Below are 42171 nucleotides of genomic sequence, written 5' to 3' on the forward strand. Positions count from 1 at the left end.
GGCATATTTTCCGGCATCGATTACTTTTCCGCCACCAATTGAAATAACTGCCTGCGTTTTATTCGGCATGGAAAATGCAAGCGTTATAATATCATCAATATCAACGGTATCCAGTTCGCTATACTCCAATACTGTAATTTCTTCTTTTTTCAGTGATTCCATTACAGTCTCACCAAACATATCAATCAAACCATTTCCAAGGAAAATAACTACCTGTTTTAGACCTTCTCCCTTTAAATAACTTCCCAGTTGATTTAACGTGCCATTTCCGACTTTCAGAATTGCCGGAACTGAAATTGCTTTTCCTGTCTGCATATTTATTTCTCCTCTTTTCTATCTCAACTTCTTAGATTTCTCAAACTTTTGAAATACTCTGACTTTTATTATATGTATTCTATGCCATAATATCAAGCTCGTCCTACAGAACCTGTCACTGGCAGCTTCTTACGGATTCTTTGCAAAAAAAACGGCAGCCAGAAACCTGACTGCCGGATTATATTCCTTACTGTACCTTGAAGATACTTACTGATGTATCCAGATCCTCTGCATCCATCTGAAGCCGTTTTACCGCATCATTTAATACTTCTACTGCCTGTAACTGTTTCTCTGTACTACGGGCAAGTTCTTCAGATGCAGATTCTGTCTGGTTAGAGGTTGTTGAAATACTTTCGATGGCATTCATGGTATCTTCTTTTGCCTGTTCGATACCCCCCACACTCTGGGTAATCTTCTCAACATCCTCTGCCAGCTTGCTTACCTGCTGACTGATATTCTTAAATACATCAACGGTATTATTCAATGCTTCTGTCTGGAATGCAACGCTCTCGCCTGCAAGCCCAGCTGTCTCGATGGTAGCTGCCAGACGTTCCTGAATATGATTGATAATCTCACCAATCTGATTACCCGCATTTCCGGACTGTTCTGCCAGTTTACGGATTTCTTCAGAAACTACTGCAAATCCTCTTCCTGCTTCACCGGCTCTCGCCGCCTCAATTGATGCATTTAAGGACAAAAGATTGGTCTGTTCTGCAATCTCATTGATTGTTCCAATGATGCTGTTAATTGCAATAGATTCTTTGTTCAGTTCTCTGATTTCCCGGATGATGGTCTCTGTTACTTCCGTTGTACCCTGAACTTTTTCACCAAGGTTTGCTACGATAACCATACCATTTTCAATTGCTCCCTGGGCTTCCTGGGCAATTTCGCTGATTTCATCAGTATTCTCATGTACAACATTGATTCTTTCTGCCAGACCATTCATCTGCTCCAGGCAGCTTTCCGTATCCTGTGCCTGCTGGGAAATACCACTGTTGATATAATCCACTGCTTCCGTAATATTCTTTGTTACTTCCAATAAAACTTCGGAGTTGGTTCCTACCTGGACTGCCGAATCAGAAACATGACCGCTGACATTGGTCATCTTGAGAATCAGATCCTTCATACTGCCAATCATATTGGTAATGCTGGATGACAACACATTAAACTCATCCTTACGCTTCATGCTGATCTGTCCGGTCAAATCTCCATCGGAGGTCTTTTTTAAGACACGGTTAACCTTACGGATTGCTTTGGAAATTCCGCTTGCAAGAACGGAACCTACCACGATTGCAATAACTGCACATATTGCTACGGCAATTAACGTATATCTGAGAATCGCCTGTGCACCTGCCATAATCTCTTTCTGCGGAACCATGGCACATACCAGCATATTCGTACCTTCAATCCTGCTGTATGTAAACAGATAATCTGCGCCCTCATAAGACACTTCTTTAGAACCCTGCAGATTTTCTCCTGCTAATGCTTCCTGATAAAAGTCCGTATCTGTAAATTTTATATCACTATCTCCACTTAACACCTGGCTTCCATCCTCTAATACAAAGCCCTTGATGCTGTTATCACTAATCTGTGCATTATCTAATATATCCTGGATAAAGCTTGTCTTAACATCAATGATGATATATCCAACAGATTTATTGCTATTATTCTTAAGAACGGTAACAAGAGATAATGCATACTCATCACTGTCATATCCGGTGACTTCATCAATGGCTGGGTGGCTGCTGATCCACATACTTCCCATGCCAATCTCAGACTCTACATTCTTTCCTTCTTCCGACTCAACAAACGCATTATATACATCTCCACGGATTGCACCCTTTTCACTGCATGCTGTTCCACTCTTCGCACAAACTATAATGTGATCGATGAATTTGTCTGCAGTAGATTCATTGCTCAATGCAACCTTTGTATCCATCAGCATAGACTCTGACTTTACTTCTGAACCTGTATAATAACTTGTAATTGCAGAATTAATAGAAAGACGTGTTGCCATCAGTTCAATATTCTCAAAACCAAGTCCGAGATACTCTTCCAATGTACCAACACTGGTATTTGCAGAAGCCTCGTATGTACTATTCAAGGTAGTACTGCACTTTGAATAAATCATAAAACCGATGATAACAAACAGGATAACCGGAATCATAAATGCCCCGATTAATTTCACCTGAATGCCACGAAGCCCCATTCCCTTATCCTTCGCAGCCTTTCTACTGTTACCTGTTTTCTTCGGCTGTGGCTTTCTTTCCGTCTGTTTTGCCGGTCTTTCCTTCTTAATCCGTTCTTTCTTCGGTTTTCTTACCTTTTCTTTCTTTAACTTTTCCTTTTTTGGCTTTACTTTCTTAAGCTTCTCTTTCTTTACTTCCAACTGCTTTCTTGTCTTCATCCGTATTACCCCGTTTTTCCAATTGTAAGCATATCTTTCTCCCCGCTGTTTCTGTCCGCTCTTTACGTCTTCATTTGCATGGAAACGTTACCATATGATTTGCTTTATTCTAGCATATTTTCGTTTGTTTTTCAACACCGGCTTATTACGAATTCTCGAAATTTACATTACGGCAGACTGTCTTGCGCCGTTTCTTTTTTTCCTCATACAGATATTCATCAGCATGCTTAAACATCTCAATAAAATCAATCTTCTTTTCACAGACAAATTCTACTACTCCAACTGAAATTCCAACATAATACGGTTTCATGGAATGTTCATTGTACTGTTCACATTTCTGGTGAATATTGTAAATGAGCTGTTCCTTCTCTTCCATCTCACTATATCTTACAATGCCTGCAAATTCGTCCCCTCCGAATCTTCCCACATCTCCATACTGTCCAAAGACTTCTTTTACAATTCCTGCTGCTGTCCGAATTGCGCAGTCTCCTTCCGCATGACCAAAATTATCATTGATTTCCTTTAAATGGTCAAGGTCCGCTATCATAAGACAGGCTTTTTTTCCTAAATTATCCTGATTAAACCGGACCAGACTCTCCATCAGTCCCCTACGGTTATAGATTCCGGTCAGTTCATCGTAAATTGCAATAAAATTTAATACTTCATTCTTTTCCCGCAGACGGTCACGATATTTTTTCTGTTTAATATTTGCTTCCAGAAAGCGGAGAGATGTTCCAAGCTGCAATGCCAGTATATAATAAAAAGAAATCTCTTCCGGTTCAATCTCAAGCATCAATAGTCCGTACTGCCGCTTTCCATCAATTAATAGAAAGCTGATATAAGAAAAATGATCTTCACCGGAGCTACAACAATCCGGTACACCAAAGCTTCCATCTATATATGGACGTTCCTTTTTCTCAAATACCTGAATATTTTCCCTGTATTGGTGCATAGTTAAATACATCCTTTGGGGCATCTTCCATTTCTGTCCATTTTCATGGGTAACCGGCTGCTCCAACAGATAAAGCAGGGAACTGCGTATACCCAGATGATAAAATACTTCTCCACTTTTCCGGTAGAAAGATTTCTCATTCTCTGCTTCCTGCATCAGGTCCCGGATCAGAAATGGTCCAAGCCACGATTTATGCTGAAAAAGCCTTAATTCATCAATAATATGAAGCAGCTCTGTTTTCTCATCTGCCTTTTCTTTCGCTCTTCGTGTTACTTTGCAGCCACAGGATTCCCGGATTATAAGTTCTGCATCCAACCGGACAGATTCCACTGGTCTGCCTGCACAGATATCTACTGCCTTTTCTACCGCTATCTGCCCCATTTTATAAGCATCCTGGGAGACAGTCGTCAATGGTGGATTACTATAACGCGCCCTCTCCACATCATCAAAACCGGTAATCAAAATGTCTTTTCCTATCCGGAGTCCATGGGCTTTGCATACACGATAACACGGCACTGTCATTTCATCATTAGCTGATATAATTGCTTCGGCATCCGGATTGTCCTTTAGCAGCTGTTCTACAAGATTATCCACGAATTCCGAATAATCTCCTACCGCCATCATTTCCGGCGTCACGGGCAGATGATGTTCTGCCATAACATTTAAAAATGCTGCTTTCCGCTCTATGGCATCCTGATTGTCTTCCGGTCCCCCAAGATAAACCAGATGCTTTAAATGATGTTCTATAATAAGATGCTCCACACATTTTTGCATACCACCAAAGTTATCCACCATGACATAGATACCCCGTGGATCATCCGTCGCATCTTCTAACAGTACATATGGTATTCCTGCAAATTTATCCAGAAATGCCTGTTTATCTTCATTTTTCTGAAAAATGCAAAGAGAGCCATATGCTATAATCAATACATCTACTTTCGCTAATTTTGCATAATCATAGACGGTATTATACTGATAATCAAAATCCTCCAGTGCAAATTTCTGGTTAAAACGCACACTCTGCGTTCCCAGGAAATAAATCACATTAACATCCATCCCGCTTGCTGCTGCCCGAATCCCTCTCATCAGGTCCTTCGGATGTGCTGTATGCACATTTCCAATCAATACCCCAATTGTAAATTTCTTCCCCATATCATCGCTTCCTATTCCTGCCACAAACGCTGTTCTGTCTGTCCCTCCTGAAATAATTCACGCATTTGTTCATCTAGTTTATCATCCGGTTCGTAATCTTTTAACATCCGAATCAGATGCTGCTCCCGCACATCATCTGTCATATAGTCTGCCAGCATCCGGTTGACCTCTTCAATTAACTGCTGTGGTTGTAAAATCTCTGTTGCCATATTTCCGGTCAGTTTGTATGCAAGACCCGCCGCATAATAGAATTCATAGTTTCCCATCATGATAGATGCCTGCAGATTACATTTGATTACAACACTCTGACGTGCAATTGACTGTATCATTTTTTCACTTCTTCCTTACGGATTTTTATATTTTCATTTTATAACATCCCGAGGAAAACATCAACCCGAACCGCATATTGTTGACACCAATTTCCTGTTAATTATCTTTTCTCACTATTTTTACCCTTTACAGTGTTTTTACTTCATGAATCTGATAACTGTCTTATAAAATAGAAAAGTGAACCTGCTGTCTTTCCCAATGCCATAAACCAGAGTATCACCCACAATCCCACTTTTACTTTCGTTCTGCGGAAGATAACCGGGAAGGTCTTTAAAATTTCCGCCAATGCTACTGCCACACAGCCCACGAATAATCCTGCACAGATTCCATATGCTCCAAGAAAAATATGTCCCAGCGGAATCCGCATCATAAGGAAAACTGATAAGAGGTTTCCTCCGATTCCACCTAATACAATCATATTCTCGTAAAGACAAATCCGGGCGGCAGTCTTCGTCTTTCCAATCATCCGGGGAATGATATTTAACATAATCAGAAATGCAAAGGTTCCTCCAGCCACCGCAGCGCCGGCGGTCAGTCCTGCCAGTCCTAGGAAAACATGTCTAATCCACATCAATCGTCTTGCCTCCCCGTCCGCAGTTGGCAATGTAAGTATCATCTACATCTTTTTCGTACTTACGCATCTCCACCTGGATTGGTGTCGGGTCGTTTGTTATCTTGCTATTTCCAAAATGGTTAAAGAAAATGATAACTCCCACAGGCAGACCAATGCTATAGCAGATTTCCAGCTCCGTAATGCCGGTGGATTCTTTCCCCATCACCTGATAATAAAGCTTCTGGAACAGTTCCGTCACAGAAATGTCATTATTAAATGCCATGATGGTAAACGCCGCTCCAAAGAAAACCAGCACACATAAAACAGCCGTTTTTGCATACTCTGCTGTTTTGGAAGGCTGCAATGCCGGTTCATATTCAATCACAAAATCCGCTTCTCCTTCATTGGTAATGTCCACATGGGGATACTGTGCCTGTATCATTTCAAAAATTTTTAAGGAAGTCATCACCTGAACATATTCTGTTTTCTTTGCTTTCTGTGGAAAGGAATAGATTTTCATCTGCTTCAACTGACGTATCATTGCTTCATCCGTTCCTGTCATCCTGGCAACATCCGATAACTTGACATGGCGGTCTTTGACCATGGAATTCTTTTCGATTTTAATATAAAGACTTGTCTGCTGACTACTCATGAAAATGGCATCCTTTCTACGAATTTTGTTACAAATGTTCCTTCGCTCTTCGTACTTTTATTTCCATTTTCATTGGTATAATAAAGAATGCCTCCTATCACGGCAATTATCACCAGTGAAAGGAGGCAGATACGATACGTCTTATGCTTCATACTATTCCGCCTCATTTCCTGTATTTTCCGGAATAGTATGTGTTACGATTCGTTTTTTATTCTTTTATTTTGTTTTTAAAGCATCTATCTGAACTTCCTTTCCATGTCCAAAAGCACCCTCCATTTGGCATACTTTTGCTGCAAACTTTGCAGCCTCTTTTATACTCTCTTTGATTGAAACATTATCATCTATACCTTTTTTCTTACGGTCAAGATAACCTACCATAAAAGTTGTAATAAGTGAGTCTCCTGCACCCATAGTATCTATTGCTTTTTCAATCGGATATGCCGGTTGCTCAAAAAACTCATTATTTGCATAAAGCATACAACCTTTTGCGCCTCTGGATGCACACACAATTTTCGGTCCATAAGAGGCTACTTTCTTAAGGTGTTTTTTTACTTCATCATCCGTTCCATCAAAGGAGCAAAATGCATATGTTACTAATGGTGCTATTTTTTCATAATATTCCGGTTCAGAATCATCCGAGAAATCAAAAGATAATGGAAGTTCGGCTGCTTTAATCTTTGGAAGCTGTGACTCCATATAACAGTAATTTCCACTGTGTACCAGATCAAATTCTGCAAGATATTCCAAGTCAAATTCATCCAGATCATAAATATGTCTGCTCCGGACTCCACCTTCATTATAATCTAAGAATACACGGTCACCATCTTCTAAGGTACATCTGGAATAACCATTTTCTCCCTCAATTTTCTTACACTTTACCAGTTCAATCTGTTCTTCCCTCAACGCAGAAATAACATGATCTGCATTTTTATCAGTACCAAAATAGCCCATATAGGCACACCTTTTTGCACCAAACATTTTGGCATACACAGCAAGATTTACACAATTTCCACCTGGATACTGTACATTCTCGTGAGTATAAATATCTACCACGTTATCCCCAAAGCCTACCACACTTACGTCATATTTCATACTGTTTCTCCTTTCGTCTAGTACTCTACAACTCCCATATACCGGCGCATATCCAATGGGTGTCCGCTCTTATTCTGAATTGCAGTACGGTATAACACGCTCATTTCATAGAACAATGGAGCATTAAAATAATCTACGCAGGAATCATCTATTGCATCCATTCCACAATCTGCTGCATCAATAATCTCATATTTTTCCGCATATTTATTTAAAAATACTTCTGCTCTTTCATCAATCATTCTTGTTTTTCCTACCGATTTTAAGAGGATATAAATATGGTCTTTATCTGTTACCTCAAATGGTCCATGGAAATATTCTGCGGAATCAAGATAACAGCAGTCCATCCACTGCATCTCCTGAAGAGAACAGATTGCAAATCCGTATGCCTGTGCATATGCAGAACCGGATGCCATAATATATAAAAATGGTGCATTATAATAATGTTCTGCAAAATTCCATGCCTTATTCTGAAACTTCTTTGTTGCATTACGGATAATTGCATCGCATTTAGTGATTCCATCCTTCATTCCTTCATAAAGTTTATACTCCGGCTCCTGTCTGTGAATCAACTCATTTATAATACTGTAATTTAATCCTAATGGTCTATCCTTCTGTAATGTTTCCGGCTCCCAATCATAGACAATTGCATGGAATTTTTCACTGTCGCAGGCACTGCCCGGTGTATGTGTATATGTAATTACAAATGCACCTTCCTTTACACCAAGTTCTGCTGCTTCTACCGTTTCTTTTGTATTTCCACCATGTGAACAGATAATGACAACAGAGTGTTTTCCAAGTTTCTTTGGAGGGGTTAAAACAAATTCTTTACTGGTAATCCACTCTGCTGTCATGGTGGATGATTCTCGGTTAATAAAGTAACATGAAGAATAAAGGTCAACCAGAGAGCCTCCACAGGCCACAAAATATACTTCACTGATTGTTCCATTTTCCTTTTCAATTATATCAACAAATTTTTCTACGTTAAATTCTGATGCATGCATTTTTAAATACCTTCTTTCTTAGTTATTTTTCTTAATCAGTTTTCTCATTAAAATTGTTATAGCCATACCAAGTACAGCAGTTCCCATCAGGAAGCCAAAAATCATTGGATAAGCATTATTTCCAAATTTATCCATCCACTTTCCAAAAATTATATAGTAAAAAGAATCTGGCAAATATCCGATAATAGATGCAATTCCAATTACAGTTCCTGCATATATCGGTTTAAATTTACATTCCTGTAATCCCGACCAGATTACTCCGTAAAGCATCATACCAATTGCACTTGGTAACAAAGAAACAATTGTTGCCAGTACCGGACTGATGTTGGATGGCATTATCAATACTCCACCATAAATCACAATTGTAATTCCAAATGCAGTAATATACCATTTTGTAGAAGATTTAAAAATCTTATCTACGATAATTCCACCAATCGGACATAAAAGGTTCATAAGATTACTTCTCACAATACTGATAAAAGATGAATGTACCAACGGTATACCAAGTACATCCGTCAGATATGGTGAAAAATAGGATACACTTGTATACAGACCATATGCACATAATACCATCAGTGAAAAGAGCCAGGTCATCGGATTCTTTAACGCTTCACCGACATATTTAATTTTAAATTCTTCATCAGAAGATTTTGTCTGTGTAATACTTTTTTCTTTAAAAAATATCATTGTCAGAATTAAAGCAACTGCTGTAAATGCTACCATTGCCCATACTGCAATACTAAAGGAAGTAGATGGGTCATCTGATAAACGGCTTACCTGTAAACATACTGCATTTAAAATTGCAGAAATAATACCTGATGCAGCATAATAAATTCCATAACACATTCCCTGCTCTTCTGCTGTGCCAACCTGACCTACTGCTTTGGTTATTGCTGCCCAGAATACAAAAATTGTAGACACACCAAGTCCAGCCCATAATACGCAGGCTACTGCAAAATTCATGGTAAGTGCATAAATAATTCCGATAACTACAGAACCCAGAATAGAGCCTACTAGACATTTTTTCACAGACCACTTATCAGCTAATATTCCACCGGGAATCAATGTAATCGTATTTGCTGCCGCATAAATTGTCATTAAAATTCCTGACTGGGTATTTGTAATTCCCATAGCTGCAATCTGCTGATCATAAAACACATATCTGATATAAGGGAAACAATACATAACTGCATTTACAAGTCCCAGAATAAAAAGTACCCATAACGTTTTTGCACTCAAATGTGCTTTTGTTTTGTCACTCATCGCAAAACCTCCTTTACCTATTCTCCATTTCTTTATAAACATCCTGTCCAGCACATATGGTTCTTAAAACATGTGCCTTTCGAATTTCTTCAATATCTGTTTTGAAAAGATTCCTGTCAAAAACTACTATATCAGCCTGCTTACCGCTTTCCAGCGTTCCTAATATATGTTCCTGTTCCATGGCATACTGGCTTCCAATTGTCCAGGTTTTTAACATTTCCGGTATTGTCAGACCATTTTCCGGCTGAACCGGTTCTTTTCCATCTGCGGCATAGGTTCCGCATCCATAATAAATTGCCTCAGGTATATCCGGTATTAACATCGGAAGATCCGTTGCACCACTTAAAATCACACCATGATCTGCCATTGAACGATAATTCATATAACGGCTCCGCCTGCTACCAAGTTTTTCATCATAGTCTTGTTTCCAATTTTCACAGGAATCCAACTTATAAACCTGTGTATAAATCTCACCAAAGACTCCAAGCTGTGCCATTTTTTCTTCGTCCACTGCACCCGTCAATTCCAAATCAGTAATTCCATGTCGATTCTTTAATCTTCCATTTTCCTTTTCACATTTATCATAAATCTGAAGAATTTTATGGAAGGAACCATCCCCTTCAGAATGCAATGTAAATCTGAATCCTTCACGGTCTGCTGTAAGTACATCTTCTTCTAATAATGCATAATCAATATTCTTTTGGCAACAATAATCTTTTCCCTCATATGGCTCCATCAGATCTGCCTCTTCTGAGACAATCAATCCATCTGTCATCTGATTATAACCGGAAAACCTTAAAAAATCAGAATGATATTTCTTCTTCATTTCTTTTCCATATGCTAAATCCATTTTCTTTCCTACTGGTTGTGACATAAAGGAAATCCGAAGGCTCAATTCTGCTTTCTGTTCCAATTCAGCCAATATATCTGTAAATCCATAAAAATTATCAAATCCCATTTCTTTTACAGATGTTATCCCATGGCTGTTTAACATAGACATATATGCCTTAAACTGTGGAATAATAAAATCTCTATCATTCAGATAAATTTTCATAATTTTATAAATTGCCTCTGAACTTCCGCATGTATCTGGTGTAAACCCAAACACTTCTTCTGCAACTTTGTTCATAGCACAATACCCATGTCCAGCAGTAAATAAAATAACCGGTCTTTTAACCTGTTCCAATTCACCTCCCTTATTTATTTTTTCTGCCAGCTCCGGTTGTAAATGATTTCCAAATAAAACGACCGTCTCCGGATTCATTTCCAGATTTTCTGATAACCGTTCAACTATTTGTTTCAGATTAACTGCTTCTGATAAATCCACACCAAGATAATCCACTACATATCCTGTGAAAAATGTATGGGTATCACCAAATCCCGGGCAAATGGTTCCCTCTCCATAGTCCACAACTTCAGTAGATTCACCCACCAGTTCATTTGGGATATCTCCACATCCGACTTCAAGAATCTGTTTTCCTTTTATTGCCACATATCCTGGATATGCCTCTTCTGAAACAGAATCAAAAATACAGGTTGATTGAAATATCTTGTCTGCTTCTTTTTGCATTTTTCCACCTCCTTTTGTTAAATTGATTATATCATCATATAACGTTATATTGCAATATTGTTTCTTTTTCTCAAATCACTTTCAGCATTCTCAACATTTTATTATCTATTTTTTATACTTTCCCTTTACTTTTTATTACTTTTTATACAATTTTTCACATAATCTTTTCAATATGATGTTTTTTAAATTCATATTGTTATGCAAAACATTATATGTTATTATAATGTTTGTGAGGTGATATTATTATGAAATTGAACACAACCAGTGATATACCACTGTTTGAACAGTTAAAAAATGATTTACTCGAACAAATAAAAAAAGGAATTTATATTTCCGGTCAGCAAATCCCGACAGAAACTGAATTGTCTGAACTATATCATGTGAGCCGTATTACCATAAGGCGTGCAATTACTGAATTATGTAATGAAGGGGTCTTAATTAAGAAACAGGGAAAAGGAACCTTTGTAAAAGAGCGGAAAATTTTTCGTAAACTGGAACATACTCTCAGTTTTTCCGATGCATGCAAAGCCAATCAAATGGAGGCATCTACTATTGTAACCAAACGTGAAGTCATACCATATGAACAGTATCATCTTGATAATGCTGAACTCTTTGAGGGCGATTCTATTGTTTATATCCAACGTATTCGATATGCAGATGCAACACCTATTATGATTGAGAACAATTATTATCCATGTCACAAATTTTCATTTTTGCTGACAGAACCTTTAGATAGCTCTCTGTATCAGCTATTTCGTGAAAAATATGATATCTGCATTGGTTGTTCACAGAATTCTTATATTGATGCAGTAAAAGCCTCAACGGAACAAGCCAATCTTCTTCATATTTCACCCGGTGACCCATTGTTTCTTTTTCATACAGAAATGTATGATATTCACAATGAGCTCATCCATGTTGGATATGAATATATCTGTGGCAGTAAATACCGTTTTTGTTATGACAATTCATAACTTCATTCTTATATTCAGCAAATTTCCAGCATACAAAATGCTCTGTTTTCTAATTACGAAAACAGAGCATTCCTCTTTTTATCTGAAGCAGATATTCTTTATTTATTTTTCATTGCAACCTGCAATGCCTTGGTAATTGCACTTCCTACCACGAAGCAGGCTGCTGCTTCAACCAGTCCGTTGACACCTACAAAGGCAATGACAAAACGGAATGGATTTAATCCGCCTGCCAGTGACTGTATGTAATCGGAGCTGAAGAAAAAGATTACCAGTGTTGACATGAAGAAAAAGGTATTTAAGATTGGTCCTGCCAGGTTGGCAATTAAAATCTTCCAGTTCTTCATCTTCGGGAATTTGGATAATCCCTTATAGATAAGTCCGGTCAACCAGCCCATCAGAATTCTTGATACTACACATACCACGAAGGTTCCGAATGGATTGATGCCAAGGAGTACTGCTCCAAAAGGACTCATCCCAAAGCACTGAATAAAGCTTGTGATTCCAAATACTGCTCCTAATACTGCTCCGCCCAATGGTCCTAAAATAATGGCACCAATTGTAACTGGAACTACAATCAATGTAATTTCCAGACCAAGTGTCTTAATATAACCAAGTGGGGTAAAAGCCAGAATCAGAATGATTGCAACCAACAGAGCCATCTCAACGAGTTTCACTGTTCTGCTACTTCTATTCATAGTCTCTTCCTCTTTTCTGCATCTGTCTGCCGATGCCGCAATATTATTTGTCTGCCACACTGCCAAAACAGTTTCCTGCAAACCTTGTTTAGAATACCACTTTTTTCCACTGTATACAATGTATGTACCCAAAAAAATACCTGCGGTTTAACTACAGGCAACATACTTTGCAAATTTCCCGTCAGGTGCATAAAAAGGGCATCACACAAATCTTCCGGTTTGCATGACACCCTTTTATCACACATCTCAAATGAGACTCATCCAAGATGAAATATTACATCCGTAAACGGATTATTTTGCAGCCATTTCCTCTTTTAAAGCTTTTGTAAGAGCTGGAACGATCTTGTTTAAGTCTCCTACTAAACCGTAATCTGCAACGTCGAAGATTGGAGCATCTTCGTCTTTGTTGATTGCGATGATGAGATCAGAATCTTCCATACCAGCTACATGCTGGATTGCTCCGGAAATACCGATTGCAAAGTAAATCTGAGGACGAACTGTCTTTCCTGTCTGACCTACCTGTAAGTCAACTGGAAGCCATCCATTCTCTACAACTGCACGGGAGCAGCTTACTGTTCCACCAAGAACTTCTGCTAAGTCCTCTAACAGTTTGAAGTTTTCTTTAGAACCAACTCCACGACCACCGGATACTAAGATCTTAGCGTCCATGATGTTTGCTGTATTCTTAACTTCTTTTACGATATCCATGATTTCAACATATCTGTTGTTTGGTGTAAATCCTGGATTGAACTCGATAACTTCTGCTTTTGCACCTTTGATTGGAGCAATTTTCTGCATAACGCCTGGACGTACAGTAGCCATCTGAGGACGGTTATCCGGACAAGCAATTGTTGCGATGGTATTTCCACCGAATGCAGGACGGGTCATCAGTAACTGATTGTGTTTCTGCTCCTGGTTTCCAACCGGATTGATTGGGAAATCACCAATCTCAAGAACAGTACAGTCAGCTGTCAGACCTGTTGCAACTCTTGCAGATACAGTAGGACCAAGGTCACGACCGATTGCTGTTGCACCAACTAACATAACTTCTGGTTTGAATTCGTTGATTACAGATGCTAATGCATGTGCATATGGCTCTGTTCTGTAGTTCTTCAGTTCCGGATCATCTACTACGATAACTTTATCAGCGCCGTACTCAGCAAGCTGATCTGCAAGACCTTTCACATCAGAACCAATTAATACTGCAGTTACTTCTGTATTTAAATCTTTTGCAAGTTCTTTGCCCTTTCCAAGTAACTCAAAAGCAACACCATTTAATGTGTTGTCTACCTGCTGCGCAAAGACAAATACTCCTTTATACTCTTCTAAACCCATTTTATTCACCACTTTTCCTTATTTTTATTAGATGATATGTTTCTCTTTGAATTTGCCAATTAAGTAAGATACTGCTTCGTCGGTATCGAGAGCAACCTTCTCGCCTGCACCTTTACGGACTTTGTCAGATGCTTTTGCGATTTTGGTCGGTGAACCTTTCAGACCAAGGTTAGAATCATCTACGTCTTTAAGGTCAGCTCTGCCCCATACAGTTACTTCTTTGTCAAATGCATCGAAGATTCCGCCTGGAGTCATGTAACGCGGCTCGTTTAATTCAGATAATGCTGTCACTAAGCAAGGCATTTTTGCTTTTAATACATGATATCCATCTTCAAACTGACGCTCAACGATTACGCTGTCACCTTCTACTTTGATATCCTGTGCATAGGAAATGACCGGAAGTCCAAGATGCTCTGCGATCTGAGGACCAACCTGTGCGGTATCTCCATCGATAGCCTGACGGCCTGTGATAATTAAATCATAGTCAAGGTTTCTTAATGCACCAGCGATTGTAGTAGAAGTAGCCCAGGTATCTGCACCACCTAATACACGGTCTGTTACAAGGATTCCCTTGTCAGCGCCCATTGCCATTGCTTCACGAAGAACTTCATCAGCCTTTGGAAGTCCCATGGTAAGTACAGTAACTTCTGCACCGTACTGATCTTTTAATCTTAATGCTGCTTCCAGACCTGCTTTGTCATCTGGGTTCATGATAGTGAGCATTGCAGCTCTATCCAAAGTACCATCCGGATTAAATTTTACTCCGCCTTTTGTATCTGGTACCTGTTTTACACATACAACTATTTTCACGGTATATTCACTCCTTATATTTTTAATTTGTGTGCGCCATGATTTTTCGTTTAAAATCCTTTTGCGCCGATCTGTCAGAAACTATTTTAATAATGCGCCAGAAATAACCATTCTCTGAACTTCGCTTGTTCCTTCGTAGATCTCTGTAATCTTAGCATCACGCATCATACGCTCTACATCGTATTCTCTGATGTATCCGTATCCACCGAATAACTGAACTACTTCTGTAGTAACTGCCATTGCGGTTTCTGCTGCGAATAATTTTGCTTTTGCTGCTTCTACAGAATATACCTTCTGTGTTGCTTTAGCCATAGCAGCTTTGTAAACCAGCATCTGAGCTGCTTCAATTCTGGTTGCCATATCAGCAAGCTTGAACTGGGTATTCTGCTGCTGAGCGATAGAACGACCAAACTGTTTTCTTTCTTTGGTGTATGCAACTGCTCTGTCTAATGCACCTTCTGCAATACCAAGTGCCTGAGCTGCGATACCGATACGTCCGCCATCCAGAGTATGCATAGCGATTGGGAATCCTTTTCCTTCTGGTCCTAACAGATTTTCCTTTGGAATTCTGCAGTCTTCGAAGATTAACTCGTATGTAGATGATCCACGGATACCCATTTTCTTTTCTTTTGTTCCGAAGGAGAATCCAGGAGCTCCCTTGTCCACGATGAATGCAGAGAAGTTCTTCTTCTTTCTTCCTCTCTTATCTTCGGTAACACTTGTGATTGCGATTACGATATAAACGTCTGCAACTTTACCGTTTGTAATAAAGCATTTAGATCCGTTTAATACCCACTCATCACCATCTAATACAGCCTTGGTCTGTGCTCCCTGGGCATCTGTACCAGCACCCGGCTCTGTTAACGCGAATGCACCAAGCTTCTCACCTGTTGCAAGTGGCTTTACATATTTCTGTTTCTGCTCTTCTGTACCGTAAGTCATAATTGGGTCGATGCAAAGAGAAGTATGTGCAGATACGATAACACCTGTTGTACCACAAACTTTAGATAACTCTTCTACACACATAACATAGGTTAATGGGTCACATCCCTGTCCGCCGTACTCCTTTGGTACCGGAATTCCCATGAAACCAAATTTTGCCATTTTATCAACTGTTCCCTGTGGGAATACTTCTGTCTCATCAACTTCCTGAGCCAGAGGTTTTACTTCGTTTTCTGCGAAATCTCTGAACAGAGTTCTCGCCATTTCATGTTTCTTATCTAAACTGAAATCCATGTTCTGAAATCCTCCATAAATTTTATTTTACTGAGCGTCAACCGGGGTCTTTGTACGGTCAGCGTTGTATACATAGAATCCTTTTCCGCTCTTAGCGCCGAGGTTACCACCACGAACCATTTTACGGATTAATGGACATGCACGATATTTGCTGTCGCCTGTCTCGTTGTAAAGTACATCCATGATTGCAAGGCAGATGTCAAGACCAATGAAGTCACCTAACTCAAGAGGTCCCATTGGATGATTTGCGCCAAGCTTCATAGCTGCGTCGATACCTGCGATATCAGATACACCTTCCATTTTGATAAATGCAGCTTCGTTAATCATTGGGATTAAGATACGGTTTACTACGAAACCTGCAGCTTCATTTACCTGTACCGGAGTTTTTCCGATTTCTACAGAGATTTTCTTAATAGCTTCTACTGTTTCAACAGGAGTATTTACACCAGCGATAACTTCGATTAATTTCATTCTGTCTGCCGGGTTGAAGAAATGCATACCTACCATTGGACGGGTAAGACCATTTCCGATTTCTGTAATAGAAAGACTGGATGTATTAGAAGCAAAGATACATTCTGGTTTAGCAATCTTATCAAGCTCCTGGAATGTTGTCTTCTTAACGCCCATATCTTCGAATGCTGCTTCTACGATTAAATCGCAGTCTGCGCAAAGATTCTCTTTTAAACCTGGTGTGATTTTAGCAAGGATTCCGTCAACAGTTTCCTGTGTCATTTTTCCTTTTTCTACCAGTCTTGCATATCCTTTTGCGATTTTCTCTTTTCCGCCATCAGCCCATTCCTGCTTGATGTCGCAAAGAGCTACTTCATATCCTTCTACCTGAGCAAATGCTTTTGCAATGCCCTGTCCCATGGTACCTGCACCAATAACGCCAACTTTCATGTTAGTCCTCCTTAAAAATTCATGTATTATATTTACCCGAAAGCGAAAGCCTTCTGGGTTATAACTTGCAACGCAAGACCCGAGAAGCGTTTTGCACTTCCCGGGTATATTTACTTATTCAGAAAGAGTGAATTAGTCTCTCTCAACGATTGTTGAGCAGCCCATTCCACCACCGATACACAGAGTAGCAAGACCTTTCTTAGCGTCTCTCTTCTGCATCTCATGAAGCAATGTAACTAAGATACGGCATCCAGATGCTCCAACAGGATGTCCAAGTGCGATTGCACCACCGTTTACGTTTACCTTAGACATATCAAATCCAAGATCTCTTGCAACTGCAATTGACTGAGCAGCGAATGCTTCGTTTGCCTCGATTAAGTCGAAATCATCGATAGACATTCCGGTTCTTGCAAGAACTTTCTTTGTAGAAGCAACAGGTCCAACACCCATGATTTCCGGCTCAACTCCGCCAAGTGCTCCTGCAACCCATGTAGCCATTGGTTTAACACCAAGCTCTTTTGCTTTTTCTTCGCTCATAACAACGATTGCTGCTGCACCATCGTTGATACCGGAAGCGTTACCTGCAGTAACAAGTCCACCCTCTTTACCAGAGCAGCATCTTAATTTGCTTAATGACTCAGCAGTTGTGCCTGGACGTGGTCCCTCATCTGTGTCAAACATAACAGTTTCTTTCTTAACCTTAACAGGTACAGGAACGATTTCGTCTTTGAATCTGCCTTCAGCAATTGCTTTTTCACATTTCTGCTGGCTGTTTGCTGAGAACTCGTCTAACTCTTCACGGGTAATTCCGTATTTGTCACATACGTTCTCTGCTGTAATCATCATATGATAATGATTAAATGCGTCTGTTAATGCATCATTTACCATGGTATCGATAATTGTTGCATTGTTCATACGATATCCAAAACGAGCTTTTGTCATAGCGTAAGGTGCCATAGACATGTTCTCCATACCACCTGCAACAACGATGTCTGCCTGACCAGCCACAATCATGTTTGCAGCTTCGTTTACACATTTCAAACCAGAACCACAAACTACGTTTAATGTAAATGCAGGAACCTCGATTGGTAAACCTGCTTTGATAGAAGCCTGACGTGCAACGTTCTGTCCCTGTGCTGCCTGGATTACACATCCCATCATTACTTCATCAACCTGTTCTGGTTTAACACCAGCTCTGTTTAATGCTTCTTTGATTACGATTGCGCCTAAATCTGCGGCTGGAGTATTGCTTAAAGCTCCTCCCATTTTACCGATTGCGGTACGACATGCGCCTGCTAAAACTACTTTCTGTGCCATTTTCTCGTCTCCTTCTGAATTAAATTTGCCTTTTACTATTGTTATTTTTTTAACAATCTTTTGTAAAAAAAATAAAAGAAAGCCTTTCCGGCTCTTTCCCGACAATCTGATGTTATCATAGAAAGGGGATTTTTGCAAGTGAAACTTGCTTTATTGAGCCGGATTTTCAGCTTTCCTTAATAAAATACATGGTTTCCGATTACAGTTCCACTAATCAGTCCGTTGTTTCTGCGGAAATATAAGCAGTTTAAGGTTCTTGTGCCTGCTAACACTTCTGTGGCAGCCTGCACACAGGACGCATCTGCCCCGGATGAAAGCACTACTGCAAAACGACCGCTGGCTACCGGTGAGAACTGCCCGCTCTGATAGATGACACCTACCACGGTATCCGGGAAATAACTGCTGTCCACACGGTTCATGACCACGCTTCCAACGGCAAGCTTCCCTTCATAGCTTTCGCCGCCTGCTTCGCACTGGATCAGTGCTGCCAGCATGGCAACATCACTGGCATTCACTGTCCCCCCACCGGAAGCATCGCTTCCTGTGGTATTATCCCCGGTGGATGTCCCATCCGGATTTACATTATTATCTGAAGCATCTGGCTGCTGACTGTTAATAAGTTCCTCTTCCTGACGCCTAATCTCCTCCTGACGGGCAGCATCTTCTTTCGCCTTCTGTACCTCTAATTCTTCCTCATAGGCTTTCTGTCTTGCGATTTCCGCATCTGTGTCTGCTATTTCCGTCTCTGCATCTGCAACATCCGACTTTGCTGCGCTTATTTTTTCCTGCTGGGCTGCCACCAGACTGTCTGCCTTGCTCTTCTGCTCCTGCTTCGTCTGTTCTGCCGCAAGCAGTTCTTCTTTTGCCGTCTCTAAATCTTCCTTCTGCTGTTTTAATTCAGCCAGTGTATCCTCATAATCAGAAAGCTCCTGCCTGTCATAATCATAAATAGATTTGGCATATTCCATCCGGTTTAAAAAATCCGAAAAGGAGCTTGCTCCAAGCAGCAGCTCCAGGTAAGACTGATTGCCATTTTCGTACATATATTGTACTCTTTTCTTCATGGCTTCGTACTGGCTCTCAGAACGTGTTGTCAGCTCTGCAATCCGGCTTTCTGCTGCTTCAATCTCCACATTTTTCGCCGCAATTTCATCCTGGGTATCCGCCAGTTCATTGCTGATTTCCTGCAATCCATTATTTAATTCCGTCAGTTCATCGGAAAGATTTATCTGATATTCTTTCAAGGAATCAAGCTGCGACTGCTGTTCCTCTCTCTGACGTTCCAGCTCTTCCACGCTGCTTCCGGTGTCCTTAGATGCCAGATCCACTCTTTCCTTGGTGCCGGTGTCTGCCTGCACCGTCATCTGTATCATCAGAAACAGTATCAGCAATGCGGAAAACATACGTCGTTTACTGTTTTTCTTCATATCTTTATCCTCTTTTATGGATTTATCACGCCTCTTGTTTTCTTCCTTTATTATAGACGGCTTTCTTATGAAAATGCAACGAAAAACTACACTTCTTTTTCAATCCCAAGATTGTTTTTCCTCTCTGCTTGTGCTATATTTGAACTAGGAATTTTAACGGAGAAAAACATATTTTGTAAGGAGGTAACCGCTATGCTATTTATACGGACAGATGACTTAAAACCCGGCATGCGTCTTGCTAAACCTATCTATAATAAATTGGGCGTCATGCTTTATGACCGCGACACCAGACTGACCCGGCAGGGTATCGAAAGTATCCGGAATTTCGAGCTGATTGGTATTTATATTCTGGAGCCTGCCGAACCGGTTCCGCCATTATCCGACGAGGATATTGCTTTCGAACAGTTCCAGACCATTTCCATGTTCCAGCTTCGCGACTGCATGGATATGATTCGTAAAGGCAGACAGCCGGACAAGCTTCCAACGCTGGTCTCTTCGATTCTGTCCCAGTATGGCCGTCTTGACCACAAGCTGAACTTTGCGCAGAATTTAAGAAGCTCTGCGGATTATGTATACAAGCATTCCATCAGCGTTGCTATTCTGGTCGCCATGCTGACTCACCAGTTAAATATGCCGGATGATTTTCAGCAGACCTGTGTAACGGCTGCTCTGCTCTATGATTTTGGCTGGCTTTTAGTTCCGACCGAGCTTGCTGAAAAAACGGATCCTTTAACAGAAGAAGACGAAAAGAAAATCCTTGCCTGCCGTATCAAGAGCTTAGATTATCTGAATCCGCAGACTCACAGTATAAAGTTATCACCGGATGCTTTAAGAATCATTACCCAGTTTATTACACTCTCCGCTCCGGAAGAGGCTGCTGACCCATCCAAGATTTTCCGCAGCAGCGGCACAAAGCTTTTACAGGTTGCAGATGCCTTTGACCGGATGACCGCCATGAGCCTAACCAATGAGCCGATTTCCGAAATCGTTGCCATGAAATATTTGCAGGAGTTTCCGGAAAAATATGATACAAAGATTGTCCGTGCACTTTCTCTTTGCATCCACATTCTTCCAAGAGGTGCCTGTGTAGATTTATCCAATGGCGAAAAGGCGATGATTCTTGAAGATAACCCGGAGGATTATTCCAAACCTCTTATCTTACAGTTTACTAATAATGAAATCTTTGATTTGCGTGACCCGCACATCTATGACATTATCCAGATTCAGGATATTATGAAGACCATGGATAACCGGATTGCCATTGATGAAAATACTTTAAAGCATTTTACCTCAGACAAATATATCAAAGATGTAGCCGACCGGTTCCGCAAGCGCCAGAATCAGGCTGCCGCAGCAGCCGCTGCCCAGCCGGCACCAAAGAAAAAGACTGCAAGAAAGAAGCTGGTGTAGGATTATCAATACAGAATAGCCCACATATGTTCAATCCAAGAAAACCTTGAACATATGTGGGTTTCTTTTAAATGGGACAGCTATTATTTAATATTTAAATTCTTCATATAACATTCTGTCTAAGCTATGTTCAGTCAAAAAAAAGAATATCATATCACAAAACAGTCTCAAATTATCTTTCTCGACTACATAACTTAAAGAGTTTAAAATTCCCTTTTCTCCCTCAACCTCATACTTTATCTTTCTTTCCTGAATTTCATCCTCAAATCCACATATTCCCATCGGAACAACAACATTATACCCTTTATAATTAACATAAACTCTACATTTACTTTCTTCATATTGAACTTTCAATGAACATAAGTCGTTTTCCAAAATATCAAATTTTTCTTTCTTTTGGATTCTCCACATTTCATTTTCTCCACGGGAATTTTATCTTTTATAGTGAACCAAATCATATGGATAATATGGCACATTCTTTAAATTGCTGTCATCTAAATTTAATATTTTTGCAATAGCTCCTGCTTCAAAACTCCAGTAACCATAATATATATTCTGGTCACTTTTATGAGCCTCATAACACTCGTATTCTTTATTATACCAGTCCTCTTTCAAATATTTCTCCAATAAATCTGATTTATCTCTTTCTTTAACTAACTCTTTCATTATTTGAAATCTGTCTGGAAATAAAAGGGGTAAATTAGGTTGTTTTTCCCCCATCAGAAAAAGCAACAACCAGTCCTTTACCTCTTTTTCTTTCAGTTTTCTTTTTGTTAATGCAATCAGATTTTCCTCTATTTCAAAAAGAACTGCAAGTGACAACATTTTCAAATTTTCATTATATGCATCTGGCGGGAAGAAAGACATTATCCATTCTTCATATATTTCCACAAAATCACTTCTTAAACAGGCTATGTCATCTCCCCTAGAATACCTTGCTATTATAATTCCAAGTTTAATACGAAAAATTCCCTTTTTTACCGGCACTATTCTTTCTTGCCTTACTTCTCCCCCATTTACTTTTTGGGTTAATTTTAAAATCCTGGCTGTATCTTCCGCTATGAATTCGTCGAAATATTTTTCACTTTTAATACAATCTCTCATTCCCTGATTTTCTCCATTTGGTATACACCACTGTATCATTAGATAACTTTATTTTCCATTAATACTTTTTCTATTCGCTGCACCTTTTTCGCATTATCCAGAGTTTTCCACGCATGATGTGTCACATTGGGCATCTCCACACAAATAATTTTTTCCGGCTCAGCCATTAAATCTTCAAAATCATCCGCGGCGCAATAGATGCATTTTTTATGGTTCATTGCAAAGTCAATCTCACTTTCCTGTATCCTGTCACAAGTCATGCCAAATATATGATTAATTATATTTTGCAATTTTTCTTCTGAAAATTCTTTTTGATGCAAATTTAAAATAGATTTCACTTTATCAATAAAATCATTATAAACATCATCTTTCAACAAATTAATATATGCATAACTCATACCGTTATGAAATAGCACTAATCTCTCACCATATGAAAAATCTGATAAATAATAAAATTCATTAATTTTCCCACAATTTGTGCATTTAGCAGCTTCTCTTCTTACTTTTATTTTCATATTCATCCTATAAAATATTTTTTTGCTTTATCACCAATTTGCTCGATACTTTTCATTTAAAACAGAATCCATATGATTATCAACCAAAAAGAAATATATTTCATCTAAAAACTTTTCTTTATCCTCTTTTTTAATAACAAAATGTTTATCAAATCGGTCGTTGCCTTCCATACGAACATCTTCTATTGATGCCAACTTTAAATCTTCTCCAAACTCCCATACCAACATAGGTATTGTCAAATTAAATCCCTTATAGTTGATATATATTTCATCATTCTCCATCAATTCAAAAACTTTTATTTTTAAATCAATGTCTCTGTTTACATATACCACATAATTCTCTTCCGTTAATTTATCCCACAACATATAAAACGCCTTTTATATCCTCTAATCCAGATTACATACTATTGCTTTTATAGTGAACCAAATCATATGGATAATACGGTACATCTTTCAAATTGCTGTCATCTAAATTTAATATTTTTGCAATAGCTCCTGCTTCAAAACTCCAGTAACCGTAATACAATTTTTCTTTTGCTTTATGAATATCGTACCATCCCATATTTTTATGTCCCACATACCAATATTTTTCCAAATATTCTTTTAATTTTTCAACTGCTTTTTCTCTATTTGCAACAATATCCATCAACTTATCATATGGGAATACAAAAGAATAGTCTCCTTTCAGTTGTCCTATGCTTCCATTCATTTTGTAATTAACAAAAAATTCCAATAAAGCATCTTTCCGATTATATTGAATTACCAAATCTGACAATATACCAAATTGTTCTCTGTTTACGTCAAACAAAATTGCAAGTGCCATCATCCACAGCATATCAATATAGCTGGAATTACCCTTCCAATACAATGGCATATCATTTAATAACTGCATAAAATCATTTTCTAACTTTTCTACGTCTTCACCGGCAGAATATCTTGCAATAAGTAATTCAAATTGTATCGCATCTATCTTTCTTTTTACGGAATAAATTCTATCTTCTCTTACCTCATTATTTTTTAATTTATTTTGAAATTTTCTTATTCGCTCTGTCTCTTCCAGAATATATTCCGTAAAATATTGTTCATTCATCACTGTATCACGCAATGCCTGTTTCTCCTTAGTAGTGCTTCTCTTATATTATCTCCAACGATGCGCTTTTAAGAATTTATCCGGAATTCTTAACTTCAGTTCTCTTTCTAATTCTTTAAAAAAGACATCAAAATCAGCTTCTTCCCACCATTGTTGTGAGTTACTTAATGCCACTGTTCTTTCTCCATATAAAACGCAGCATCCAAATCTTCCTCTTTCATAATTCAACCTTATTGGTCTCCTTAAAGACCTGCTATTCTATTTTTATTGCCTCATATCATTTGGGATTATCACCAGAGAATTCCGGAATCTATGAATTGTACTATCTAATCATTTCATCTCATTTTTTCATAGCTCAGTACTCCCGCTGATTCTTCAGCAACTACCTATCAGATTAACCATTTTACATTTCTTTGTCAATTGTCATTTTTATTCAAATTATGTTTCCGTTTTTGTATATATTATATAAACGCTGCCTGCGCCTGTAGTGCCTGCTACCGGCAGCTTCTTACAGATGCCTGACAGAAAAAATTTCAGCCCCATGTGTTCCAATCGAAACACATGAGGCTGTTTTTTTGCTCTTAAATATTCTTCACGGTTGCAATATCTACCAGAGTAAGCTCTGACTGGGCATTTTCCAAGCTGGTTGCCAGTGCGTTGGCTGTATCCATTGCTGTGATACAGTATACGCCGGTCTCAATTGCATTACGGCGAATCAGGAATCCGTCACGGTTCTTATCACCATTTCCCTGGGTAGGAGTGTCAATGACAAGGTCAATCTTATGGCCTAAGATTAAGTCCATAACGTTTGGTGACTCCTGGGTAATCTTATTGACACGCAGTGCATCTACGCCATGCTCCTGTAAATATTTTGCAGTACTTCTGGTTGCATAAATCTTGTAGCCTAAGGCTGCAAAACGTTTTGCAACACCGACTGCCTCCGGCTTGTCTGCATCCTTTACCGTCATAATCATCTGCTTATATTTTGGAAGCTGGACACCTGCTCCTAAGAATGCTTTATATAAGGCTTCATCAAAGGTCTTGGCAATTCCTAAACATTCTCCGGTGGACTTCATTTCCGGTCCAAGGCTGATTTCTGCTCCACGCAGTTTCTCGAAGGAGAATACCGGCATCTTGATTGCGATATAATCTGCGGTTGGTGCAAGTCCCGGTGTGTAACCCATTCCCTTGATGGTATTTCCAATGATAACCTTGGTTGCCAGGTCTACGATTGGAATACCGGTAACTTTACTGATATATGGTACCGTTCTTGAAGAACGTGGATTTACTTCGATGACATATACCTGCTCGTCCATTACGATAAACTGGATGTTAATCAGTCCTACTACATGTAATGCCTGTGCTAAACGCTTGGTATATTCTACCAGCATTTCTCTTACTTCATCACTGATGGTCGGTGCCGGATATACGGAAATACTGTCTCCGGAATGTACTCCGGTACGCTCGATATGCTCCATGATACCAGGAATTAAAATATCTGTACCATCGCATACGGCATCTACTTCGATTTCCTTACCCATCAGGTATTTATCAACCAGAATCGGGTGATCCTGAGCAATACGGTTGATGATTCCGATAAATTCTTCAATCTCTTCATCATTGTATGCAATCTTCATACCCTGTCCGCCCAATACATAGGAAGGACGAACCAGTACCGGGTAACCCAGACGGTGTGCAACTTCTTTGGCTTCTTCTGCGGTAAATACAGTTCCGCCTGCTGCTCTTGGGATTCCGGTCTTCTCTAAGATTTCATCAAAAAGCTCTCTGTCCTCTGCAGCATCTACATCTTCTGCCTTGGTTCCAAGAATCTTGACACCCATCTTCATTAAGCTTTCGGTCAGCTTGATTGCGGTCTGTCCACCGAACTGAACTACAGCTCCGTCCGGTTTTTCTAATTTTACAATTGCCTCAACATCTTCCGGTGTCAGTGGCTCGAAATACAGTTTATCTGCAATATCAAAGTCTGTTGATACCGTCTCCGGGTTGTTATTTACGATAACTGTCTCCCAGCCTTCCTTGGCAAATGCCCAGGTGCTGTGTACAGAACAGTAGTCGAACTCGATACCCTGTCCGATACGGATTGGGCCGGAACCTAATACCAGAACTTTCTTCTTCGGTGTTGTCTCTGTTGCTTCGTTTTCACTGCCAAATACGGAATAGTAATATGGAGTGGATGCTTCAAACTCTGCGGCACAGGTATCAACCATCTTAAAGGCTGCTACGATACCATTTTCGTAACGCATGTCATGAATTTCTTTTTCACTCTTTCCGGTAAGTTCTGCAATGACTTTATCCGGGAATTCCATACGTTTTGCTTCTTTTAAAAGCTCTACGGTAAGTGGTTTTGTCTTTAAATCCTGCTCCATCTCAACTAAGATAGCCAGTTTGTCAATAAACCATTTATCAATCTTTGTAATCTCATGAATTTTATCATAAGATACGCCACGGCGCAGTGCTTCTGCAATAACCCAGATTCTGCGGTCATCTACTACATGTAACTGCTCCTGTAACTCCTCATCAGAAAGCTTGCTGAAGTCATAGGATAAAAGACTGTCTACATGCTGCTCTAAGGAACGGATTGCTTTCATCAGGGCACCTTCAAAGTTATTGCAGATACTCATAACTTCTCCGGTTGCTTTCATCTGTGTTGTTAACGTACGTTTTGCAGTGATGAATTTATCAAATGGAAGTCTTGGGATTTTTACTACGCAGTAGTCTAACATCGGCTCAAAACTTGCATATGTCTTTCCGGTAATTGCATTCTTGATTTCATCTAAGGTATAGCCCAGTGCAATCTTTGCAGCAACTTTTGCAATCGGATATCCGGTTGCTTTGGATGCTAATGCAGAAGAACGGGATACACGAGGATTAACCTCGATAACACAATATTCGAAGGTTTCCGGATGCAGTGCGTACTGTACGTTACATCCACCGGTAATATTTAATTCGGAAATGATATTAAGTGCAGAAGTACGCAGCATCTGGTACTCTTTATCACCTAATGTCTGGGAAGGTGCTACTACGATAGAGTCTCCGGTATGTACACCAACCGGGTCAATGTTTTCCATATTACATACAGTAATACAGTTTCCATTGGCATCACGCATTACTTCGTACTCGATTTCCTTCCAGCCTGCGATACAACGTTCTACCAGTACTTCTCCGACACGGCTCAGACGAAGTCCGTTGGATAAGATGTCGATAAGCTCTGTCTCATTATGTGCGATTCCGCCGCCGCTTCCTCCTAAGGTATAAGCAGGACGAAGTACAACCGGATATCCGATGGTATTGGTAAATTTGATACCATCTTCTACATTGTGTACTACCTGGGATGGTGCACATGGCTCACCGATTTTTTCCATGGTATCTTTAAATGCCTGACGATCCTCAGCCTTAAAAATTGTCTCAGCAGTTGTACCAATCAGTTTGACACCCTGTTTCTCTAAGAATCCGGATTCTGCTAACTCCATACCAAGGTTAAGACCTGCCTGTCCACCTAAGGTAGGAAGGACGCTGTCCGGTTTTTCTTTTATGATAATCTGCTCTAATACTTTTGCAGTTAATGGCTCGATATAAACTTCATCTGCAATATCCTTATCCGTCATAATGGTAGCAGGATTGGAGTTCACCAGAACAACTTCGATTCCTTCTTCTTTTAAAGAACGACATGCCTGTGTTCCTGCATAGTCAAACTCTGCAGCCTGTCCAATGACAATCGGACCTGAACCAATTACTAATACTTTTTTAATATCTTTATTCTTAGGCATTATTTCGTTCCTCCCATCATCTCAATAAAACGGTCAAAAAGGTAAGCAGAATCCTGTGGTCCCGGACATGCTTCCGGATGGAACTGTACGGTAAAAATGTTCTTTCCGACATACTCTAATCCTTCGTTGGTTCCATCGTTTACATTTACAAATGCCGGTTTTGCAATTTTCTCATCCAGGGTATTGGTATCTACTGCATAACCATGGTTCTGGCTGGAAATGTATACACGGTTGGTCTTTAAATCCTTAACCGGATGATTTCCTCCACGATGACCATATTTCAAATGATATGTGTCTGCACCGGTTGCAAGTGCCATCAGCTGATGTCCCAAGCAGATTGCAAAAATCGGTGTGTCGGATTCATATAATTTACGAATCTCTGCAATAATCTCCTTGCACTCCTTCGGGTCTCCAGGTCCATTACTTAACATGATTCCGTCCGGATTGGTGCTTAAAATTTCTTCTGCTGTGGTGTGTGCCGGATAAACGGTAACTTCACAGCCTCTTTTATTTAATGACTGGGCGATGTTTCTCTTAGCACCAAGGTCTAACAGTGCTACTTTTTTGCCCTTTCCAGGCAATACGCTTTTCTCTTCACAGGTTACTTTATCTACCACATTTCCTGTGGTGTAAGCCTTTAATTTTGGAATAATCTCATCCAGATTGTAATTCTCATCTGTTGTAATCATTCCATTCATTGTTCCCTTTTCACGTAAGAGCTTGGTTAATGCTCTGGTATCAATTCCTGCAATTCCCGGTATATCGTATTTTTTCAGAAAATCCTGAATGGTTCCTTCGCAGCGGAAATTACTCGGCATTCTGGATAATTCTCTTACAATATATCCATCTACCCATGGACGTCCTGACTCCATGTCCGGTGTAATTCCATAATTTCCAATCAAAGGATATGTCATTACTACCGCCTGTCCTGCATAAGATGGATCTGTCAGTACCTCTAAATACCCTGTCATCGACGTATTAAATACGATTTCACTGATGACTTCCCGTGTTGAACCGATGCTGGTTCCGGTAAATACATTGCCATCTTCCAATATAAGAAAAGCTTTCATTTGTTCACCCTGTCCTTTCTATTCTTCCGATACCTGCGCAAAAAAAAAGAGTCAGTCATCTCTTTTTCCTTCCTTTTGCATAAAAAATGCACCAAACCTGCACAGGCTACCTAAATTGTAAAAATTCTACCATATCGGGAAGGTTTTTTCAACCTTTTTCGCAAAACAAATAGTCACTAAGTTTGATGCATATTTATCCATTTTTTATGCATTTTTTCTTTTTCCCTCTATAATAACCACCCTTCCATTTTCCCGGTACGCCAAAAGAAGCTGCCGTACTGCAGCTTCTTTGGTGTTTGTTAAAGAATATCATTTATCTATAGGAGTACGATTATTTCACATTAAATGCTTTCTTTCCAGGATATACTGCACTGTCACCTAATTCCTCTTCAATGCGGAGTAACTGGTTGTATTTTGCAACACGCTCACTACGGCTTGGTGCACCGGTCTTAATCTGGCAGGTATTCAATGCAACTGCCAAATCTGCAATTGTGGTATCTGCTGTTTCACCGGAACGGTGGGAACTGATTGCGGTATAACCAGCCTTATGTGCCATCTTAATTGCCTCTAAGGTTTCAGATACGGAACCAATCTGGTTTAACTTAATTAAGATTGCATTTCCTGCGCCCAGTTCAATTCCTTTGGAAAGACGCTCGGTATTAGTAACAAATAAGTCATCACCTACTAACTGCACTTTGTCTCCAAGTCTTGCAGTAAGCTTCTGCCATCCTTCCCAGTCTTCCTCGTCCAGACCATCTTCGATAGAGATGATTGGATATTTCTCACATAATGCTTCCCAGTGTTCAATCAACTGCTCTGCGGTATATTCTGTACCAGCCTTTGGAAGCTTATAGTATCCTTTTCCTTTTTCGCTCTTCCACTCGGAGGATGCAGCGTCCATAGCAATCTTAAAGTCTTTGCCTGGCTCGTAGCCTGCTTTCTTTACTGCCTCTAAGATGGTTTCAATTGCTTCTTCGTCTGATTTTAATGCAGGTGCAAATCCACCTTCATCACCAACAGAGGTTGCAAGTCCTCGCTCTTTTAAAATAGAAGCAAGTGCATGGAATACTTCTGCACACCATCTTAAGCATTCTTTGAAGCTTGGTGCACCTACCGGCATGATCATAAATTCCTGCACATCAAGACCAGATGATAACGCATGGCATCCGCCATTTACAATATTCATCATCGGTACCGGAAGACGATTGCCGGAAATTCCACCAAGGAAACGATACAGTGGAATATCTAAAGAAATAGCTGCTGCTCTTGCTGTTGCAATGGATACCGCAAGAATTGCATTGGCTCCCAGTCTGGATTTGTCTTTGGTTCCATCTGCCTTACGCATTGCCGCATCAACTGCATAAATATCAGATGCATCCATTCCTGTGATTGTATCATTGATAATTGTATTGATATTTTCTACCGCCTTCGTTACCCCTTTGCCAAGGTATCTTGATTTATCTCCATCTCTTAATTCCAGTGCTTCAAATTCTCCGGTTGATGCACCACTTGGTGCAGTCCCTCTTCCTACTGTACCATCTGCAAGATATACCTCTGCTTCTACAGTAGGATTTCCTCTGGAATCCAAAATTTCACGTCCGACTACTTTTTCAATCTCTAAGTAATTCATGTCCTATACTCACCTTTCCTCTTTACATTTTGTCAGATACAGGACTTTTCCTCCCGGAAGAATATTTCTTCCGGTGAATATGGATATTGCCGTCTCCATATTCTAAAGGAGTCCCTATGATTTGCACGAAGTTAGTTGTTTCTAACTTCAATTATTGTATACTAACTTTATAAAAAGTGCAAGGGGCTTGGCGATTAGGTTTTCTCATTACTGCGGCGGATTACATCTTGAGCATGGTTCCAGTCCCATACTCTTCGCCTCTGACAAAGTCACCTCATGGTCACTCTTTTTTAAATAAGAACAGCCTGCCGAATGATATTTTGAACCGGTGTCTGTAATATGTACCATAACGGAACTGCTGTCACTATTTGAACTGCCGGATGCATCTGCAACTATACCTGTATCACTGATGCCTGATGATGTAGTGCTGTCTGCTGTGGAATTATTTGCTGTACTATCACTACTTCCGGTCGGTTCTCCTGCTTTCCAGCTTTCTGATGGGGAGCAGTTCCAGGTGATATCATTTCCATCTGACGTGGCTACAATCGTACCCTGTTCATCGGTACGGAACACGGATATGCCGGCTGCCCGCAGACGGTTCAGCACCTCTGCATGAGGATGTCCGTATTTATTGCCTTCACCGGCACTGATTACCACATAAGTCGGTGATACCCTATCCAAAAAAGCCTGACTTGTGGCTGTCTTGCTTCCATGATGCGCTGCCGCATAGACATCTGCCGAAATATCAATTCCATTATTTAAAATGTCCTCTTCCGCTTTTTCTTCTGCATCTCCGGTAAAGAGGAAGCGGTTGTTGCCATTCTGCACCAGCACACCCACCGACCAGTCGTTCATGTCATTTCCATAGTCTGCATTTGGCGCCACAATGGTAAAGGTTGCTCCTCCCAAAGTATAAGTCTCTCCAACTACCGGATAAGTAGTCTGATAGCCCTTGGACTTCATTGCCTGCACCACATCATCATAGGTTCTGGTATCATTTGCCACATTCGGCATGATAATTGTATCGCAGTCAAATTTATAAATTACTACATCCAATCCGCCAATATGGTCTGCATCCGGATGTGTTCCTATGACATAATCCAGTTTCTCTACACCCTGGCTCATAAGATAGGACTGTACCGTTGTTCCTTTGTCATTATTGCCGGCATCTATCAGCATGTAATGACCATCACAAGCTATCAAGGCAGCATCGCCCTGCCCTACATCTATGAAATGCACCTGCATCTGTCCGGCGGAACTGCTATCTGTCTTATAGGTATTACTGATGACTCCCTCGGTAACAAAATCCTCCGTATCACCACCAGGCTCTGTATTGCTTTCTGTCTCTGTTTCAGTCTGTGTTTCCGTGGCAACGGAACTTTCCCTGTCAGGCTTTTCTTTCTTATTATCCGAATGATTGCCGATTGCTCCGGCTATCATCAATACGAAAATAATAACTGCAATCCATAATTTCTTGTTTCCGGATTTCGATTTCATTTTCCTAACTCCTCCGTTTTTCTTAAAATTTCTTTTCTATTATAATATTTTTTTATGTTTTTTCCACAGAAAAACACTCCAGCCTAAGCCAGAGCGTCATCCCACTTCCATATTAAACTACCTTAATTTACTTCATAATATTTATTTCTTTTATATTTCTCAGTTACTTTACTAGGTGCCACATTTCCGACTCCTGCACAGCCATTTTTTCGGCTAGATGATGGTTGCTTTTCTGACTCTGTTATCGCCATCTTTTCAAACGCCTTATTATCAACTGGCTGTAAACCTATCTCATCAGATGGAATCTTTACATATAAATGATTAAGTTTTGAAAATCCACCGAATCTGCGAACCAATAATCCCTCATCATCTAATTCTTTCAATGTTGTTTTTACAGAAGATTTGCATTTGCCGATTTGAACAGACAATTCATCTATTGGAAATATCAGATAAACGTTTCCATACTTGTCTATCCAGCTATTCTTTCTCGATATCCGCGCCCGGTCATACAAAATCATATAAAGGAATTTTGCAGTTTGAGAAATTCGCAGTTTTAGCAAAAACTTCGGAAACCGGAAGTACTGAATCATCTGCTCTGACTCCTTCATGTATTCATATTTCATTCTTTTCTCGCCTCATTTCTGTTTCTAACTGTTGTAAAAATCATTTTTATGCCGGCTAAAAAATGTTCTTACACATATATAAAAGATGAAGGGCATAAACACAGGCTCTTGATGAAAATTTTTTATTTTTCCTGCAAAAAATACCCTTTCATTAATACGAAACGCTGAAAGGTATTTTTACAGCCCCTGAGGAAAACTTTTTTACTTTTTCAGTTAATTGAATATTTGAAAGCAAAAAAACACTCACCTATTCCAGTGATATGCCTTATCAAAATTTTCTTATTTTGTTGTCTGTGACGCTTACTCAGAAACGCTTGCGTATCTGCTAAAATGTAATCGCCTGCAATTATATTTTCACGTGGGTGTGGGGGCGCTTTCTGCCCCCACTCAGGAAATATTGCTAAAATACAGTTTAGATTTACCATACATACAAATTCCAAGTTATCTATTTCTCCTCTTCGTTAAGACCTAGTTCACTACATATTACTTGCTATCCCTGATACCTTATTCTTTCTACCAGCGTTTCCTTTTTCAGATTACTGCTTAAAACGCAGGAAAGTACAATCTGCAACAGACCGACCAAAAAAATCATAATAAAAATTGGTACGATTGGAACATGATAGATATTCATTCCAAATATTCCATTATGTTTTGCATAGGAAAAAAGTGTATAGCCGAGCGGCAGACCAATGATCAAAGCTACGCATATGGTGCCAACCGTAAAAATCAGTCCCTGTAACTGCAGACATAAATTTAATTGTTTATTTGTCATACCCACAGCCTGTAATATACCATATTCCTGCTTTTTTGTCGTAATATTCATGATCATGGTATTCGCCATATTCATAAACCCGATGAGTCCCACAACCGCCATAAACAGATAACAGCCAAGCTTCATCATGCTGCTTGCAAATTCGGCAGATTGTAATTGCGCATGATAAGTATCCATTTTTATATGCGAAGTATTAGAAATCAAAGTATTCAGACTTTGTTCCACAGATGCAACATCTTTTTTATCACAGTCCACCCACAGATAGCCATAGGCTGTTCCTCTCAGATTCATGGAACGATATACACCTTCCGGAATGACAAGATAAGTGTCCGCACTTACAAAAGATCCTGCAATCTTTCCCTGATAGGTATAGGTTCCACTTCCATTCTCAAAGTCAAATGCAATGGATTCACCCGGAGCATATCCATCTTGTTCCATCCACGTTGACCAGCCAAAGAAAATATCACCATTCTTTACCGCCTGATCATAGTCCATAGATCCAATATCCCCGTCCTGACGCATAAAATCAAAATCATTTTTACTCACAATAGCAGCCGGAAATCTTGTTCCGTTCAGATTTACAGAGACAATCTCTCTCGTCATGACATCTGTTACTCCCGGAATGCTTTTGATTTCTTCAATCAGCGAATCATTCAATGGATCATCCGTCAGAATCGTATCCAGATTATTCTCCGGATATCTTTCATCATACTCAGCAGAATAGTCAAGCTGCAGTTCAAATTGTCCATGATTAACGGAAAGACGTGCTTCATGCTCCGTGTCAATATTTCCCACATAATTAGAGATAATCACAAACAATACGCAAGAAAAACCCATTGTGAGGATAGTACCAATAGTTCTTTTGGGATTACCCGTTACATTTGCCATTGCCATAGAAAACACGGTGACATTTTTTCTGCCATTTCGTTTTCCTTTTTTTTGTGTTTCTGCATTTTCTAAATACCGTGTTGCTTCGATAGGTGAAATCCGTGAAACAATTTTCATTGGTTTACGCAGTGCCAAAGCAACGGTAAGAAATGATACGAAAATACAGAGAAGCATAACAGACAGGGAAAACAGAGGCACCTGCTGATTTTGAACTCCCATAGAGCCAGTTCCGGTTGATACAAGGTTCCCCTGTTCTACCAGCCAGTTAAAACCGCATTTTGCAATCAGAAAGCCAAAAAGCAATCCAACCGGTATTGAAAAAAATGTCAAAAAAATGCCCTCTCTGAAGATCAGTTGTTTCATCTGCTTTTTTGTCGCTCCCAGAGCCTTGATTTTTCCATACTCCTGTATCTTGTTGGCAATACCGACCTGAAAAATATTATAAATGACCACAACAGAGAAAAGTACAATTGCAAGAATCAAAACCCCGCATACCGCAATCGTTTCATAACTCGGCTGCAAGACCCATTGCAAATAGAGATCATTGACTATAACGTTTTTTTCTTCGATCCCACAAGCTGCTGCAATCTGCTTTATAACCGAATCAATATTATTCATAGATACATTTGCAGAATCATTTAAAGTAAAATAAATATTATACTGTCTGTCATTCTCTGCGACGTGCTCATCATAAAACTCCTGTGACCCGAAAGCAACATAAGATGCCTCGATGGTATACTCATCCCGGTCATATAGGATTCCGCTGACAACAAATTCTTCCGGCTTATATTCTGACTGCATCCCTGCGCGGTAATCCAGTGTAACCGTATCTCCGACCTTTACATCATCATATCCCATTTCACGAAAAAATGCTCTTCCTGCGGCAATTTCCTGCGTTCCCCCCGGATACTTTCCTTCCTTTAACTCATATTCCTTATTATAGGGAAGCATTTTTCTTGCAGTCTCATCCATGCAGACAAAACCACCGTTTTCGTTGCCTTTTATGATACCTTCGGTGCACATAGTGCCTGTAGCATCTATTTCCGCACGGCGGTTTACTTCTTTTAACTGCGAGGCATCTGCTGCGACAAACAAACCATAATTGCTTCCATATGAGCCTGCCGCCTGACTTTTCTGTAAACGGATTATTCCATTTCCCACAGTACTGATAATCACAAGCAGCATCGTAGTCAGACATATGGACATCATAATCAGTATACTTCTTGTCTTGTTCTTTTTGTCATTGCTATATGCAATCCTGCTTATTGTCTTCATCTGAAATCCACCACCTGTCCGTCCTCAATTACCAGAATACGATCAGCGACCTGTGCAATTTCGTCATCATGGGTAATCATTACAATTGTCTGTCCATATTTTTTGGCTGTCATCTTAAGCAGGGCGATTACCTCATCACTGGTCTTGGAATCAAGATTTCCTGTCGGCTCATCTGCAAATATAATTTCCGGACGATTCACCAGTGCTCTTGCAATTGCCACTCTCTGCTGCTGTCCTCCGGATAACTGATTTGGCAGATTGTAAATCCTCTTTTCAATCCCCAGAGTTGCAATAATATCATTTACATACGCTTCATCTACTTTTCTTCCATCCAGCCCCAGTGGCAGTACAATATTTTCCCAGACATTAACAGATGAAACCAGATTAAATGCCTGAAAAACAAATCCGATTTTTCTTCTGCGGAAAACAGCAAGGGCATCTTCCTTCATCCTGTATAAATCTTTCCCCGCTAAAGTAACACTGCCTTTTGTCGGAGTATCAAGCCCTCCAAGCATATGAAGTAATGTACTTTTACCGGAACCTGACTTTCCAACAATTGCGACAAATTCTCCCTGCTCAATCTGAATGTCCACCTGATTAACCGCTTTGACCTGATTCTCACCTGCGCCATAAAACTTACAAAGTTGCTTGGTTTCTAATATCACACTCATGTGTTGCCTCCTTTTTCATTCTGTAAAGTGTACCTTTTCAACCTACATCCAAATTGTATCAGGATAATCTTTCATTTCACTTTCAAAAAACGAGCAGAAGTCTTACAGAATTGTAAGATTTCTGCTCACTTAAAATTTAACCAACATATGGTAATTGAATCACAAACATGCTTCCTTTTTTCTTTTTGCCGGAGGTTACCGTAATCGTACCTTCGTGTTTTTCGATAATTTCTCTCGATAGAAAAAGTCCGATTCCTGTACCACTCTTTTCCATGACCTCCTTGGAACTTCCTCTGTAAAATCGTTGAAAAATTTTGTGATACTCATTCTGCGGAATACCAATTCCCTGATCCTCAATTTCCATTCTTACAAGATCGTTTCTTTTTTGTAACCGGATAAATATTTTTGAACCACACGGACTGTACTTGATTGCATTATCCAGAACGTTGATCACAGCTTCACCAAGCCACCTTTTATCCTGCATAATCGTGCATGTTTCCAGCTCTTTTTCATAGTCAAAAACGAATTCAATTTCTTTCTCATCCGCTTTAGGATAAGTGCGGTTCACAGCAGATATGACAGTATCCATAAGCGGAAGTTTTTTCTTATTAATCTGAATCAGTCCAGTTTCCATCTTGGATATTTCAAGAAGCGACTGCAATAATGTCTCCAGTCCATCCAGAGCACTCCGACAACGGATACGAAACTCCTCCTGTTCTGTGGCACTTAAGTCATTCTGCATCAGCACACTAAAACATGTATCCAAAGCTGCAACCGGTGTCTTTAACTGGTGAGAAATATCAGAAACCATTTCTTTCGTGTTCTCCTTTTCTGCCCTTGCTTCTTCCTTTAGCAACTGAATATGATGTCCGATTGCTTCAAGCTGGTCATTCAATTTTTCCAGTTCTGCATGATTTTCCGTTTTCAGTAAATCATCAAATTTATTTTCACGGAATCTGATCAGAATTTCTTCCAACCGGTCTAAAATTTTTTGATGACACGCATCTTCTTTTTTCTTCCAATAAAGTAAAAAAGTCAAAAGAAATACGCATATCACAGTGCTTACAGCACCGGTCACCATAACCTGATGCCGGAATTGCGAATAAAATGCATTCCCTTTATTCCCCCAGTATCCATATTGCTCCAATAATCGCCTTCCCTGTTCGTTCGTTTCAATATCCTTATCCTTAAGCAATTCCGAAACAGCATCCAGCCCGGAAAATTCTTCCTTTGCAGCAATCTCTGTCATAAGATTCATTTTATATTTATAATCTTCATAAAACACATACGTGGTAAAGCAATTTAATATTGCAAACAATAATATGACAGGTAATACCAGGGAGAGCACTACTGTAATCTTCTTGCGATATCTCTTTGTCACTACCTTACCTCCTGATTCCATATATACCCAAGACCTCTGATATTCTTTATATAGACCGGTGCAGCCGGATTGTCTTCGATTTTCTCACGGAGTCTTCTGATATTGACAGCGATTGTATTTTCATCCACAAAATCCCCTTCCAGATCAAACACATTTTCCAATATTTGTGTTTTTGAAAGAATCTGTTTCGGATTCTGAAGAAAAAAAGTCAGCATTTTCAACTCCGTTTTTGTCAGACTGATTTCACGACTCTTTATCAGGACTTTCATTTCTCCTGCGATAAATACGATATCTCCCGAAATCATCTTTCCGGCTTCCGTTTTCTCCTGTCTGCGGCGGAAATGTGCTTCTATTTTCAAGAGAAGTACCGAAAGACTAAACGGCTTTGTAATATAATCATCTGCCCCTGCTTCATATCCCATGACCTGATCCATCTCCTGATCTAGTGCTGTAAGACAAATAATGTATGTATTATAATTGCATCTCATCCACCTTACAAATTCCAGTCCATTCCCATCCGGAAGATTCACATCACAAATGGTAACATCCACATTATTATCACTTGCAATTCTTTTCGCTTTTTTCACTGATTCTGCTGAAAAAACCTCATATCCAGATTTTTTCAGTGAAAATGTAATTCCACGATTTAAATTTTCATCATCTTCAACCACAAGTATACCTGGCATAGCATATGCGCCTCTCTTTATTAACTATTCTCCTCGTTGCAACGCACAAATTCTTTCCAACTTCAATTCTGCATTTTCTCTTTACCTGCGAAATATACAGATTGGAAACCTTCATGCCGGCATTATGTTCAGCCACATACTTCTTTATCTCATCATATGTAGCCTTAGTCTCTGCAGATGTTATATCCATATCATCAAGTTCAATCGTGACATTAATGTAATCATCCGGCTTTTGTTACAATTGGGACAAAAGAACCACAGTCTCAATATTCCCCTGAACTTTGATTTTATACTGCATAGCGAAAGTATGCAATAGGTTTTCAAAGTGGGGTAATGGTTTTATCCCCATAAAAAGCGGATGATTAAATGTATTTTAGAATTTTCCTATACAAATCCCATAGTCTCGGCGCACAAAAACCGCCCAATGCACTCAGCCCTCGATGTTCATGAATATCTCTATCTTCCACCTCAAATAGTCTATGGAAATCATCTCCCTGTCCAACATAGACGGATTTGTCATAATTAAGAAATGTAGACCTGCCACTGAATTGGTCACCAGTGATATCTATAATAATACGCTTGTCTACCATCAGCCACGCATGGGATTGTCCATTCCCATCTGTTTTACCCCAATACGTTCCACAGACATAATCTGTTTTGATACCCTTATCCAGCAAATACTGAGCCAACAAATCACTCGTATCTCCGCAGCAAGCACGTGGAAATCTGCGATATATGCTGTCGTTATCAAACTCCCCAGCTTCCAATGCCGCATCAATCGCTTTCCGAAATTGGGTTGCTAATTGTTCTATATCCTTCATCATACGCTCCTATAACAAAACCACTTTTGCGAAAAAGTATCCTTTCGCCAAAATGTATATTCTCCGTTCCCAAAAGCCTATCCCCTGGGGTAAACCTCCACTTATATCATCACTCTACGGAAACAGAAACACACATCCATTTTTCTTTCAAAATCGCAGAAACCTTTGGCTTAACAGTGATAAGGAACTAATTTACTTATCAACTGTTAGCTGACGGTTTCCGGGGTGCATACGGACAAATCCCGTCTGATTTCTAACAGAAAGTCAGACGGGATTTTCGCTTTATATTACGAATTATGGAGGACATACCATGAAAACCTTAATATCTTGTGCCTACAATATGGATAATTGCTGTGTGAAAGTGAAATTCAGCGACGGCAGTATGATTGCGATTGACACTATCGTCGTTGAGAACGAGATTGCTGACAATATGTATCAGCGGTCAGAGCTGGATTATTTGATCTACAACGCTCCTTTGGAGTATGCAGACCTTATCTTGAACGGCGATCCCGAAACCTATTTGAAAACTGTAACAGAATACAAGCCTTGGGATAGCTGACAACACGCTGCCCGCAGGAGAAAATCCTGCGGGCGTTTTTCTGTTTATATTATTTCCCTCCGTTGGATCTCAATTTAGGAAAGAAGATGACAATCTTGAAGCTCTTTCCCCACTGGGAAGCTGCTTCCAGATGAAGGTTTAGATCGTCAGCCATCTTCTTAACCAGGTAAAGCCCTATACCGGTAGCTTTCTTTCTGCTGTCAGTAGAATCCCCGGTAAAGCCCTTTTGAAAAATATACGGCAGATCATATTTTTTTACACCGATGCCATTATCCTCAACTGAAAGGACATCTGCGATCTCCGAATGTATCATAGAGATTGTTAGCATGGGACTATCGCTGCTATATTTTATGGCATTGCTCACGATCTGTCCCAACATAAACTGAAGCCCTCTACGGTCTGTATAGACTGTTTCAGATTGCAGTTTATTGATAATTACAAACTGCTTTTCTTCCAGAAGTGGGGCATAGTCCTCCAGAACTTCACCCAAGCAGTCATTCAAATTGACATCCTCAAATCGGTAATCCTTTGTACTGCTCTTCAACCGGGCATAGTACAGCATCTGCGTGACATCCTCCTGAAGCTGACTGCGGACATAATCCAGCTTTGCTTGCAGGGAAGGAGAGATTTCATCGTTCCGGTTATCCAAGAGCATGGTCAGCAACGATAGGGGCGTTTTCGCTTCATGTGCCCAGCCCTCCACGTATTCTTCATAGTCCCGTAGGGCATCCGCCATATTGTTACTCTCGTTTTTGTATTCCCGTAAAACCGAAGCCAAAAATCGGACAGATTCTCCTTCTTTCTGACTAATGGCACTGAGCAGCCGTTCTTCATTGCAGATGGTAGGATCACTGAGGAAATCTCGGAACAGTTCCATGTGGGTGTTCTCCCTCTTGTTTAGTACAAACAGAATCGCTGAAAACAAAAGGATGCTCGTCAGAACTACTAACCCGATCAAGGTTTGAAATACCTGAATGTCAGAAATCCAAAGAATGACAGCGCAAAAGCAATCCACGCCCAGCAGCAACAGAAGCCAGGGGTAGTACCGTTCTATCATGTGCCAAAGCTGCTTCATAGAGACACCTCCGCTTCCAAACGGTAGCCCATTCCTCGAACTGCAACGATTCGCTGCTTCATTTCAAGGGCGGACATCGTTTTTTTCAGCCGGGTTAGGTTAACCTGCAAGGCATTTTCATCTATGTATTCCGTGGTTCCCCATAGTGCCATGCAAAGCTGCTCCGTCGTGACCAGAGCATCGCCGCCGGACAAAAGAGCGACCAACAGTTTTCCCTGATTTTTTGGAAGCACCACAGAGGTATTATGAATATAAAGCGTGTAGGTCTGCTGGTCTAACAGGAAATCTGGTCCCTCTATGAGATTGGTACGGCCTTCATACCTTTTGAGAATATTGGATACCCTGGCAAGAAGTCGATCTTTTCTGCACGGCTTCGTCAAATATTCATCGGCACCCAACTGGAACGCTTGCAGTTCATCCTTTACCTGATCTCTGGAAGTCAGCACCAGGACGGGGATAGCAGTTTTATTCTTTAGCTCCTGGCAGATTTGAAAGCCACTGATCTCCGGCAAGTTCAGGTCTAAGATCACAAGGTCAGGGCGGAGGGCTGCCAAGAGCCGAGCGGCATCTTCAAACTCGGTAATTGCCTCCACAAGATAGCCGTCCTTTTGGAGCATATCGCAGAGTTCTTCCCGCATATAGACTTCATCTTCCACAACAGCAATTCTTTTCATGACAGCACCTCCTTCCAAATTATTCTTCTCTCTGCGGCTGCATCAGTGTCAGCAAATACCGATCACTGGAGCGCTTGACCACTCTCATATAAATATATTCTATCACGCAAAGTAGTAAAATCATAGCAGCAGATACAAGCAGCATTTCAGACACTGTCCCACGGGTTCGGGACGAGAGTATCCCTGTAAATAACGCCCTGACTCCAAACAGACTGCTGACAGCCGCAACCAATACAGGAAGTCCCATAAACCAGGTAATTTGCTTTCCAGCAGACTGGCAAAGGGTTTCGTAAGTAGCTCCCAGGCGGATCAGAGTCTGGTATCTGCGCCCGGTTTTCTGCTGACTCATCAGGAACTGAACACCCACGATGGTGTTGGCAACTACCAGGAAAACAATCGCAAGATAGAGGGTAATATAACTGGATGCTATGGTGTAGAAAAGCTGACGACCTATATTCTGAAGATAGCTTTCATATTCAATGCCAGTTTCGTCCAGCTTCTCGTTCAAATCCAAATATGCAGTCATAAGGCTATTTCCATCCAGAGCCTGCTCACTGAGCACCGCATTGACATAGGTATCATACATTCCCTGGCTATAATATAGGAATGCTTCATCCGGAAGAATCAATGCAAAGGACAAGGTTATAGAACGGTCCGTGACCAA

Annotated in this window: 39 protein-coding genes and 2 pseudogenes (1 of these 41 cut by a window edge); 3 read left to right on the plus strand and 38 right to left on the minus strand. The window is 40.1% G+C overall.

Annotated elements, in window-relative coordinates:
• The 11 genes from DXB43_RS12140 to DXB43_RS12185 all read right to left on the minus strand — a co-directional run.
• Positions 1-315 carry the 5' end (the start) of an iron-containing alcohol dehydrogenase family protein gene (locus DXB43_RS12140; protein ID WP_022244351.1) on the minus strand. 747 nt of this gene lie to the left of the window's left edge, so only the first 315 of its 1062 coding nucleotides appear in the window; its start codon is at positions 313-315; its stop codon lies off the left edge, out of view.
• A gap of 187 nt (positions 316-502) precedes the next feature.
• The gene (locus tag DXB43_RS15330; protein ID WP_117947684.1) at positions 503-2722 is read right to left on the minus strand and encodes a methyl-accepting chemotaxis protein; all 2220 of its coding nucleotides are present in this window, start codon (positions 2720-2722) and stop codon (positions 503-505) included.
• A gap of 145 nt (positions 2723-2867) precedes the next feature.
• Positions 2868-4826 carry a GGDEF domain-containing protein gene (locus tag DXB43_RS12150; protein WP_147343694.1) on the minus strand — a complete coding sequence of 653 codons (1959 nt, stop codon included), beginning with the start codon at positions 4824-4826 and terminating at the stop codon, positions 2868-2870.
• Positions 4827-4837: 11 nt separating this feature from the next.
• A complete protein-coding gene (locus DXB43_RS12155; RefSeq protein WP_117947686.1) occupies positions 4838-5155 on the minus strand; it encodes a DUF3837 domain-containing protein in 318 nt (105 codons plus the stop codon).
• A gap of 143 nt (positions 5156-5298) precedes the next feature.
• Positions 5299-5727: a stage V sporulation protein AB gene (locus tag DXB43_RS12160; RefSeq protein ID WP_117947687.1), complete on the minus strand. Its 429-nt coding sequence runs from the start codon at positions 5725-5727 to the stop codon at positions 5299-5301.
• Entirely contained in the window at positions 5717-6361 is a 645-nt protein-coding gene (locus tag DXB43_RS12165; RefSeq protein WP_117947688.1) for a stage V sporulation protein AA, read from the minus strand. The genes DXB43_RS12160 and DXB43_RS12165 overlap by 11 nt, the downstream gene beginning before the upstream one ends.
• The gene (locus DXB43_RS15160; protein ID WP_158567219.1) at positions 6358-6513 is read right to left on the minus strand and encodes a hypothetical protein; all 156 of its coding nucleotides are present in this window, start codon (positions 6511-6513) and stop codon (positions 6358-6360) included. Before DXB43_RS15160 ends, DXB43_RS12165 begins: the two co-directional genes overlap by 4 nt.
• 64 nt (positions 6514-6577) lie before the next feature.
• Positions 6578-7453: a PfkB family carbohydrate kinase gene (locus DXB43_RS12170; protein WP_117698959.1), complete on the minus strand. Its 876-nt coding sequence runs from the start codon at positions 7451-7453 to the stop codon at positions 6578-6580.
• A 17-nt stretch (positions 7454-7470) separates the two neighbouring features.
• Positions 7471-8454 carry an SIS domain-containing protein gene (locus DXB43_RS12175; RefSeq protein WP_227700321.1) on the minus strand — a complete coding sequence of 328 codons (984 nt, stop codon included), beginning with the start codon at positions 8452-8454 and terminating at the stop codon, positions 7471-7473.
• 18 nt (positions 8455-8472) lie between these two features.
• Entirely contained in the window at positions 8473-9717 is a 1245-nt protein-coding gene (locus tag DXB43_RS12180) for an MFS transporter (protein WP_158561532.1), read from the minus strand.
• 13 nt (positions 9718-9730) lie between these two features.
• Positions 9731-11287 (minus strand): amidohydrolase, encoded by a 1557-nt coding sequence (locus tag DXB43_RS12185; RefSeq protein WP_117698961.1) that lies wholly within the window; start codon positions 11285-11287, stop codon positions 9731-9733.
• A 251-nt stretch (positions 11288-11538) separates the two neighbouring features.
• On the opposite strand from DXB43_RS12185, the gene DXB43_RS12190 reads away from it, so the two are divergent.
• Entirely contained in the window at positions 11539-12258 is a 720-nt protein-coding gene (locus DXB43_RS12190; protein ID WP_158567220.1) for a GntR family transcriptional regulator, read from the plus strand.
• 98 nt (positions 12259-12356) lie between these two features.
• On the opposite strand, the gene DXB43_RS12195 is transcribed toward DXB43_RS12190, so the two are convergent.
• The 7 genes from DXB43_RS12195 to DXB43_RS12225 form a co-directional block, all read right to left on the minus strand.
• Entirely contained in the window at positions 12357-12953 is a 597-nt protein-coding gene (locus DXB43_RS12195; protein ID WP_117699203.1) for an ECF transporter S component, read from the minus strand.
• Positions 12954-13244: 291 nt separating this feature from the next.
• Positions 13245-14288: an electron transfer flavoprotein subunit alpha/FixB family protein gene (locus DXB43_RS12200; protein ID WP_117699200.1), complete on the minus strand. Its 1044-nt coding sequence runs from the start codon at positions 14286-14288 to the stop codon at positions 13245-13247.
• Positions 14289-14315: 27 nt separating this feature from the next.
• Positions 14316-15098 (minus strand): electron transfer flavoprotein subunit beta/FixA family protein, encoded by a 783-nt coding sequence (locus tag DXB43_RS12205; RefSeq protein ID WP_022244337.1) that lies wholly within the window; start codon positions 15096-15098, stop codon positions 14316-14318.
• Between the two features lie 81 nt (positions 15099-15179).
• Positions 15180-16334, minus strand: coding sequence for an acyl-CoA dehydrogenase (locus tag DXB43_RS12210; RefSeq protein ID WP_022244336.1), 1155 nt, complete (start codon positions 16332-16334; stop codon positions 15180-15182).
• 27 nt (positions 16335-16361) lie between these two features.
• Complete coding sequence (locus DXB43_RS12215) at positions 16362-17234, minus strand: 3-hydroxyacyl-CoA dehydrogenase family protein (RefSeq protein ID WP_117947689.1); 873 nt, start codon at positions 17232-17234, stop codon at positions 16362-16364.
• 132 nt (positions 17235-17366) lie between these two features.
• A complete protein-coding gene (locus DXB43_RS12220) occupies positions 17367-18551 on the minus strand; it encodes an acetyl-CoA C-acetyltransferase (RefSeq protein ID WP_117947690.1) in 1185 nt (394 codons plus the stop codon).
• A 176-nt stretch (positions 18552-18727) separates the two neighbouring features.
• Positions 18728-19978, minus strand: a complete 1251-nt coding sequence (locus DXB43_RS12225; protein WP_117947691.1) for a cell wall hydrolase — start codon at positions 19976-19978, stop codon at positions 18728-18730.
• Between the two features lie 192 nt (positions 19979-20170).
• Here DXB43_RS12225 and DXB43_RS12230 point away from each other — a divergent pair, with 192 nt between their 5' ends.
• On the plus strand, positions 20171-21388 hold the full coding sequence (locus DXB43_RS12230; protein WP_117947692.1) for an HD-GYP domain-containing protein: 1218 nt from the start codon (positions 20171-20173) through the stop codon (positions 21386-21388).
• Between the two features lie 87 nt (positions 21389-21475).
• Here the strand turns inward: DXB43_RS12230 and DXB43_RS12235 are convergent, their stop codons facing one another.
• From DXB43_RS12235 to DXB43_RS12320, 17 genes and pseudogenes are all read right to left on the minus strand, one after another.
• The gene (locus DXB43_RS12235) at positions 21476-21799 is read right to left on the minus strand and encodes a hypothetical protein (RefSeq protein ID WP_117947693.1); all 324 of its coding nucleotides are present in this window, start codon (positions 21797-21799) and stop codon (positions 21476-21478) included.
• Between the two features lie 21 nt (positions 21800-21820).
• A complete protein-coding gene (locus tag DXB43_RS12240; protein ID WP_158567221.1) occupies positions 21821-22492 on the minus strand; it encodes a PoNi-like cognate immunity protein in 672 nt (223 codons plus the stop codon).
• A gap of 38 nt (positions 22493-22530) precedes the next feature.
• A complete protein-coding gene (locus DXB43_RS12245; RefSeq protein WP_117947695.1) occupies positions 22531-23007 on the minus strand; it encodes a hypothetical protein in 477 nt (158 codons plus the stop codon).
• Between the two features lie 30 nt (positions 23008-23037).
• Positions 23038-23373, minus strand: coding sequence for a hypothetical protein (locus tag DXB43_RS12250; RefSeq protein WP_117947696.1), 336 nt, complete (start codon positions 23371-23373; stop codon positions 23038-23040).
• Between the two features lie 31 nt (positions 23374-23404).
• On the minus strand, positions 23405-24112 hold the full coding sequence (locus DXB43_RS12255; protein WP_117947697.1) for a PoNi-like cognate immunity protein: 708 nt from the start codon (positions 24110-24112) through the stop codon (positions 23405-23407).
• Positions 24113-24145: 33 nt separating this feature from the next.
• A complete protein-coding gene (locus DXB43_RS12260) occupies positions 24146-24325 on the minus strand; it encodes a hypothetical protein (RefSeq protein ID WP_199535095.1) in 180 nt (59 codons plus the stop codon).
• A gap of 353 nt (positions 24326-24678) precedes the next feature.
• Positions 24679-27885, minus strand: a complete 3207-nt coding sequence (gene carB / locus DXB43_RS12265; RefSeq protein WP_117947699.1) for a carbamoyl-phosphate synthase large subunit — start codon at positions 27883-27885, stop codon at positions 24679-24681.
• Entirely contained in the window at positions 27885-28955 is a 1071-nt protein-coding gene (locus DXB43_RS12270; protein WP_022243003.1) for a carbamoyl phosphate synthase small subunit, read from the minus strand. The genes carB and DXB43_RS12270 overlap by 1 nt, the downstream gene beginning before the upstream one ends.
• 331 nt (positions 28956-29286) lie before the next feature.
• Entirely contained in the window at positions 29287-30585 is a 1299-nt protein-coding gene (gene eno / locus DXB43_RS12275) for a phosphopyruvate hydratase (protein WP_117947700.1), read from the minus strand.
• 207 nt (positions 30586-30792) lie between these two features.
• Entirely contained in the window at positions 30793-32082 is a 1290-nt protein-coding gene (locus DXB43_RS12280) for a ComEC/Rec2 family competence protein (RefSeq protein ID WP_117947701.1), read from the minus strand.
• 122 nt (positions 32083-32204) lie between these two features.
• Positions 32205-32705, minus strand: a complete 501-nt coding sequence (locus DXB43_RS12285) for a replication initiator protein A (RefSeq protein ID WP_117947702.1) — start codon at positions 32703-32705, stop codon at positions 32205-32207.
• Positions 32706-33195: 490 nt separating this feature from the next.
• A complete protein-coding gene (locus tag DXB43_RS12295; protein WP_117947704.1) occupies positions 33196-35640 on the minus strand; it encodes an ABC transporter permease in 2445 nt (814 codons plus the stop codon).
• A complete protein-coding gene (locus DXB43_RS12300) occupies positions 35637-36311 on the minus strand; it encodes an ABC transporter ATP-binding protein (protein ID WP_015520995.1) in 675 nt (224 codons plus the stop codon). Before DXB43_RS12300 ends, DXB43_RS12295 begins: the two co-directional genes overlap by 4 nt.
• 136 nt (positions 36312-36447) lie before the next feature.
• The gene (locus DXB43_RS12305; RefSeq protein ID WP_117947705.1) at positions 36448-37713 is read right to left on the minus strand and encodes a sensor histidine kinase; all 1266 of its coding nucleotides are present in this window, start codon (positions 37711-37713) and stop codon (positions 36448-36450) included.
• Positions 37692-38378 (minus strand): response regulator transcription factor, encoded by a 687-nt coding sequence (locus DXB43_RS12310; protein WP_117947706.1) that lies wholly within the window; start codon positions 38376-38378, stop codon positions 37692-37694. The genes DXB43_RS12305 and DXB43_RS12310 overlap by 22 nt, the downstream gene beginning before the upstream one ends.
• A 49-nt stretch (positions 38379-38427) precedes the next feature.
• Positions 38428-38649, minus strand: a pseudogene (locus tag DXB43_RS15805) (23S rRNA (uracil-5-)-methyltransferase RumA); the annotation flags it as partial.
• Positions 38650-38740: 91 nt separating this feature from the next.
• A complete protein-coding gene (locus DXB43_RS12320; RefSeq protein WP_055194426.1) occupies positions 38741-39199 on the minus strand; it encodes a hypothetical protein in 459 nt (152 codons plus the stop codon).
• Between the two features lie 310 nt (positions 39200-39509).
• Between DXB43_RS12320 and DXB43_RS12325 the strand changes: the two genes are divergently transcribed.
• A complete protein-coding gene (locus DXB43_RS12325) occupies positions 39510-39758 on the plus strand; it encodes a DUF6061 family protein (RefSeq protein WP_117947707.1) in 249 nt (82 codons plus the stop codon).
• A gap of 49 nt (positions 39759-39807) precedes the next feature.
• Here DXB43_RS12325 and DXB43_RS12330 read toward each other — a convergent pair whose 3' ends face one another.
• The 3 genes and pseudogenes from DXB43_RS12330 to DXB43_RS12340 form a co-directional block, all read right to left on the minus strand.
• Positions 39808-40635, minus strand: coding sequence for a sensor histidine kinase (locus tag DXB43_RS12330; protein ID WP_330417884.1), 828 nt, complete (start codon positions 40633-40635; stop codon positions 39808-39810).
• A gap of 194 nt (positions 40636-40829) precedes the next feature.
• On the minus strand, positions 40830-41507 hold the full coding sequence (locus DXB43_RS12335) for a response regulator transcription factor (protein WP_055228678.1): 678 nt from the start codon (positions 41505-41507) through the stop codon (positions 40830-40832).
• A gap of 19 nt (positions 41508-41526) precedes the next feature.
• Positions 41527-42171 (minus strand): annotated as a pseudogene (locus tag DXB43_RS12340) (ABC transporter permease); the annotation flags it as partial.

It is taken from the genome of Roseburia sp. OM04-10BH (assembly GCF_003462605.1).
In the GTDB taxonomy this organism is placed as follows: Bacteria; Bacillota; Clostridia; order Lachnospirales; family Lachnospiraceae; genus Roseburia_C; species Roseburia_C amylophila.

Coding starts and splice junctions, on each gene's coding strand:
- DXB43_RS12200 (WP_117699200.1), bottom strand. CDS start 14,288: ATGGGTTTAGAAGAGTATAAAGGAGTATTTGTCTTTGCGCAGCAGGTA.
- DXB43_RS12310 (WP_117947706.1), bottom strand. CDS start 38,378: ATGCCAGGTATACTTGTGGTTGAAGATGATGAAAATTTAAATCGTGGA.
- DXB43_RS12330 (WP_330417884.1), bottom strand. CDS start 40,635: ATGGAACTGTTCCGAGATTTCCTCAGTGATCCTACCATCTGCAATGAA.
- DXB43_RS12185 (WP_117698961.1), bottom strand. CDS start 11,287: ATGCAAAAAGAAGCAGACAAGATATTTCAATCAACCTGTATTTTTGAT.
- DXB43_RS12165 (WP_117947688.1), bottom strand. CDS start 6,361: ATGAGTAGTCAGCAGACAAGTCTTTATATTAAAATCGAAAAGAATTCC.
- DXB43_RS12180 (WP_158561532.1), bottom strand. CDS start 9,717: ATGAGTGACAAAACAAAAGCACATTTGAGTGCAAAAACGTTATGGGTA.
- DXB43_RS12225 (WP_117947691.1), bottom strand. CDS start 19,978: ATGAAGAAAAACAGTAAACGACGTATGTTTTCCGCATTGCTGATACTG.
- DXB43_RS12295 (WP_117947704.1), bottom strand. CDS start 35,640: ATGAAGACAATAAGCAGGATTGCATATAGCAATGACAAAAAGAACAAG.
- DXB43_RS12195 (WP_117699203.1), bottom strand. CDS start 12,953: ATGAATAGAAGTAGCAGAACAGTGAAACTCGTTGAGATGGCTCTGTTG.
- DXB43_RS12320 (WP_055194426.1), bottom strand. CDS start 39,199: ATGAAGGATATAGAACAATTAGCAACCCAATTTCGGAAAGCGATTGAT.
- DXB43_RS12235 (WP_117947693.1), bottom strand. CDS start 21,799: ATGTGGAGAATCCAAAAGAAAGAAAAATTTGATATTTTGGAAAACGAC.
- DXB43_RS12220 (WP_117947690.1), bottom strand. CDS start 18,551: ATGGCACAGAAAGTAGTTTTAGCAGGCGCATGTCGTACCGCAATCGGT.
- DXB43_RS12305 (WP_117947705.1), bottom strand. CDS start 37,713: ATGGAATCAGGAGGTAAGGTAGTGACAAAGAGATATCGCAAGAAGATT.
- DXB43_RS12150 (WP_147343694.1), bottom strand. CDS start 4,826: ATGGGGAAGAAATTTACAATTGGGGTATTGATTGGAAATGTGCATACA.
- DXB43_RS12240 (WP_158567221.1), bottom strand. CDS start 22,492: ATGAGAGATTGTATTAAAAGTGAAAAATATTTCGACGAATTCATAGCG.
- DXB43_RS15330 (WP_117947684.1), bottom strand. CDS start 2,722: ATGAAGACAAGAAAGCAGTTGGAAGTAAAGAAAGAGAAGCTTAAGAAA.
- DXB43_RS12270 (WP_022243003.1), bottom strand. CDS start 28,955: ATGAAAGCTTTTCTTATATTGGAAGATGGCAATGTATTTACCGGAACC.
- DXB43_RS12215 (WP_117947689.1), bottom strand. CDS start 17,234: ATGAAAGTTGGCGTTATTGGTGCAGGTACCATGGGACAGGGCATTGCA.
- DXB43_RS12160 (WP_117947687.1), bottom strand. CDS start 5,727: ATGTGGATTAGACATGTTTTCCTAGGACTGGCAGGACTGACCGCCGGC.
- DXB43_RS12285 (WP_117947702.1), bottom strand. CDS start 32,705: ATGAAATATGAATACATGAAGGAGTCAGAGCAGATGATTCAGTACTTC.
- DXB43_RS12245 (WP_117947695.1), bottom strand. CDS start 23,007: ATGAAAATAAAAGTAAGAAGAGAAGCTGCTAAATGCACAAATTGTGGG.
- DXB43_RS12250 (WP_117947696.1), bottom strand. CDS start 23,373: ATGTTGTGGGATAAATTAACGGAAGAGAATTATGTGGTATATGTAAAC.
- DXB43_RS12325 (WP_117947707.1), top strand. CDS start 39,510: ATGAAAACCTTAATATCTTGTGCCTACAATATGGATAATTGCTGTGTG.
- DXB43_RS12170 (WP_117698959.1), bottom strand. CDS start 7,453: ATGAAATATGACGTAAGTGTGGTAGGCTTTGGGGATAACGTGGTAGAT.
- DXB43_RS12335 (WP_055228678.1), bottom strand. CDS start 41,507: ATGAAAAGAATTGCTGTTGTGGAAGATGAAGTCTATATGCGGGAAGAA.
- DXB43_RS12230 (WP_117947692.1), top strand. CDS start 20,171: ATGCTATTTATACGGACAGATGACTTAAAACCCGGCATGCGTCTTGCT.
- DXB43_RS12175 (WP_227700321.1), bottom strand. CDS start 8,454: ATGCATGCATCAGAATTTAACGTAGAAAAATTTGTTGATATAATTGAA.
- DXB43_RS12155 (WP_117947686.1), bottom strand. CDS start 5,155: ATGATACAGTCAATTGCACGTCAGAGTGTTGTAATCAAATGTAATCTG.
- DXB43_RS12280 (WP_117947701.1), bottom strand. CDS start 32,082: ATGAAATCGAAATCCGGAAACAAGAAATTATGGATTGCAGTTATTATT.
- DXB43_RS12300 (WP_015520995.1), bottom strand. CDS start 36,311: ATGAGTGTGATATTAGAAACCAAGCAACTTTGTAAGTTTTATGGCGCA.
- DXB43_RS15160 (WP_158567219.1), bottom strand. CDS start 6,513: ATGAAGCATAAGACGTATCGTATCTGCCTCCTTTCACTGGTGATAATT.
- DXB43_RS12210 (WP_022244336.1), bottom strand. CDS start 16,334: ATGGATTTCAGTTTAGATAAGAAACATGAAATGGCGAGAACTCTGTTC.
- eno (WP_117947700.1), bottom strand. CDS start 30,585: ATGAATTACTTAGAGATTGAAAAAGTAGTCGGACGTGAAATTTTGGAT.
- carB (WP_117947699.1), bottom strand. CDS start 27,885: ATGCCTAAGAATAAAGATATTAAAAAAGTATTAGTAATTGGTTCAGGT.